Source organism: Nocardia sp. NPDC059229, from assembly GCF_042754165.1.
Taxonomy (GTDB): domain Bacteria; phylum Actinomycetota; class Actinomycetes; order Mycobacteriales; family Mycobacteriaceae; genus Nocardia.
Genome location: NZ_JBHZAK010000010.1, coordinates 112,603 through 153,290 on the forward strand (window position 1 = coordinate 112,603; position 40,688 = coordinate 153,290).

Genomic DNA, 40,688 nt, shown 5'->3' on the forward strand with positions numbered 1-40,688 from the left:
CGGTCGATCTCGGCATCAATATGATCGAGGCGTATCTGCACTGGGCGGGCGGTCACGGCCGGATGCTGGCGCCGCTGTTCGCCGAACTGCACGATCCGGGCTCGCCGGTGTCGGCCTATCGCGAGCAGGCCATCGACGACATCCGGGTCCTGGTGCGCACCAAGATCACCGGCCTGGGGCGGCCGGCCCCCACCGATCTCGACCTCGATACCGCGCTGCAGACCTGCGAATTCGTCGTCTACCGCATTTCCGCGGACGCACCGCACGGCGAACCCGATCAGGCCACCATCGATGCGGCCCGGCTGACCATGATCCGCGGGGTGCTCACCATGCTCGGCACGCGCGCGGATGTCGAATACGCGCTCACCATTCCGGGGTTGTTCGAATCCACCCAGGACTAACCGGTCCAGCAGGTTAGCCATCGGCGACGTCCCGGGCTAGGCTCGGCACATGCCGGAAACCACGCCGCCCCAATCCTTCTCGGCCGTCACCCGCACCATCGTCCAGGACGTCACTGTGACGCCCGCCAAGCACACCGACCGCATCCAGACCCGCCGCATCTCCATGCCCGCGGGCACGGCGGCCGGCCTGCACACGCACAATGGTCCCGTGGTGGGCAGCATCGTGTCCGGCTCGGTGGCCTACCGGATCGAGGGCGAACCGCTGGTCGTGCTGCAGCCGGGCGATGTGTTCTTCGAGCCGGAGGCGGTGCGCATCGCCCAGTTCGACGCGCTCGACGAGGACGTCGTGTTCCTGGGCCACTTCCTGCTCGGATCGGATCAGGATCCGGCCATCGAATTCCCAGGAAATTAGCCGCCACCGTGCATCCGCCCGTCCTATCGTCGATTCGTTCGTACAACGAAAAGAGCTGAGGATGAAGGCTATTCGCACCCGCGAGCCCGGCATCGACGGACTGGTCTACGAGGATGTCCCCGACGCGAAACCCGGCCTCTGCGACGTCCTGATCAAGGTCGAGGCGTGCGGTATCACGCACAACGAACTGGACTGGCCCATCTGGAACTGTCGCGCCGGCCATCCCCGGGACTCGGTCATTCCCGGCAACGAGGTCTCGGGTGTGATCGCCACGCTCGGCTACGGCACCGCCGGATTCGCCGTCGGTGACGAGGTTTTCGGCCTCACCGACCAGCTCCGCAACGGCGCGGCCGCCGAGTACGTCGCCGTCGAAGCCCGCAATATCGCACGCAAACCCCGCACCCTCGACCACATCCAGGCAGCGGCGGTCCCGCGTGCCGGGCTCACCGCCTGGCAATCCCTGTTCGACCACGGACACCTCGAAAAGGGCCAGACCGTCGTCATCCACGGCGCGGGCGGCGCAGTCGGCTCGATGGCCGTCCAGGTCGCGCACTGGGCGGGTGCGCACGTTATCGGTACCGGCCGCGAGCACTCCCGTTCCCTGGCACTCGAACTCGGTGCCGACCGCTACCTCGCCCTGGACACCGAGCAACTGGCCGACGCCGCAGGCCAGGCCGACCTGGTGGTCGACACGATCGGCGGCGACGTCCTCACCGGTTCATCGATCCTGCTCGGCCCCAACGGAACCCTCGTCACCATCAAGGCAGCCGCCGAATTCCCCACCGACCGCGACGACATCCGCAAGGTCGTCTTCGTCCAGGAATCCAACCGCGCCCAACTGACCGAACTCGCCCGCCTCATCGACGAGGGCCACCTCCGCCCCCAGGTCGGCGCCGTCTATCCCCTCGAAGAAGCGGTGAAAGCCTTCAGCGCCAAAGCCGCCGGCGGCCTCCCCGGCCGAATGATCCTCCAGCCGTGAACCACTCGCCGATCACAATCGACATCGGATCGTCGGCCTCGCCCATCGCATCCATGGGGACCGTGTACTGGTTGCGGGTATCGGCGCAGATCACGTCGGCGATCTTGACCAGCGCTGGAAGGTCCGTACTCCAAATGGGCAAGACTCGGCACAATTACCTCGCCGACTCCCTCGGCGTAGGCGAGGTGCATCAGGCGGTTGATCGGCGCGCCCCGACGTGGTGGATCGGACGGTCGTGATGGCCGCCGAGCTCACCCTGTACGAGCGCATCTGGAAAGCACTGCAAGCACCGGGCGGTCCACGGCAAGGCGGCTCGCGCATCGATCAATGCGCCTGTACGAAACCGTCGTGCCGTCTAGTTGTGCCGCCTCGAAGCGACGCTCTCGATCGACTTCGGTCAACTCACTGGTTTCATTGCTGCAGCTCAGGAATGGGCTGTTCTTCGAGGACGACGATTTCGCACTGCTCAGCCCAGTGCAGATGATGGTGATCGCCGACCATTTCCAGCGCCTCGTCCATGCAGGTGGCCTGGAGGATGGACATTCCGATCACTCCGCTGTCGGTCTCGGTGGTACCGGTCGGCGTGATGCGGCGCGCATTACCGAGGGGTTTGCCCGCGTCGACGAGGCCGGTGCCGATCCGGTTGCTCCAATCCGCCCACAGCTGCATGCCTTTCGCGGCTTCCGCGGGTGTGGCCTGGGCGAATCGTTCGGCGACCGAGAGGGGTGCGAGGTAGAGGACTATGTAGCGCTTCATGTTTCGACAATAGGTGACTAAATGGTCACATGTCAACGGTCATGTGACCGATTGGTCTCGTATAGAGTGGGGGCGTGGACGAGGACGCGGTGTTCAAGGCGCTGGCCGATCGCACCCGGCGGCATCTGCTGGACGCGTTGTTCGCCAAAGACGGGCAGACGCTGACCGAGCTGGAATCCGGGCTGGAAATGACCCGCTTCGGCATCAGCAAGCACCTCCGTTTACTCGAGGAAGCGGGCTTGGTGACGGCGGTCCGCAGCGGGCGAAAGAAGCTGCACTACCTCAATCCTGTGCCGATCCGGCTGATTCACGATCGATGGATCGACAAATTCACCGAACAACAACTCTCCGCACTGGCCGATCTGAAGAAGGACCTGGAATCGTGAGCTTCGAGGACGTCCTCTCGCGTGCGCGCCCGGAGACGACACAGATCCATCGCGTGATCATCGCCGCACCGGCCATGCGAATCTGGCAAGCCGTGACCGATCCCGACTGGACCGTGCGCTACGGATTCGGCGGCCGCAGCGTGCTCGAGCCTCGGGTCGGTGGCGCGTTCACGGTGTTCGCGCCCTCCGGACCTCGTCCGATCGACAGCGAGCCGGAGGTCATCATTCGCGGCACGGTCACCGATTACGACCCTCCGGTGCTGTGGGGTGCGCGCATACATTTCCTGGGCGATGAGAACCTTGCCGCGGAGCCGGAAACCTATCTGCGATACGAGATTCGTGATCGCGGCGACGGCACCTGCGCCCTGACCGTCATCCACGATGTCGCCGGCGCTCCGCTCATCTCGATCATCGTCTCCGGCGATCTGGAATCGGAAGGCTTCGGCGGCGGCTACCCGTTCATGCTCAGCGACCTGAAATCCCTGCTGGAGACCGGGCGTTCGCTACCCGTCAGTCGCCCCACCCACAAGAGCTGATCACCTGAGCTGCAATGGATTTGCTTCCACTGGGGTCAGGCCCGCTCGAAGCGCATGGCGGGATCGGTGATTCGGCCGTAGCGGAGTTTGGGGAGGTCGCGGAGGTAGTTCATGTAGAGGCGCCAGGGGGCGCGGTCGCCCGTTTTGGGGAGGATGTCGAGAGCCCGGAGCACGTAGCCGGGCTCGAAGTTCAGGAAGGGCGCGGTGCCGATGGACGGGTCGCGCACCGGGGTCGCGGTGGCGTAGCCGTGGGCGTCCATGTGGCGCAGCAGGCGAACCACGTACTCGCACACCAGATCCGCCTTCAGCGTCCAGGAGGCGTTGGTGTAGCCCATGACGAAGGCGAAGTTGGGGACATCGGAGAGCATCGTGGCCTTGTAGGCCATGGTGTCGGGGAGGTGGACCTTGCGGCCGTCCACCACCAGTTCGACGCCGCCGAAGGGGATGAGGTTCAAACCCGTTGCGGTGATGATGAGGTCGGCCTCGAGGTCGCGGCCGGATTCGAGGCGCAGGCCGGTCTCGGTGAAAGTGTCGATGCGGTCGGTGACCAGCTCCAGCCGCCCCTCGCGGATGGCGCGGAACAGATCGCCGTTGGGCGACAGGCACAGTCGCTGATCCCACGGCCCGTAGGTGGGGTTGAAGTGGGTGTCGATGTCGTAGCCGTCGGGCAGCCAGCGCTTCTGAAAGCCGCGGATCCAGGCCCGCATGCGCTTCGGATAGCGTTGCGACAGTTGGTACATCAGCGTGCTGAGGGCGACGTTCTTGGCGCGGGTCAGGCCGTAGGCGATGCGCGCGGGCAGGTATGCGCGGGCGCGGTCGGCGAGGTCGTCGCGGTCGGGCAGGGAGATGATGTACGAGGGTGACCGCTGCAGCATGGTCACGTGCGCGCCCTCCTCGACCAGGGCGGGGCCGAGGGTGACGGCGGTGGCGCCGGAGCCGATGATGACGACCCGCTTGCCCTCGACATCGACGTGGGCGGGCCAGTGCTGCGGGTGGATGACCGGGCCCGGGAAGCGTTCGGTGCCTGTGAAGTCCGGGGTGTAGCCCTCGTCGTAGCGGTAGTAGCCCGAGCAGCTGAACAGGAAGTTCGCGGTCATGGTGACCGACCGGCCGTCATGGTCGGCGGTGACGGTCCAGCGATTGTCCGCCGAGGACCATTCCGCCCGAACCACCCTGTGCCGGTAGCGGATGTGCGAGTCGATTCCGTTCTCGACTGCGGTGTTGCGCACGTACTCCAGGATCGAGTCGCCATCGGCGATCGCCTTCTCCCCCAGCCACGGCCGGAACCGGTAGCCGAGGGTGAACATGTCCGAGTCGGAGCGAATCCCTGGGTAGCGGAACAGATCCCAGGTGCCGCCGCTGGCCTCGCGCATCTCCAGAATGGCGTAGGTCCGCCACGGGAAGGCGCGCTGCAGATGGTAGGCGGCATCGATACCGGACAGTCCGGCCCCGACAATCAGTACGTCGACGTGCTCGGGCGTAGTGGCCATAGCCCCAGCCTATCGACCGCGGTGAGCGACACCCACTACGAACGCGACAAGAATTCGCCCACCAAGCCCGCCACCCGATCCGGATCGCCCTTATCGATGCCGAAATGGTCGAGTCCCGGCACGGTGACGCGTTCGCAGTGCGGGATCACCGAGGCCAGCAGCTCCTGATCGGAGGCCGTCCACGCGCGCCGATCCTTGTCGCCCTCGAGCAGCAGCACCTCGGCGGCGATCTCGGCGTAGTGGTGGTAGGTACCGTCGAGCCGCACGTACTGGCGGTGCTCGGTGAGATTCTGCGGCAGCTGCCCGATGACCATGTCCATCTCGGGCGCCTCCATGAACCTCGGCATCATGCGGCGGAACATCCAGCGCGGAACCTTGCGCGCGCCGTCCGGGCCGATCGCACGGATGAAGTCGACGAAGGCGTCGAAGGGTTTGCCCTGGGCCAGGTACTTCTCGTAGGGACCCATCCAGTCGGACGGCATCGAACCCCCCACCGACAGGCCCGGCTCGTACACTGCGACCTTGCGGGTGCCCGGATTGTTCCGCGCCGCCTCGAGGGCCACGAACCCGCCGTACGAATGCCCCACCAGGAACGCCGCACCCGTCTTGTCCTGGAGCGTGCGCACATCCGCGCAGTCGTCCTCGACACCGTGGCCGGGCCGCTGCGGGCCACTGTCCCCATGCCCGCGCCGCTCGATCGTGTGCACCGTGAACGCGGTGGCCAGCGCGTCGGCGAACCCGCTGTACCCCTGCGCCAGCGACAGCACCCCCGGGACGACGATCACCCCCGGCCCCGTTCCCTCGGTCACGTAGGCGATCCGCGTACCGTCCGCGGACACCACGGCATCCGTGGACCGCTCGCCTTCCCACTCGGCCATGGGCAACCTTCCACTTTCGGCCGCACGCGCCACTTTCGGCCGCACACACTCCGAAAGACCACGGCGACAGCCGTATCGGGCCCCGTCCACGCTACGCCGATCGCGCCACCGCGGGCGGGCCTACCAGCGAGATACTCCGGCGCCGACCAGGTGTTCCGAGGTCGGCGCGGCGAGTCATTCCCGGGTGCGCAGGCCGCTGGCGCGCAGCACGCGGCGGGCGATGCCGGAGCGGATGGATTCCTCGGTGCCGAGGATGCGGACGTGCCGCCGGGCGCGAGTGATGGCCGTGTACAGCAGTTCGCGGGTGAGCAGCGTGGACTCCGGTCCGGGCAGCACGACCGACACGGTGTCGTACTGGCTGCCCTGGCTGCGGTGGATGGTCATGGCGTAGACGGTGGTCACACCGGGGAACTGGGTGGGATGCACCAGGTAGGGCTCGGTGCCGCGCTGTAGAGCAGCGCGCAGGGTGCCGTCGGCCGCGCGGACGATGACGCCGGTATCGCCGTTGTAGATGCGAGCCTCGTGGTCATTGGCAGTAACCAGCAGCGGCTGGCCCGGGTACCAGTGCCCGGTACCGGGATCGGCGCTGATCCCGGCGGCGGCGACCCAGCCGGCGGCCAGGCGATCCCAGCGTTCTACACCGTAGGGGCCCTGGCGGTGGGCGCACAGCAGACGATGGGATTCCAGCGCGGTGAGCGCGGCGGTCGCGTTCCCGACGACGGCGGCGTCGGTGGCCTCGCGGGCGGCGCGCAGGACGTCGGCGCGCACCTCGGTGATGTCGTCGGGCGGGTAGAGCGACAGTTCGTCGCCGCCGTCGGCCAGCAGGGCCAGGGCGGAGTCCGCGTCACCGGCGCGGATCGCGACGGCCAGTTCGGCGATGCGCCCACCGAAGCGCCGGCCGCGGGTGAGCCGGACGATGCCGCCGCGCAGGCGTTCCCGCTCGCGCCCGGACAGGGCGTCCGGATGGGCGGCGGAGGCCGCCGGATCGCCGCCGAGAATGCGTTCCAGCGCCGGATTCGCCTGTCCCGGAACGGGTCCCGCGACCAGGTCGGCGAGCACCGCGCCCGCGTCGACCGAGGCCAGCTGGTCCGGGTCGCCGACCAGCACCAGACGGGCGTCGGGCCGCACGGCGGGCAGCAGGCGGCTCATCATGGTCAGCGACACCATGGAGGTCTCGTCGACCACGATGACGTCGTAGGGCAGCCGGTTGAACTCGTTGTGCTTGAACCGGCCGGCGCCGCCGCGCTGCCAGCCCAGCAGGCGGTGCAGGGTGGCGGCGGTCAGCTCGGGCAGGCCGATCTCGCCCGCCTGCTCGCGCACCGATTCCTGCATGCGGGCGGCGGCCTTGCCGGTCGGGGCGGCCAGGGCGATGCGCAGGGCGGGCGCGCCGGGCACGACCTGCTGGTGCGCGACCAGCAGGGCCAGCACCCGGGCGATGGTGTGGGTCTTGCCGGTGCCGGGGCCGCCCGCGATCACGGTGGTCCACTGGGTGGTGGCCAGGGCGGCCGCCAGCCGCTGCCGGTCCGGCGGTTCGCCGGGTCCGGCGTGGTCGGGGAAGAGCCGATCCAGTTCACGCCGCACGAGTTCGGCGTCCACCATGGGATGGGTGGCGGCGCGCTCGGTGAGAACGCGGCGGATGGTCTCCTCCTGCCGGTAGTACCGGTCGAGGTAGAGCAGCGGGCCCGAGTCGTTCGCGCCCGGCGGGTCGATGAGCCGCAGCGGGCGCAGCGGCCCGGACGGGCTGCCGGTCACCAGCGGACTCACCCGCAGCGCCGCGATGACCGAATCCACGTCCGGCCACGGCAGGGTGGCCGGGTCGATCGCCGATTCCTCGGTGCCCTCGGCGTCGACGCCGATCTCGTGCATGCGCCGGACCTCCAGGCACACCGACCCGGAGCGCACCGCGCGCACGGCCAGCGCGGTGGCGAAGACGACAGCCGGGGACCGCTCGCCGCCGAGCCGCGCGAGCCGCAGCGCCACATGCACGTCGGCCGCCGACAGCACCCCGGCGGCATTGAACACCTGCAGCGGGCCGGTGCCGCGCTGCGCCAGCTGGATCGCGGTCATCGCGCCACCTCCGGGTCCCCGGCCAGCAGGGCCGACAGCTCGACGATCAGGTCCGCGGGCGGCAGCCAGTCGAAAACGCCACAGCCGTCCGGGGTGTCGGGTCCGACCATGCCGCGCACGAACAGGTAGCGAATGCCGCCGAGGTGTGCGGCCGGATCGTAGCCGGGCAGCCGCCAGCGCAGATACCGGTGCAGGGCAACGGAATACAGGATGGCCTGCAGCGGGTAGTGCGAGCGCATCATCTCCGCGGCCATACGCTCGTGGGTGTAGTGGGCGACGGTGAGGTCGCCGGTGCCGAGGCGGTTGGTCTTGTAGTCGACGACCACGAATCGCGGTCCGGTGGTGCGCAGCACGGCGTCGATGCTGCCGGTGAGGTAGCCGCGCAGCGGGGTGTCGTCGAGGTGGGCCAGCTGGTCGGCGTAGGGGGCGAAGACATCGTCGGCGGGCAGGTGGCGGCGCAGCAGGTCGGCGATGCGCGGGACGGTCACCCGCGCCGCGACCGGATGGTCGCCACCGGCCAGCGGGAGCTCGAAGTCCAGCTCGCTCAGGCGATCCCGGGTCGAGAAGTCGGCGAGCGCGCCGAAACCGATCGGCGTGTGCATGACCGCCAGCAGCGCGTCCGACAGCACGTCCGGGTCGGCGTCGAACATCTGCTCGCTCACCGCGTGCTGGACCCGCGCGCGGATCTCGGCGGCCAGGTCGGGGGCGTCGGTATCGACGTATTCGAGGACCTCGTGCACGAGCGTGCCGAACTCCGCGCCGTAGGGCAGCGAATTCATCAGCGACGGCCTGGCTCCCGCGAAGGCGGTGAGGTCCTCGGCGAGCACGGACGGGGTGGCCGGTTCGTCGGCGACGCCGCTGCCCTCGGGCAGATCGGCGGCGGGCAGGGCGTCGTGCGCGCCCGCCGTGAGCGCCGAATAGGAGGTACGCCGCCACGCCTGGTCGAGGGCCCGGCCGAAGTGGGCGGCCGCCAAAGGCTCGGTGGCGGTGGCGGTGTCGTCGAGAGGCAGCCGGGCGCGGGTGATCTCGCGCACCGGCTCGACGGCGATCACGCCCGGTACCGCGGTGGCGGCCCACTCCCGGATGCGTTCCAGCAGTACCGAATCCGCGGGCACCGGCACCTTGTCTGCCACGGCCGGACTACCGGGCTCGCGGCCCAGCAGCATGCGGTGCAGGGGCGCGGTCTGGGTGTCGTAGGCGGGGGCCCACCAGGCCACGATCTGCGCGCCGGCCCGGGTGAGGGCCACGTACAGCAGGCGCAGTTCCTCGGCCTGTTCCTCGGCCTCGGCGCGCAGGCGGCGGGAGCTGTAGCCGGGCGCGTCGGGGCCGCCGACATCGAGGACGCGGCGGCCCTGCTCGTCGTGGAACAGCAGGGTGGGCGGGTTGCGCAGTTTGGCCGCGTCCCACGCGAAAGGCAGGTACACGACCGGGAATTCGAGGCCCTTGCTGGCGTGCACGGTGGCGACCTGCACGGCGGCGGCGTCGCGGTCCAGGCGGCGGCTGCGGTCGGCGACGCTGCCGGAGGCCGGATCACGCACCCGGTCGGCCAGCCAGCGGGTGAGCGCCGACAGGCCCAGGCCCTCGCGCAGAGCCGCGTCGTCGAGCAGCTGGGCGATCTGGCGCAGGTCGGTGAGCTGGCGTTCGCCGCCCTCGAGAGCGAGCAGGCGGGGGGCCAATTTTGTTTCGGCGCTGAGTTTTTCGGCGACGGCGGCGAAGCCCGCGCGGGCGAACAGCCGGGCCGCGTCGCGCAGTTCGGCGCTGAGGCGGCCGACCAGATCCGCTCCCCCGGCGTCGATGTCCTCGGCGCTCAGCCCGAGTAACGCGGTGCCGGCGGCCAGGCGCACCCGGTCGGCGCGGTGCGGCTGCTCCAAAGCGTGCAGCACCCACAGCCATTCGGTGGCCGCGGGCGTGCCGAACACGCTCGCGCCGCCCGCCAGCACCGAGGCGACGCCGGCCGCCTCCAGTTCGGTGCGCACCATTTCCAGCTGATTCCGGTTACGGACCAGGACCGCGATATCGCCCGGCCCGATCGGCCTTTCGCCGGGTGTGCCCGCGTCGATGAGCACCCCGGATTCGAGCAGGCCGACGATATCGGCGGCCACGTCGACGGCGACCCGTTCCCGCTGACGGCCGACCGTCGGATACCCGGACTTGTTGAGCGGACCCGCGCCACTGCGCGGCAGGCACCGCAGTCGCAGGGGCGTGACCCGCTCCGGCGCACCGGAGAGCCGCGAGAACGGCCTGGTCGCCGCCACCCGGTGCACGGTGATCTCCTTGTGCCCCAGGGCCGCACCGCCGTGGAGATGCTCGAGCGCGGTCAGCAGGCCCGCGTCGCTGCGCCGGTTGGTGGTGAGCTCGCGCTTGCTGTCGGCGTGCGCCACCGCGTCCAGATAGCTGAGCACCTCCGCGCCCCGGAAGGCGTAGATGGCCTGCTTCGGGTCACCGACCAGCACCAAGGTGGCGTGTCCGTGGAAAGCGCGGCGCAGGATGTCCCACTGCAGCGGGTCGGTGTCCTGGAATTCGTCGACCAGCGCCACCCGGTACCGGTCCCGGATGCGCTGGCAGGCGCGTGGCCCGTGCTCGGGATCGGCGAGCACCTCGTGCAGCAGCACCAGCAGGTCGTCGAAGTCCCGCAGGCCCGAAAGCCGTTTCCGCCGAGCCGTTTCCACCCGTACCGCCGTCGCGAACGACACCCGCTCGGCCGCCGGATCCTCCTCGCCCTCGGCCTGGGGCAGCAGCAGGGCGTGCGGATCCCCGACCGCCGCCGCGGCCAGCCGCTGCGCGTCGGCGGGCCCGAACGGCGCTCCCCCGCGTGCGTACCGGCTCAGATAGAGGTCATCGGCGACCGTGGACACCACATCCTCGATCCCCTCCACCAGCCGCACTCCCGGATCCTGCTCCCCCGCCAGCCCCAGCTCGTCCAGCATCCGCTGACAGAAACTGTGCGTGGTGGCAATGGTTCCCGCGTCGAAGTCCGACAGCGCCGCCAGCAGCCGCTCCCGCCGCGTCGCGATCTCCCCCGGATTCCCCTGCGCCAGATGCCGGATCAGCTCATCCCCCGACGTCAGCGCTCGCTCCGGATCCCCCAGTGCCACCGCCACTCCCACGAACCGGTCCCGCGTCCGCTCCCGCAACTCCTGCGTCGCCGCCCGGCTGAATGTCACCAGCAGCAACTCGGAGACATCCACCCCCAGCTCGGCCACGAACCGCACCGCCGACCCCACGATGGCGTAAGTCTTCCCGGTCCCCGCACTCGCCTCGAGCACGGTGGTCCCCACCGGCAACGGCCCGGTCAGCTCGAACCGATTCCCTGAATCCCCGAACGACTGGGAAATCGCGGGCACGGCGAACGAATTATCCTGCGGCCCACCATCATCGCCGACGTCGCCGGGCGCATCCCACAGCCCGTCGTCCGCGGCCCCGGAATGATCGCGGTCCGGTTCGCCGCCCGGCATCGCCGAATCCGGCTCGGTGGCAGACAGATCGAACAGGTCCGGGGTGTCGCCGATCGAGGATGCGGTCTCCCGGCGGCGGTTCTCGCCTGCGGGACCGTCGCTGCTGCGGCGCTTGCGGGTGGCCGGGCGCGGGGCCAGGTCCGGATCGGTGAGGGAGAAGAGGTCGTCGGTCATTCGGGGCTCCCGGGCGCGGTGACGGGCAGGAGGTTCCTCCTCGGGGTGGTCATGGCTGACCTTGATTCTCGTTGGTGAGCAAGGGGTTCCAGAGCCGGCGTGCCAGTTCGCCGAAACGGGTGGGTTCGGAGTCGGCGCCGGGGAGCGCGGGTGCGGCGGCCTCGGTGAGCTGGTCGAAGCGCGGGGACCGGCCCAGGATGTGGCGGAAGTAGCGGTCGGTGTGTTCGCCGAACCGGTCGTCGAAGTCCTGTCCGGCGGCGTGCAGAGCGTCCTCGGCCGAGGCACCGGCGAGGCGGCGTTCGGCGTAGGTGGCCGAGGCCGAGGGGGCGATGGGCAGGGGTTCCGACAGACCCTCGTCGCGCAGCAGCACGAGGTCGCGCAGGATGCCGCGGGCCAGGGGCGCGGTGGGCGAAGTGAGGGTGGACTGCCAGGCGGGGCGATGGTGTTTGCCGCGGCCGATGGTGATGGCGCGCCACGACTGGTGGGTCCCGCTCGCGGCCAGCGCGAGCAGGCGAATCCAGGCCGCCATCCGGTGTTTCGGAGCCAGCCGCGAGAACGTGGTGCGCAGCAGCGCGTCGTCGTGGACGTCCGGGACGGTACCGGTGAGGCGGCGGCCGTCCCCCAGATCCACGGCGATATCGACGGTGCGCGCGGGGATCTCGTGCAGCGGGCGCGCCACCCGCACCAGCTGGTCGACGGTGCCCTCCACCTCGTCGAGCACGGCCGCGCCCATGGTGAACGGCGGCAGGGTGCCGCGCCGCCATTCGGCCGCGCGCAGGACGTTCGGGTCCACACCGGTCAGGCGCGCGGACAGCATGCGCTCGCCCATGTTCCATTTGGTCAGGCCGTCGAGCTCGATCGGGAGGCGGTCGGCGATCTCCTCCTCGTCCTCCGGCACCCGGATCCCCAAGCGCTGCCACAGGAATGCCCGCACCGGATGCTCGGTGAAGGCCACCAGATCGGCCAGCTCCACATCGCCGCGTTCACGCGCGGGCAGCGGCGTACCCAGGAACAACGGCCGCGGCTGCGGCGAGCGCCCCGCGGCCAGCGCGCCCGCCAGTGCCACGGTGTCGAAACTGAACGGCTGCTCGGGCCGGAAGTTGCGACGATCGAAGGGCTGCAACGGATGTCGCGTCACCACCCGCTCCAGGGCGGCCGCGCCGACATGCGCGCGCACTGTGTCGAGCAGCTCGGCCAGTGGAATCGCGGGCGGGCGGTGCGCACCCGACACCGGATCGGATCCGGTGTGCAGCAGGACGAGTCGCTCCCCGGCGGCCATGATGGCGTCCAGCAGCAGCTGCCGGTCCTCGCTGCGCGGATCCCGATCCCCGGGACAGCGGTGCCGGGCCAGCGCGTCGTCGCCGTCCACGCCGCCGGCGCGGGGGAACACCTCGTCGTCGAGGCCGAGCAGCACCACCACCCGGTGCGGCACCGACCGCATCGGCACCATGGTGCACACCGTCAGCTCGCCGGTGCGGAAGTTGGCGCGCGAGGGCCGCCCGGCCAGCCGGGCGGTCAGCAGCGCCCCGATATCGCTGAGCCGCAAGGGAATCCCGCCCGCGGGCTCCAGCGCGGTCGCCAGTTCCCGGCGGGCCTGCACCCCCATCCAGCCCTGGCTCGCGGGCATCTCGGTGAGCAGGTCCAGTGCCCGGCCCAGGACCGCTGCCCATTCGGCCGCGGGCCGTGCGGTGCCCGCCGGTTCCTCCAGCGTGGACCCGCGCAGATCGCGCAGGCACACCGCCAGCCGGTCCACGAATTCGGCGAACCGGCCGGCCAGGTCGATGTCATTGCTGTCCACATCGTCCAGCGGCAGCACCAGATCCAGCCAGTCCTCACTGGATTCCCCGGCGGCCACCCCGAGCAGAATGCGATCCACCGCCGCATTGAGCGTGTTCTGCGCGAAGTCGCCGAGCCCGAACGCCTGCCGCTGCCGCTGCCCGATCCCCCAGCGCGCCCCGGTCTCGGCGGCCCATTCCCGCAGCCGCTCGACATCGTCGTCGTCGAAGCCGCAGCGCACCCGAACCGGTTCGGCCGCACACAGGTCCAGCACCTCGGTCACGGTGACACGCCCGTCGGCCAGCTCCAGCAGCGTGCCGACCACATCCAGCACCGGATTGACCGCCCGCTGCGCGCGATCGGCGAGCCGCACCCGCAGCCCGTGCGCCGGATGCCCCGGCTCGGCCCCGTCCAGGGACCACTGCCCGAAGGCCGCGCGCACCAGCGGCGCGTACCGCTCCACATCCGGGCACATGACGATGACGTCGCGCGGCTCCAGCGTCGGGTCGGCGGCGAACAGCCCGAGCAGCGCGTCGCGCAGCACCTCCACCTGCCGCGACGGCCCGTGGCAGGAGTGCACCGCGATGGTCCCGTCGGCCAGGCTCGGCTCCGGCACGAGCGACCACCGGTCCTGCCGCACCGCGGCCTGCAACTCCGACAGCAGCGTGCGCGGCGCGGCCGTCTCCGGGCGCGGGTGATAGGTGTCGATGTGGTCGTACTCCGACAGCCGCTGCTGCAGCTCCCGCACATCCCGGCCCAGCGCCGCCAGCAGCGGATGCCGCACGCGCACACCGGGACTCGGGATCACCTCGGCATCGGCGAGCTTGGTCCACAACGCGGGGCTGGGATGCACCAGCCACAGATGCACCTGCCGCCCCGCCGACAGCGCCGACAGCACCTCCAGCTGATCGGTGGTCAGCCGGGTCACGCCGAACAGCGAAATCCGTTCCGGCAGCGACACGATGGACGGCTCCACCCGCAGCCGCGCGCACGCCGCGCCCAGGCGCTCGGCGGGACTCGCCACCCCGACCACGCTGCGCAGGCGCCGCCACAGCAGTGGCTGCCACACCAGATCCTCGGGCAGCGCCCGGCCCGCGCCGTCGGTGTCGCGGCCGTCGGCCCACTCGGTGATCATGGCCGGGCGCTGGGTGGCATAGCTGTCGAACAGCGACGCGATCCGCGCGGCCGTCGCGTACCGGCGGCCGACCCGATGGCCGCCCGCGTCCCCGTGCCCGAGATGGCGCGCCGGCACCGCGGCCCACGGCTCGGCCAGCACCCCGTCCAGCACCGGCAGCAGAGTCCACACCAGCCGCTCCGGCGACCACGGATCCTGCTCCGGATCCACCCCCGTCGCCTCCGCCAGCACCGTCGCCACCAGGGCCGCCGGATCCGCGAAATCGATATTGGCCGAAATACCGTCGGCCGCCGCGCCACAGCCGAGCACCGTGCCCAGCCGCTGATTCAGCCAGCGCTCGATCCCCTTGGCGGGAACCGCCACCACCTCCGGGGTGAACGGATCGCCGAGCGGATCGGCGAGCAGCTCGGCCAGCGCGTCGGCGAGCGTGTCCGCTCGTTCGGCCCGGTGAATGTGCACGAGCTGTGTTTATACAGTCGGCGAACGACATGCAAACACCGAGCGCCCCGGCTCGCCGGGTGACACCTGCCACATGCCCAGGATTTGCTAGGGCGCGTCACCCCGAAATTCGAGTGTGGTATGCGACAGTGCCTTTCGGGGAGGTTCGAAGTTCTCAGGAAAGGCTGGTCCGCGTCGATGTCTGCGTCGGTGATTCCGCTCGTGCCCAGAACCGGGTTCACCGTTCGGCGGGTGGGAGACCGCTGGGAACTCGTCAACTCCCGGCATTACGGACGCGGCGTGGTGCTGCAGTCGTGGCCGCGGGAGCGGCACACCGAGGCATTCGAGCACTGCTACCGCCTCAATGGGCGCAGCATCGAAGAGCTACAAGCGGCTTTTCACTGACTCGCGCGAAAGTCCGTGCAACAGTGTCGATTCGATAACACACACATCGATTCACCTCAAGACGTGCGTATCGGGCATGGTCCCCTCTATTGTGTTCCCTCGTGCGTTCCCCCAAGGCCCGGCGCGTGGCCTCCTCCGCTTGTGTTCTCGCTGCCGCGGCCCTCATTCCGGCCGCCCCCGCCTTCGTCCCCGTGGCCGGTGCCGCACCGGTGCACACCCAGGGTCCGATCGCGGGATTCGACGCCGATATGAGCAGCCGCATCGCGGCCGTCGACAATTACCTCGGCACCCGCCCCGGCGTCACCGGCTACGTGATGCGTGACCGCGTCACCGGCGGCATTTATCGAAACGGCAACGCGGACACCAACTTCTGGACCGCCTCCACCATCAAGCTGGCAATCGCCGAGGATCTGCTGAACCGTGCCCGGATCGGCGCCATCCAGCTCGGCCCCGACGACCGCGCGCTGATGGAGTCCATGCTGGCAACCTCCAACGACAATGCCGCCGACATCCTGTGGAACAAGTACGCCGGCATCGACCGCATGTCGTTCAACAATGCCTTCCGCGCCAACGGCATGACCGGACTGGTCCCCATGCCGCCCACCACCTCGATCGAGCAGGTCAAGCTGTTCCCCGACTGGGGTTTCCAGCAGTGCTCCCCCGCCGACCTGGACCGGCTGATGGACAACGTCCTCACCCGCATGCACCCGGACGACCGCGCCTACCTGCTCGACCGCATGCGTCACGTGGACACCAACCAGCACTGGGGCGTGTGGGGCGCTGGCGCGGCCATGAACCCGGGCCTCAAGAACGGCTGGTCCGACGAGCAGGGCGGCTGGGTGGTCAATTCGGTCGGCTTCGCGGGCCCGGGTGAGCGCTACACCCTCGCCATCATGACCGAGCAGGGCGATCAGGGCGGTTACGCCGACGGCTCCGAAACCACCACGCACGTGGCGCAATTGCTGTTCCAGGGGCGCTGACACCGACGCTGCGCACGGGCGGTTCCGGCACGGCCGGGGCCGCCCGCGGCGCGCTTCCCGGCAATCCTCGCTGGACGACCGCCCATATTGTAGTTTCAAGGTTGTTGTCTAAAAGGTCTGTTTTCTGTCGGTCCTGATTGGTCTGCGCTACTCACACTGCACTACCGTTACGGGTGAGTTGTCGTACTTTCCCGTCTGGCGAGGAGCAGGAACTAGATGAACGCCGAGAAATCCGTCGCACAGCGTCATCGCGTGGTGGTGATCGGGTCCGGGTTCGGTGGACTGTTCGCCTGCAAGCAGCTGCGCAAGGCCGACGTCGACATCACCCTCATCTCGAAGACCTCCACGCACCTGTTCCAGCCGCTGCTGTACCAGGTCGCCACCGGCATCCTCTCCACCGGCGAGATCGCCCCCGCCACCCGCATCGTGCTGCGCCAGCAGCAGAACGCGCGCGTCGTCATGGGCGAGGTCACCGACATCGACGTCGAGAACGGCACCGTCACCTCGCGCCTGCTCAACCAGGACTACGTCACCCCGTTCGACAGTCTCATCGTGGCCACCGGCGCGCAGCAGTCCTACTTCGGCAACGACCACTTCGCCACCTACGCGCCCGGCATGAAGACCATCGACGACGCCCTCGAACTGCGCGCGCGCATCCTGGGCTCCTTCGAAGAGGCCGAGCTCGCCACCGATCCCGAAGTCCGCGACCGCTTCATGACCTTCGTGGTGGTCGGCGCCGGGCCCACCGGCGTCGAACTGGCCGGGCAGATCGCCGAACTCGCCGACCGCACCCTGGAAGGCTCCTTCCGCAATATCGACACCCGCGATGCGCGCGTCATTCTCGTCGAGGGCGCGGGCGCGGTGCTCGCCCCCATGGGCCCCAAGCTCGGCGGCAAGGCGCAGCAGCGGCTGGAGAAGATGGGCGTGGAGATCCAGCTCAACGCCATGGTCACCAATGTCGACGCGCGCGGCGTCACCATCAAGGAGCAGGACGGCTCCGAGCGGCGCATCGAATCCGCCTGCAAGGTGTGGTCGGCCGGCGTGCAGGCCAGCGGCCTGGGCAAGATCCTCGCCGACCGGTCCAAGGGCACCGAAGTGGACCGTGCCGGGCGCGTCATCGTCGAACCCGACCTCACCATCAAGGGATACCCGAACGTCTTCGTGGTCGGCGACCTGATGTCGGTGCCGGGCGTGCCCGGGCAGGCGCAGGGCGCCATCCAGGGCGGCACCTACGCCGCGAAGGCCATCAAGGCCGAGGTCGCGGGCAAGCAGACGGTGGCCGACCGCAAGCCCTTCAAGTACTTCGACAAGGGCTCCATGGCCACGGTGTCGCGATTCAGCGCGGTGTGCCAGGTGGGCAAGCTGGAGTTCAGCGGCTTCTTCGCGTGGCTGGCCTGGCTGGGCCTGCACCTGTGGTACCTGGTCGGCTTCCGCAGCCGTTTCGTCACCGTGCTCGAATGGTTCGTCTCCTTCCTGGGCCGCCACCGCGGTCAGATGGCCGCCACCGAGCAGTGGGTGTTCGCGCGGCTGGCGCTCGAGGCGCTCGACGATCCGGCCGAGGCGCGTCAGCTCGCCAAGCAGATCGGCGGCGAAAGTTCTTCCGGTAACGGCAAATCCGCGGCGAATGCGGAAGCGGAGAAGTCCTCGCAGCAGCGCGCGGGCTGACAGTAAGCCCGACCCGATGGCCGCGCCGTCGACGACTCCGCACCCGCCGGCGGAACCGCCGCGGGCGAGGCGACAACACAGGAGTGAGTGCGGATCTACTGAGGCCGGAATCCCTGAAGTGGGATTCCGGCCTCTTTCATAGCTTTTCACGACCACAGTGGCTAATTTCCAGTTATAGCAATGCTTTTCAGCTGTCCGCTTTGCCACCAATCCAGGCGACCGGTGGGTTCGAATGTCGAGCGTCGATGTACCCCTAGATGTTCTGCCTGAACAGAAAGGTTCTGCATGGCCGCAGGTAAGCACCGACCACTCAACCCCCACCGGAACAAGGTCGGCAATGTGGTTGCGGCAGGAGCGGTTCCGCTATTACCGGCGATCGTCGGATCGGGCACCGCGAATGCGGCACCGACCGAGGTCGCTCCGATGGCACAGCATGACGACGCGAGCAGGGCGCAGTGGCCGGCCGCCGCCGCAGGCGCCGCAGTCGGTGCGTTCAACGCGTTCAACGCTCCACCCCGCGTCGTCGGTGACTGACCCTCGCCGCCGAAGCAGCTCGATCGAGCACCGCTGTGCTCGCGGTGGGAACCGGCGGTGAGGGCCGGTTCCCACCAGCCCCGCCATCCCACCGCGCCGACGGGCCACGATCTCGGTCAGTAGGGAATCGGTTTGTTCGCTTCGGCCCAGCCGCGCTCGATATGGCTGCCGGGCGGGGGCGGGAACAGTCCACCGATCATCCAGGTGTCCCGCGCTACCTCGTTGATATTGAATTCGAGATGCAGCCCGCGGTCGTGGGTGTACGGGGCCATGAGGTCGTGCAGACGCTCGCTCATGTGCTTGCGAAGATCGGGGTCGTCGAGTTGGCGCGCCAGATGGTCGATGGTGATCCGCACCGCGGGGATCGATACGCCGCCGACGTAGAAGGAGTCGGCCGGGACCTCGTGGAAGAGCGCCACCGCGTAGAACTCCGGCAGCCCGAAGCGCGCGTAGTAAGCCGTGATGTCCTTGGCGAAATTCTGTTTGTCCTCGGCCGTGAGGGTGTCGGCGGGGTGATAGATGTGCCACAGCGGCATGATGAACTCCCTTGGAAGAGAAGAATTTCAGCGACCGAACGACAGCACGAGGCCCTCGACCGGGCCGGACAGCGCCGCCTTCACCTGCCTGGTGAAGTCGTCCACGAGCACCTCGGTCGCCCCCTGCTCCAGCCCGTCGGCGACCGCCGCCGCCACCTCGGCCGGACTGATCTTCGGCGCCGCGATGGCCTTGACCATGTCGGTGTCGGCGAACCCGAGATGCACACCGACCACCTGCGTACCCTGCCCCGCCAATTCGATCCGCAGGGAATTGGTGATCGACCACAGAGCGGCCTTCGACGCGCCGTATGCCGCCGCCCCCGAACTCCAGGACAGTACCGAGTGGATATCCACCAGCGCCCCACCACCGTGCGCGGCGAGGATCGGCGCGAAAGCCCGCGCGATCCGCAACGGCCCGAAGACATTCGTCTCGAACGTCTCCACCACATCCGCCATCTCGGTCTGCAACAGCGGAGCCGGCCGCAACACCCCCGCATTGTTCACCACGATGCTCACATCACCGGCCCGCTCCGCGACCGCGGCAATCGAATCCGGATCGGTGACCTCCAGCTCCACCGGCACGATCCGCGGATCGTCACTCGACTCCGGCTTCCGCGCGCTCACGTACACCTTCGCCGCACCCCGGTCCAGAAACTCCCGGGCAAACGCACGGCCCAGCCCACGCTGCCCGCCCGTCACCAGAACATTCGCGCCCTCGATTGTCGTCATATCTACCTCCTGTTTCACTGACGGCCCTCTGACTATATCTAACTATAGCCAACTTGGGCGAGCAGGTACAGGTCGCGGATCTGCTGTCGCCGGGATGGGCGTCGATCTCGCCGAAGCCGCTGCGAAACCACCTGATCTCGGCATCGCGGGGCTGGGCGGAAACTGGCGGCGATCCTCACCGGCCAGGTACCCTGCGTAGCGCGACGATCGGGGCCGGAATCTATTGCGGCGCAATGCCGACGACAAGATCAGAGCCCCCGGAGAGGGAAACGGGCAGAATTCCGCAGTGACAGCCCCCTGATCTTGATCGCCCAAGTCCGATGAGCGAGCGGCGCTTTCGCGATGTACGGCCCGGAATGACCGCGATTTCCTGTCACACCCCTGTTCTAGCGTCAGGGAGGTGGAGAGGACACCGCGGTTCCGCGCCGCTCATCGAGCGGCGCTGGACCACACGCTGGAGCTGATCGCCGAATCACCGTGGGGCCGTGGGCTGGTGCTGCGCGGGAGTATCACCATGGCCGCGTGGGTCGGCGACAAGGCGAGGCCACCTGCCGATCTGGACTGGATCGTGCCCGACCCGACCGATGTCGCCTTCACCGATCCGGCCGACCCGTTTCCCTATGTCGAGGACATGTCCTGGGTGCAGCACTGGCCCGAGGCCGCGTTCGGAGCGGTAACCGACGAGATGTGGGAGGACGAGCAGTTCGAGTCCTTCGGGCTACGCCCGATCCTGCCGCCGGAGGGCCTGCACTGGGTGGATCCGGACGATTACAGCGAGAACCACACCTGGACTCCCCTGCTGGACAACCTGATCGAGACGATCCGGCAGCGACCGGCGACCCCGGCAGGTGTGGTCCTGAGCGCCGACGGTATCGACGACGCTGCGGACGGGAGCTATGCCCTCGACTACAACGACACCCCCGGCCTCAGGGTCCGGGTGCCCTGGTACACGACCGGCCCCGACGCGATGACGGGCTCGGTCCAAGTGGATTTCGCCGCCGACCAATCCCTCCCCGACTCCCCGGTCTGGACCCTCGTGCCGCGCGGTGACGGCAGCGCGCCCACCCCCTGCGTCACGGCGAGCCCGGCATTGTCCCTGGCATGGAAACTCCTGTGGCTGTTCGCCGAATCCACCCGAACCTCGGAGTACGTCGACATCCGCGACGGCGGCGCGGGCAAGGATCTCTACGACGCCGTGCTCCTGGCGGAGTCTCCGCGCATCCACCTACCCCGGCCGCTGCTGCGCAGAGCCCTCGGCGCAGCAGCCGACGATTTCGAAGCCGACGACATCCTCACCTGGAACGTCCACTGGGACACGTTCCGGCAGAACCATCCTGACGTCACCGGCAGCCTGCGCGAATGGCTCGAACGACTGGTCCGAGCGCTCACCCGAGCCCAGGCATAGATCTCCTCGAGAGGGGAACTGCGGGTCAGCGGATCAACAGGCGACCCGTCCGGGTGAACAGGGTGCCGCCCGCGGCGAGGGGTAGGAGTGCTGCGTCCAGGCCGGTGGTATCTGCTGGGCGGTCGTCGGGGTAGGTGAGCACACTCTCCAGTGCGCGCGGGGCCGAGAGGGCGTCGTCGGTGATGGTGTCCGCGCCGAGTTCGAGGCGGTGGCGCAGGAGTGGGGTGGCGCCGATGTCGGCGGTGAGCTCGCCGCTCCAGGAGCCGTGGTCCTCGCCGGTGCGGCCGATCTGGATGCGTTCCCGAATGCGCAGGCGCGCACCTTCTTCCAGCCGGATGGTGGTGAATGTGTCGTGCTCGGCGCCGCCCGCGACCACCGTCGGTTCGGGGTCGACATCGAGTTCGCCGCCGGCGGCCACGTCGAAGTGCCAGTGGGCCACGGACTTCCGGGTCTCGCGCCCGGGCAGCGCGATGGTGGCGGCCACCGACCGGACCGTCAACCGTGCACCCTCGCCCACCGACACGACGATGTCCAGCACGTCGCCGCCGAGCGGGGTGGCGGCGGTGCCGATGATATGCACCGTGTCCACACCGGTGTGCCGCGCCGCCAGGCCGCCGACCGCATGGATGTGCGGCCGCGTCCCGGCGGTCGCGGTGATGCGGAGCTCAGTGCGAATGGGCACTGCCCGCCGCCGCGTCCCGTTCGGCCGCCACACGCAGCTGCTCGCGCACCCAGGCCAGGACCGGCGTCGCGGCCGGGTCCTCGGTGAGGGAGGTGAACACGAACGGCCGGCCCTCGCGCACCTTGGTCGAATCCCGGTCCATGACAGCCAGATCCGCGCCGACCATGGGGGCCAGGTCGGTCTTGTTGATGACCAGCAGATCCGACCAGGTCACGCCCGGTCCGCCCTTGCGCGGCACCTTGTCGCCACCGGCCACGTCGACCACGAAGATCTGCGCGTCGATCAGGCCGGAGGAGAAGGTGGCGGTCAGATTGTCGCCGCCCGATTCGACCAGGATCAGATCCAGCGGCGGGTTCGCCTCGATCAGGTCGTCGATGGCATCCAGATTCGCGGTGATGTCGTCGCGGATCGCGGTGTGCGGGCAGCCGCCGGTCTGGACCGCGGTGATCCGCTCGTCGGGCAGCACCGCGTGCCGGCGCAGGAAGTCCGCGTCCTCGGTGGTGTAGATGTCATTGGTCAGCACGGCCAGCGACAGCTCGTCCCGCAGCTGCCGGCACAGGGCCGCGGTCAGCGCGGTCTTCCCGGACCCGACGGGCCCGCCGATCCCGATCCGCAGCGGCTCCCCCGGCGTCCGCTCCCGCTTGGGCCGGTCGTGGCTGTGGTCGTGCGGTTCCCCATCGATGAGGTGAGGTGGCATGTGCGGCTCCTTTCACCCCCATCCTTGCCCAGCCACGTAAACCGGTTGTTACCAACCCGGTGACCGGCTAGGACGCGAACAGCGGCATATCCCGCCGCAGGTGCCGCTCGGCGAGCACATCCTGCAGCGGGTCGGAGAGCGCGGCAAGCGGTTTCGCCGCCTGCCGCGCGGTGGCGTCGCACAGCTCGGCGAGCCGGACGGTGCAGGCGGCGACCGCAGCAGGATCGAGGGCCAGCAGTCGCTGCGCGGCCGTCGCGGCCCCGGTCATGGTGGTGTAGACGGTGACGGCGGCGATGTCCTCGGGCGCGGCGTCGCACACCGTGCCGACCACCCCGAACACCGTGGACAGATGCGGACGAGCGCCGAGCGCCCGCCAATCGGCCTGTGGCCAGACCTGTTTGGCCAGCCGCAGCAGCCCGCGCCCCTGCGCCCGCGACGCCACCCGGGCCGCCGGCGACGGCGTCCGTGCGTCGGCCTCGAGTTCGGCGCGCCCCGGTTCGAGGGTCCCCGCGCAGACGGCGGCGGCCAGTGAGGCCGCCACCAGCCCGGAGGTGCGGATGCGCCGCCGCAGGTAGAGCTCGACGCTCGCGACATCGCGCAGCAGACCAGAGGCGACCGCCTCCTCGACCCCGCCCGAATGCACGTGCCCGCCGATCGGCAGCCGGGAATCGGCGAGGGTGAGGAGGGTGGCCAGGCTCATCGCCGCACGTCCGGATATCGCATGGCCCGATCCTAGGCCGTGCCCGGCCGCGGCCTCTCGGTTAGGTGAGCAGGCAGGGCATCGAGGCCGAGATGCTCTTCAGGGCGCAGGTGAAGGAATTGAGCGCGCCCGCGGAACCGGTCTCGGGGACCAGCCCGGCGACGGGGCTCACCGCGGCCGGTTCGGGGGCGGCGGGTTGCAGAGACAGCGGGGCGGCCAGGGCCGGGGCCGCGCCGAGTCCGGAGCCGATGGCCGCGATCGCACAGGCTTTCAGCACAACGGTTTTCATGAATCGTCCTCTCTCACAGCAAGCTCACAGGAAGCGAACGCAGCGAGACTAACCCGAAAGCCGTGAGTGTGAAGGTAATTCGTTTCAAATTGCGGGGTGAATGTCAGCGCCGTGGTCGGCGGACCCCGCGCAAGGAACTTGACCTGAACCAATGTTCAGGTTGCAGGCTTGGGGCACGTTCATTGCCGAGACTAGGAGTTGCTGTGCGCGCCATCCGTCTTCACGAGTTCGGACCTGCCGAGAATCTGCGGTACGAGACGGTCCCGGACCCCGAGCCCGGTCCCGGCCAGGTCCGGATCGCGGTCCGCGCGGCGGGGGTGCATCTGCTGGATACCGCACTGCGGCAGGGCTTCTCGGGATCGCCGACGCCGATCCCGGAACTGCCGACCATCCCCGGCCGGGAGGTGGCGGGAACGGTGGACCGGGTCGGTTCCGGAGTGGACGACAGCTGGCTCGGACGCGCGGTCGTCGCCCACATCGGGCAGGTGCCGGGCGGATACGCGGAACTCACCGTGACCGAAGCCGAACGGCTGCACGCGATTCCGGACGGTGTCGATGCCGGGGCCGCGGTCGCGATGATCGGCACCGGACGCACTACGCTCGGGATTCTCGGCTTCGCCGAGGTCAGCGCCGAGACCGTGGCCATCGTGCCGTCCGCGGCAGGTGGCATCGGCACCCTGCTGGTCCAGTACCTGGCCGCGGCGGGCGCGACTGTCATCGGACTCGCTGGAGGCAAGGCGAAGGCCGATCAGGTCTACGAGAACGGCGCGGATCTGGCGCTGGACTACCTGGATCCGGCATGGCCCGACGCGGTGCGCGCCCGCTACGGCGACCGCCCGGCCACCCTGCTGTTCGACGGTATCGGCGGCGAGATCGCCCGCACCGCGGTCGATCTGCTCGGCGCCGGCGGCGTGCGACTGGTGTTCGGCTGGTCCGGCGGACAGATCGACCTCGACGAGCAGGCCCTCGCCGCACGCGGCATCACGTCGCAGGTCGTGCTCGGCCCGCCCATGCTCGAACGCGCGGGCGGCTTGCGCGCCTTGGAGACTCGGGCCCTGGCCGAGGCCGCGACCGGTCGTCTGCGCCCGGCCGTCCAGTCCTTCCCGCTCGCGCAGGCCGCCGCCGCGCACCGGGCCCTGGAATCCCGCGAGACGACCGGAAAAGTGGTGCTACTTCCCTGACCTGCGACCCATGCCGCGCTCCATGAACCGTTGCGCGGCCCCGCGCCGCAGATCCGAGAACGCCTGCACCGGACCGGTCCACCAGGGCGAGATCTCCAGCGGCCGCGCCACCACGGCGTGGCAGATGAGATCGGCCGCCTCGTCGGCGGTGAGCCCGGGCACGCCGGAGAAATCGGTGGGCGCGCTCATGCGGGTGTGCACCAGCGGCATGTACACCGAGGTGGTGGTGACACCGTCGGCGGCGATCTCCGTCGCCACGGTGCGCAACCAGATGTCGAAGGCGCCCTTGGACGCACCGTAGGCCGACCACCGCGGCGCGGGCGGCATGCGCAGCCCCCAGGTGGAGATGTTCACGATGTGCCCGCGCCGGTGCTCGCGCATGCTCGGCAGCAGGGTGAGCAGCAGCCGCACGGGTCCGAGGTAGTTGACGTCGATGGTGCGGGTGAAATCGTGGAACCGGTCATAGGATTCGTCGATCGGGCGGCGAATCGAGCGGCCCGCATTGTTGATCATCACATCGACCCGGCCGTGCTCGGCCAGCACTCGCTGCCCCAGGGCCTCGACGGCATCGAATTCGGTGATGTCCGACTGGTAGACGTGCGCGGTCCCGCCCGCTTCCCGGATCTCGGCGGCCACCTGTTCGAGGTCCTCCAGCGACCGCGCCACCAGCAGCACCGTCGCGCCCGCGGCCGCCAGTTTCCGCGCAGCCGCCTTGCCGATGCCGTGCGAGGCGCCGGTCACCAGGATGACTTCACCGGACACGGCCTCGCGCAGCGCTTTCGCACGCGGCCGGGAGGTCGGATAGAAGAGTCTGGTCGCCACGCGTTCCGCCAACGGACGTCCGTTCGACCCGGCCGGTCGCGCACTGTTCGGAGCGTCTTGCTCAGCCACGTTTCCGAGCCTAACCGGCGGACCGGTATGCGATCGGGAACTGAGTGGAAATACCCTGGGCGCAGACCACTTTCCGGCACCAGGATGGGAGGCGGTCTACGGGGGAAGGAATCCGTCATGTCGCATCGAGCGCCGGAAGAGCCGACGCCGGAACACGTCTCGATCCCGGGTTGGATCGCACGCGGCATCGTGCTGGTGCTGTTCGTGCCACCGCGGCTGGTGTGGGAGGCGCTCACACGGATACCGCGACTGATCGCCGCGGCATTCAGGCTGTTCAACGAGCATCTGGCGCGACCGCTGGCGATCTTGTTCCGGGACTGGGTCTTCCGCCCGCTGCGCAATTTCGTGCGCAACTATCTCTGGCACCTGCTGATCCAGCAGCTGCTGTTCGGCATGGTCCTCACGCCGATCGGGGCATTCCTGCTCGCCTATGTCCTGCGCCCGATCCAGCGCGCCATCGAGGAGTGGCTGTGGCGTCGGGTCCTGAAGCCGGGCATCCCGTGGATCTTCCGCACCGTGGTGAAACCGATCGCCGAGGCGATCGGGTGGACCCTGGCGATGGCGTGGAAGTGGCTGGTCGCCGTCCCGATCTCGGCCCTGTGGCGGCGAATCCTGCGGCCCGGCGGCCACTGGCTGCTGGTCACCGTGATCGAGCCGCTCGTCACCTGGTTGATCGTGTGGCCCGCGGAGCGCCTGTGGCGATGGGTGCTGCGTCCGCTGGTCTACGCGGTGATCGTGACGGTCCTGTTCGGCTGGCGAGTGGCCACCACCGTCGTCCACATCACGGTGGTGACCCCCTGCCGCTGGTTCAACCGCACTGTCCTGCAACCGCTCTTCGCGGCCGTCGCCCGCGCCTGGCGTGCCCTCGCGGGCCCGGTGCGCTGGGCGTATCAGCGGGTGGTCATGCCCTGGCGCGCCCGCATCACCGAGGTGTGGACCACCCTGTTCGGCGGCTAGTGCGCGGAACCGGCCGGCACCGCGGCGCTGGTCGCGGGGACGCCGGACTTGGCGAAGAACACCACCACCGCCATCGCGGCCAGCAGCACCGCACCGGTGGTGGTCGCCACGTGCATGCCGGTCACGAAGGATTCGCGCGCCGATTCGACCAGGGCGGCATTGTCGCCGGCCTGGTCGACGGTCTCGCCCAGCGTCGGCCCGAAGTGCCCGCCGGAGCGGAACACCAGGGCCGCCAGGGATCCCAGCAGCGCCAGGCCCAGCCCGTTGCCGAGTTCGAAGCTGGTCTCGGAGATGCCGACCGCCGACCCGGCCCGCTCGGCCGGCACCGACGACACCGCCACCTCCGACACCAGCGTGAACGCGATGCCGAAGCCCGCGCCCGCGACCACGGAACCGGCGATGTACCAGCCGATCCCGCCGTCCACACCGACCCCGAGCAGCATGAGATTGCCCAGGGACGCCATGCTCAGCGCCAGCACGAAGGTGGTCTTGGTGCCGAGCCTGCGCCCGATCCGCGCGCCGCTCATCGAGAACACGAACACCACCACGGCCCCCGGAATCCCGAGCAGCGCCGACTGCAGCGCGTCGCGGCCGGTCACCGACTGCAGGTACATGCTGGTCAGGTAGCTCATGCCGGCCAGCGCCAGCATGCCGACCGTGCTGGACCCGATGGCCACCGAGAACAGCCCGCGCCGGAACAGGCTCAGATCCAGCAGCGGTTCGGCCAGCGTCCGCTGCCGCCGGATGAACGCGGTCAGCAGCAGCACACCGAGAATCCCGATGCCGACGTCCGGCAGGTCGAATCCCTCGGCCGCGCAATGCTTGACGGCGTACACGAGCGGCAGGATGCCGCCGATGGACAGCAGCACGCTCACCCAGTCCAGGCGCCCGCGCCCGGCGTCCCGGTGCTCGGGCAGCAGCAGCGGACCGAAGGCCAGCAGCACCAGCAGCACCGGCGTATTGATCAGGAACACCGAGCCCCACCAGAAGTGGTGCAGCAGGATGCCGCCGATGATGGGCCCGACCGCCGACCCGCCCGCGAAGAACGCGGTCCAGACGCCGATGGCGGTGGCACGCGCCCGATCGTTCGGGAACAGCGTCGAGATCAGGGCCAGGCTCGACGGCAGCAGCGTCGCGCCGCCGATGCCCATGAGCGCCCGCGCCGCGATGAGCACGCCCGCGCCGGGTGCGAAAGCGGCCAGTGCCGAGGCGATTCCGAAGACCGTGGCACCGGCGAGCAGAATATTGCGGCGCCCGATGCGGTCGCCCAGATTGCCCATGGTGATGAGCAGTCCGGCGATCATGAAGCCGTAGATGTCGAGGATCCAGAGCTGCTGTGTCGCGGACGGATCCAGGCTCTGGGTGAGGGTCGGCATGGCCAGGTAGAGCACCGACATGTCCATCGACACCAGCAGCACCGGCAACAGCAGAACCGCCAGGCCCGCCCAGGCGCGGCGCGGCGTCTTCGCGTCGGGACGCGCGAGGGTACTCGTCATGACCTATCCTTCGGGCTGATTTCGGGCTTGCAAGAAAATGCGCGCGTACGTTGTACGCACGAGCGCGAGTACAGTGTACGCATCCCCTGCGCGGAAGGGAACAATTCGTCCGATGACCGAGGCCAAGCTCACCCGGGCCGCCATCGTCGACACCGCCATCACCCTGGCCGACGAGTCCGGACTGGATTCCCTGTCCATGCGCCGCATCGCCGATCGGATGAACTCCGGCGCCATGTCGCTGTACCGGCACATCCCCAACAAGGACACCCTCCTGGCGGCCATGACCGACGAGGTCTCGCGGCGCAACCCCTACCCGCCGGCCGAGGGCCAGGGCTGGACCTGGCGGGACCGGGTGCGGATCGCGGCCGAGGTGGATTGGCGGCTCTACCAGGAACATCCGTGGGTGCTGTTCACCTTCGCGGTGCCGCGCTACAACTTCGGCGAGCACAGCCTGGTGGTGCTGAGCTGGCTGGTCGAGGGCTTCGCCGAGCTCGGCGTCGACACCCGTGAGGCGACCCGCATGTCACTGTCGGTGTGGAGCTACATCGCCGGGGTCGCCCTGCAGGAGGTCAGCGCCCGGCTGCTGCAGGGCCGCGACAGCAGCGCCGACGAACGCTCCGGGCTCACCGCGCTGCTCGACGGCGACCCGCGCTGGCCCACCCCGCCCCCGCTGGCCGATCTCGTCGGCACGGGCGACACCGCCCTGCTGAATCCGGAGCACCTGCTCGACACCGGCCTCACCGCACTGTGCGACGGCTTCGAGGCCCGCGCTGCTCACTGATCCGCCCGAAATCACCATCATGGGCACCACCGAATCCCGTTGCCCGGCATCGCCTGCACCCTTGCATGGACTGCAATGTTGCGGACGATACGGTCCTGCCGCTTCTGCGTGCAGACGGCGTCTTGTGCCCCTGTTCGATCACTCGTAGACTCGAACACTCTCTTTCGAGTTCCCAGGCAAGGCCATCCGGGTCGCAGACCGTGATATCCAGCGGGACCCCGGCGCCGGCCACATGCTTTTGCCGTCAACCTGATTCGGCATCCGTTCCGTCCATCGATCGGTGGTCGATGTGTACCGAACTCGGAACCGCGCCCGGACCCACCCGGCGCTCACCCAGGCTTGGCGGAGATGGCCACCGTCGTGACCGCCGCGGCGATGTTCGTCGGTACCAACATCGACAATGCGGTCGTGTTGACGGTGCTCAACGTCACTTCGCGCAGCACGGGGATCCCGCGGCGGTGGCAGATCTGGGCCGGGCAGTTCCTCGGCGTCGGGCTGATCGTGGCGGTGTCCGGGCTGGCGGCGCTGGGACTCTGCGCCGTCCCGGTGGAGTGGATCGGACTGCTCGGTGTGGTCCCGCTGAGCCTGGGGATCGGGATGCTGGTCAGGGCCCGTCGGCGCTGCGATCGCACACCGCCCGCGGCCGGCACCGGGCTGTGGTCGGTGGTGGGACTGACCGTCGCCAACGGCGGGGACAATATCTCCGTCTACACTCCGGCCTTTCGCATCATGGGGACGGCGGACGCGCTGCTCACCGTCATGGTGTTCGCCATCCTCACCGCCGCTTGGTGTTCGGCCGGCATGGTGCTGATATCCCACCGCCGGCCGGCCGAAATCCTGCGGCGCTACAGCCGTTGGATGATGCCGGTCGTGCTGATCGTGCTCGGGCTCTACATCATCGACCGTTCGGGCCTCGTGTTCGGCCAACTGCCGCTATGAGTCCATTCCGGTCGGTACTCTTCTATCGGAACGAGAGGTCGGTGAGCAGCGAGAGTTCCGGACACCGAGTCCAGGAATGGCATGGTCACCGACGCGTCGATGAACTCCCAGCGGTATCGCCGGAGCTGGGTATCACTACCAACGATTCTCCTTTTCCCGAGGTGAATGATGGCCAGGAAGTTCGAAGGACATGTCGCCCTGGATATCCGTGACTCGGTCGCCGACTGGGGGCCGTACGCAGAGCCGACCGCGAAGCAGGGTGCGCCCAACGTGCTGTATCTCGTGTGGGACGACATCGGAATCGCGACCTGGGACTGCTACGGCGGTCTGGTCGACATGCCGAACATGAAGCGGATCGCCGATCAGGGCGTGCAGTTCACGCAGTTCCACACCACCGCACTGTGTTCGCCCACGCGTGCCTCGCTGCTGACCGGGCGAAATGCGTCATCGGTCGGCATGGCGACGATCGAAGAATTCAGCGATGGATTCCCGAGCCTGTCGGGGCGCATCCCCGCCGACACCGCGTTGTGTTCGGAGGTGCTGGCCGAGCGCGGGTGGAACACCTACGCCGTCGGCAAATGGCACATGACGCCGCTCGAGGAGGAGAATCTCGCGGCGTCGAAGCGGCATTGGCCGCTGGGGCGCGGGTTCGAGCGGTTCTACGGCTTCCTGGGCGGCGAGGCCGACCAGTGGTATCCGAATCTGGTGTACGACAATCACCCGATCTCGCAGCCGTATCCGCCGGAGGACGGGTATCACCTGTCGAAGGATCTGGCCGACAAGTCGATCGAGTTCATTCGCGACGCAAAGGTGATCGCCCCCGACAAACCGTGGTTCATGTATCTGTGCCCGGGATGCGGGCATGCGCCGCACCACGTCGCGCACGAGTGGGCGGACAAATACCGCGGCCGGTTCGACATGGGCTACGAGAAGTATCGCGAGATAGTGCTGGAGAACCAGAAGCGCATGGGCCTGGTGCCGGAGAACACCGAGCTGTCGCCCATGAACCCGTACATGAACGTCACCAGTGCCGACGGCAAGCCGTGGCCGGCGCAGGACACGGTACGGGCATGGGATTCGCTGTCCGACAACGAGAAACGGCTGTTCGCACGGCAGGCGGAGGTGTTCGCCGGATTCCTGTCGTACACGGACGCGCAGATCGGCCGGTTGCTGGACTATCTCGAGGAGAGCGGCCAGCTCGACAACACCATCATCGTGGCCTTCTCGGACAACGGCGCCAGCGGCGAGGGCGGTCCGAACGGTTCGGTCAACGAGATGAAGTTCTTCAACGGCTACATCGACACGATCGAGGACAGTCTGGCCAAGCTCGACGAGCTGGGTTTGCCGACCACCTACAACCACTACAGCATCGGGTGGGCGATGGCCTTCAACACCCCGTACAAGCTGTACAAGCGGTATGCCTCGCATGAAGGCGGCATAGCCGATCCATGCGTGATGTCGTGGCCGGCCGGCATCCCGGCCCGCGGCGAGGTCCGCCACCAGTACCTCAACGTCTGCGACGTCACTCCGACCGTCTACGAACTGCTCGGCATCACGCCGCCGGACACGGTGAAGAACGTGGAGCAGCGCCCCCTGGAGGGGGTCAGCTTCCGGGCCCTGTTCGAAGACGCCGACGCCGATGTCGGCAAGCACACCCAGTTCTATTCGATGCTGGGCACACGCGGCATCTGGCATCGCGGGTGGTTCGCCGACACCATTCACGCGGCATGCCCGTCCGGCTGGGGACATTTCGACAAGGACCGCTGGGAACTGTTCCATCTCGAACAGGACCGCAGCCAGATGCACGACCTGGCCGAGGTTCATCCCGAGAAGCTGGAGGAGTTGAAGGCACTGTGGTTCTCGGAGGCCGAGAAATACAACGGGATGCCGCTCAACGATCTCGACATCGTCTCCGCGATGGTGCGCTATCGCCCGACCTACGCCAAAGGCCTGGACCGGGCCGTCTACTTCCCGGACAGCGCGGAGGTCGGACCGGGCGCGGCGCTCGAGATTCTGGGTCGCTCGTTCGCACTGCTGGCCGAGACGACGATCACCAGCCCGGACGCGGAGGGGGTGCTGTTCGCCCACGGTGGGCGGCTCGGCGGGCACGCCTTGTTCGTCCAGGACGGTCGCCTGTGCTACATCTACAACTTCCTCGGCGAGGAGGAACAGGCCATCGTCTCCGACCGCCGGGTACCGCTCGGCGATCACATCCTCGGGGTGCGGTACGAACGGCACGGCACCCGGCCCGACCACTTCACGCCCACGGGTGAGGCCGTCCTCTACATCGATGAGAACCCCGTGGGTTCACTCGATGACATGCGGATCCAGCCGACCGTGTTCTCCGGTGTCGGGGAGGGCGTCCGCGTCGGCCGGGACACCGGCCAGTCCGTTTCGGCGCGGTACCGGTCGCCGTTCCCGTTCACCGGAGGAACCATGCACCAGGTCATCGAGGACGTGAGCGGCAAACCGTACCAGGATCTGGAAATGGCCGCGGCCGCGGCCTTTTCGCGCGATTGAGGCGAGCGCCCATGGCCACTGCGATCCGCGCACAGGTCCACCGCGGCATGGTCCGGATAGCCGGTGGCGATTTCGGCATGGGTTCGGAGGATTTCTTCCCCGAGGAGCGGCCGGTGCATCGGGTGCGAGTCGATTCGTTCTGGATCGACCCGCACCCGGTGACCAATGCCGCCTTCCGGCGATTCGTGAAGCAAACCGGATACATCACTGTCGCCGAACGCATTCCGGCGGCCGAGGACTACCCGGATGCGGAGCCGGCGGACCTGACACCGGGCGCGCTGGTGTTCCGGCCCACCTCGGGTCCGGTGCCGTTGGACAACTGGCGCCGCTGGTGGCGGTACGTTCCGGGAGCCAGCTGGCGCCATCCACACGGGCCCGGCAGTACGCTCGACGGGCTCGACCGTCACCCTGTCACCCAGGTCGCCTACGAGGACGCTTCGGCCTACGCGGCCTGGGCGGGCAAACAGCTACCCACGGAGGCGGAATGGGAGTACGCGGCCCGCGGCGGACTCGATTCGGCGACCTACGCCTGGGGTGACGAATTCGAACCCACCGGCCGGCGCCTGGCCAATGTCTGGGTCGGCGCCTTCCCCTGGAGGTTCCATCCCGGCCGAGGGCAGACGTCCACACCCGGCACCACGGCGATCGGCACCTATTCGCCCAACGGCTACGGCCTGTACGACGTGACCGGCAACGTGTGGGAGTGGACAGTCGACTTCTTTCGCCCCGGGCACTCGGCGTCGTCCTGTTGCGCTCCACGCAACCCACGGGTGGACACACCCGAACTCGAAGCGGCGCAACGCTTTCCGCGCCGAGTGGTCAAGGGTGGCTCATATCTGTGCGCGGCCGACTACTGTCTGCGCTACCGCCCGGCCGCCCGGCAGGGGCAGACCGAGGACACCGCCACCTGCCATCTCGGATTCCGTTGTGTCGTGCGCGACGAAGGTCCGTGACGAGTGATGTGGCAGAAGCGAATCCGCTGATCAGTTCTCGATATCGCCGTCGAGGTAGACCCACGCCCCGTGGTCGCGGCGGAAGCGACTGTTCTCGTGCAGCTGTCCCACCCTGCCGTGGGCCCGGTAGTGGGCACGGAACTCCACCGTGCCCTCGGTGTGGAACGGTCCCCCGCCGGTCGTGCCGAGGATCTCGAGCCGGTCCCAGCGCAGTCCGGGGTCGAAATCCACATCGGCGGGCCGGGTTTCGGGGGCCCAGCTGCGCAGCAGATACGCCTCGTCCCGCACCGCGAAGGCGCTGAAGCGCGACCGCATGAGCTGTTCGGCGGTGCTCGCATCGGCCTCGCCGCGATGGAAGCGTCCGCAGCAGTCGGCGTAGGCGGCGGGCAGCCCGCACGGGCAGTCCTCGGGTGCGAGACGGGGAATGCGGCGCTTCGACATGGGCCTAAGCTTACGGATTGGCCGCATACGACGAGTGGTGCGATCATTCCTGTCGGTGGCTTGTGTCACACTCGCCGGTGATGAGCCGCCACACCACCTTCCGCTACTGCCTCGACCCCACGGCCGAGCAGCAGCGGGCGCTCGACCGCCACGCCGGCGCGGCACGGTTCGCGTTCAACAAGTCCCTCGACTTCGTGAAAACCGCGCTCACCCAACGCGCAACCGATCCTGATCACCAGGTGCCGTGGACCGGGTTCAGTCTGATCAACGCGTTCAACACCTGGAAGAAGACCGAAGCCGCCGGCCGGGTGATCTGCGTCGACCCGAACGGGGTCGCCGCAATCGCAGTGACCGGTCTGGTGTGGCGCGGCGAAGTGTGCCAGCAGGCGTTCGAAGAAGCCGCCGTGGATTGCGGTCGCGCTCTGACCGCGTTTGCCGACTCCCGCACCGGAAAACGCAAAGGCAAGGAGGTCGGATTCCCCCGATTCAAGGGGAGGATTTCGACCACCCCGTCGTTTCGGCTGCGCAACAGGATCTCCAAGTCCGGTCGCGCGGGGATCCGGGTCGGCGACAACGGAATTCCGCGATCGGTGACCCTGCCCGGTATCGGAACAATCCGGGTGCGGGAGGACACTCGTCGCCTGCGGCGCATGCTCGCGAACGGGCGCGCCAAAGTCCTCTACACCACTGTGACGTTCCGGGCGGGTCGCTGGCAGCTCAGCGTGACCATCGAGGCCGCCGACTTCCACCCGGCTGTCCGCCACCGGCCGCGTGCGGCCGACGATGACACTGGCTGGGTGGGGGTCGACCGCGAGTTGTCGAATTTCCTGGTCGCCGCCACAGCGGACGGCACCGAAGTCGCCCGCATCGACAACCCACCCAAACCCCTGGCGGCCGGGCTGCGCCGGCAGCGACGGCTGGCGAAATCGTTGTCCCGCAAGCAGAAAGGATCGCGAAACCGCAAGGACGCTGCCGCACGGCTGGCGCAGCATCACCACCATGTCGCCAATGTTCGCCGCAACTTCCTGCATCAGGTCGCCAACACGCTGGTCAAAACCCACGACCGGCTCGTCATCGAGGACCTGAATGTGGCGGGCATGCTGGCCAACCACCACCTGGCGCAAGCGATCGGCGACGCCGGATGGGCCGACTTCGGCCGAATCGTGCGCTACAAACAACAGTGGCGCATTGGCACCGTCGTCACCGCCGACCGCTGGTACGCATCGAGCAAACGCTGCTCGGTCTGCGCCAGGATGAACACGCAGCTGACCTTGTCGGATCGGGTGTTCACCTGCGAGTGCGGGTTTCGCGCCGACCGCGACCACAACGCCGCGGTCAACCTCGCGGTATGGCCGACGATCCAGCACGAAGACTCTCCCCGCCCCCGGACCCCCAAGCAGGAGGCCGGGTAACCAACGCCCGCCGACGGGAAGGCGCTGACCGACACCCTACGGGTGCCGGTGAAACCGGCCCGGACGACGCGGGAACCGACGTACACACCACGCAAGTGGCGTGAACCGACGACGCCCGAGAAGGGCGGTGCCTGATAACCGATCAGGGTTTTTCAGACGCGCTGTAAGCGTAGAAGCTGCGTCCGGTGGGTCCGCCGGACACCGACCAGACCTCGATGATCCGCCCGTTCTCGAATCGCAGGATGTCGGTACCGCTGATATCGCGCACGACGGTGCCGTCCGGATCAACGACCCGGGCCCCATAGGGCTGGGCGATCAATCCGGTTCGGCCGTCGGTCATGTCGACGACGGGCACGCCCTGCGGGTCGTACTCCAGACCCGGCCGCTCAGCGCGGAACGCGTCGACGACGGCGGCGAGGGCCGCGGGGTCGTGGACGTCGTCGAAGACGGTCGCGCCGGGCTGGGCGTAGCGGAGGGTGAATTCGGGGGCCATGATCTCGCCGGCGATGGCGAGGTCGCCGTTCCAGAGGGCGGCCCAGCGGTTGTACAGGTCGATGGCGTAGTCGCGCATCCCAACTCCTATAGTCTCATTGATACGGTATGACGGGAATGAATGTATAGTCTCAGCGATACCGTGTCAAACCGAGAGGAATTGCCGAATGACCGACCTCGGCCCGCAGGACCACATCGTGCTGGGCCTCATCGCCCGGCACGGCCCGCTGACGCCCTACGACCTGAAGGTCCGCCTGGAGGAGAGCGTCGACAAGTTCTGGCCCATCCCGCACGCCCAGCTCTATCGCGTTCCGCCGCGCCTGGCCGAGCAGGGCCTGCTGCACGAGGAGGCCGAGGAGAGCGGACGCCGCCGCCGCGTCTTCCATCTCACCACCGCCGGCCGCGCCGAACTCACCCGCTGGCTGGGCGACCCGACCTCGCCGCCGCCGGAGACCCGCGATCCCGCGCAGCTGAAACTGTTCTTCGCCGACCTCGGCGAGCCCGGTGACGTGGTGGCACTGGCCCGCAATCAGGCCGCCGAGCACCGCGGCTGGCTGGAGCTGTACCGGACGCTGTACAGCGAGATCGATCCGAACGACAGCGAGCGCGCGACCTCACGCGCCCGCGTGCTGCGGCTGGGCATCATGCACGAGCAGGCGTACGTGGACTACTGGGAGGAGTTGGCCGCGAACCCAGACGAAACGCCCGGATCGCGAGAGTGATCGCCCGCAGGGCAGGTGACAGTGATTGCCCCGCAGGGCATTACGACGCGTGCACGACCGGGATCACCGGACCGGCCGACACGGTGGCGGAGACCCCGGCCCGCTGGTTCCGGCCAGGGTCGGCGGTGGCCGGATGCTCGCCGCGATAGATGACGACGGCGAGCACACCCACCGTCCCGACCAGCGCGACGACCGGCGCGGCCACGAACACGGCCGAGCGCAACCGCTCGACCGCGCCGGGTCGATGGCCGGATTCCGGCGGGGCCACGAAGGCGGGCGGCGGAAAGGTCGAGCCGTACGGGTCCGTCATGCGTACGACCGTATTGACGACACCCACAGGATGACAAGCAAACGTGCAGCAAATTTTCCGGGACGGGGTGGACCGGGCAGCGTATGCCCAGTTCACCCTCCGTTCAGTGACCTGAAACTCAGTCGTCCTCGCCCAGCACAACCGCGTAAGCGAAACCGTCCCAGCCCTTTCCGCCGACGGTCTGCAGTACGGTCCCGTCCAATCGCGGCTCGGCGGCGATCAATTCGATGACCTCCCGGCTGGCCCGCACCGCCGCATCCGCCGACGCCGCGTCGGCGATGCCGCCATTGCGGACCACATTGTCGACGATGATCACCGACCCGGGCCGGGTCAGCCGCAGCGCCCACCGCACATAGTTGGTGTTGTTGACCTTGTCGGCATCGATGAAGACCAGATCGAACGGTTCCGGCTGCTCCTCGGCCAGCACCGGCAGCGAGTCCAGCGCCGCGCCGACCCGGATGTCGACCCGCTCCCCCACCCCCGCGCGATCCAGATTGTGGCGCGCCACCTCGGCGTGCTTCGGCTCGTATTCGAGGGTCACCACCCGGCCGGCCTTCCCGACGGCCCGCGCCAGCCAGATGGTGCTGTAGCCACCCAGCGTGCCGACCTCGAGTACGCGCCGCGCCCGCACGGATTTCGCGATCAGATACAGGAACTTGCCCTGCGGCGGCGACACGTCGATGGCGGGCAGTCCCGCCTCCGCGTTCGCCCGCAGGGTTTCCGAATCCTCGTCTCCCACCAGGGTTTCGACGAGATAGCGATCAACTTCGGCCCAATCGGCAGTCGTCATATCCGAAGTCTGCCACCGCCTCCGGCGCACTCCCAGCATTGCGCTCACGCCGAGAGATTTCCCACTCGGAGCCGGGCTCGGCGCCGGGCGCGCGCTCACCGCGCCCGGCGCCGGCTCCGTTCAGAACAGGAAGTACCGCTGTGCCATGGGCAGTTCGGTGGCGGGCTGTTCGGCCCACACCTCCCCGTCGATCCGGACGGTGAAGGTGTCCGGCTCCACCTCGATGCGGGGCATGGCGTCGTTGTTGGGGAGGTCGGCCTTGGTGCGGCTGCGAACATTGGCCACCGGCACCAGTTTTCGGTTCACCCGCAGCCGGTTCGCGAGGCCGTCCTCGATGGCCTGCTCGGACACGAAGTGCAGCGAGGTTCCCGCCGCCACGCTCGGCGCGGCCCCGAACATCGGGCGCGGCAGTACCGGCTGTGGAGTGGGAATGGACGCGTTGGCGTCGCCCATGGCGGCCCAGGCGATCGTGCCGCCCTTGATGACCGCGTGCGGGCGGACCCCGAAGAAGGCAGGCTCCCACAGCACCAGGTCGGCCAGTTTGCCGACCTCGATGGAGCCGATCTCGGCGTCGAGGCCGTGTGTAACCGCCGGGCAGATGGTGTATTTCGCGACGTAGCGCCGCACCCGGTTGTTGTCGGCCGCGCCGTCGCCGGGCAGCGCGCCGCGGCGGCGCTTCATGACGTGCGCGGTCTGCCAGGTGCGCATGACCACCTCGCCGATGCGGCCCATGGCCTGTGCGTCACTGCCGATCATGGAGATCGCGCCCAGATCGTGCAGCAGATCCTCGGCCGCGATGGTGGAGGGCCGGATCCGGCTCTCCGCGAAGGCCAGATCCTCCGGAATGGACGGGCTCAGGTGATGGCACACCATGAGCATGTCCAGATGCTCGTCGAGGGTGTTGATGGTGTGCGGCCGCGTCGGGTTGGTGGAGCTGGGCAGCACATTGAGATGCGAAGCGACGGTGATGATGTCGGGTGCGTGCCCGCCGCCCGCACCCTCGGTGTGATACGAGTGGATGGCCCGGCCCCGGATGGCGGCGAGGGTGTCCTCCACGAATCCGGCCTCGTTCAAGGTGTCCGAGTGCAGCGCCACCTGCACGCCGGAGGCGTCGGCCACGGTGAGGCAGTGGTCGATGGCGGCCGGGGTGGTGCCCCAGTCCTCGTGCAGTTTGAAACCGCCCGCGCCGCCGCGCAATTGCTCCCACAGCGCGTCCTCGCGCACGGTATTGCCCTTGCCCAGCAGCAGGATGTTCACCGGCCAGGAGTCGGTGGACTCCAGCATGCGGGCCAGATGCCAGGCGCCCGGGGTGACGGTGGTGGCCTTGGAGCCCTCGGCCGGTCCGGTGCCGCCGCCGACGAGGGTGGTGATGCCGCCGGCCATGGCCTCGTCGAGGATCTGCGGGCAGATGAAGTGCACGTGGCAGTCGATGGCGCCCGCGGTGACGATGCGGCCGTTGCCGGCGATGATCTCCGTCGAGGGCCCGACGACCAGGTCCGGGTGCACCCCGCTCATGGTGTCGGGGTTGCCCGCCTTGCCGATGCCGACGATGCGGCCGTCACGGATACCGATGTCGGCCTTGATGATTCCCCAGTAGTCGACGACCACCACGCCGGTGATGACGGTGTCCGGGGTGCCCTCGGCGCGAGTGGCGCGGGCCTGGCCCATGGATTCGCGCAGCACCTTGCCGCCACCGAAGACGGCCTCGTCACCGGCGAGACCCGGTCCGCCGCTACGGTCCTCGGTGATCTCGATGAGCAGATCGGTGTCCGCCAGGCGGATTCGGTCGCCGACGGTGGGCCCGAACAGTTCGGCGTAACGGGCGCGGGACAGTTCGGCCATCAGACATCCAGCTTTCCGGGTGGGGTGAGGCTGATTCCGTGCACCTCGCGGGCGCCGCCCAGCGGGACCAGCGAAACCCGCTGCCCCAGACCGGGTTCGAAACGCACCGCGGTGCCGGCGGGAATGTCGAGGCGGTGGCCGTAGGCGGCCGCGCGGTCGAATTCCAGGGCGGTATTGGCCTGCGGGAAGTGCACGTGCGAGCCGACCTGAACCGGCCGGTCACCGGTATTGACCACATCCAGTTCGATGCGTTCCGCGCCCGCGTTGAGCTCGATCGTGCCTTCGGCACAGAGGTATTCGCCAGGAATCATCGCCGTCATCCGATCGGGTGGTGGACGGTGACGAGCTTGGTGCCGTCCGGGAAGGTGGCCTCCACCTGGACGTCGTGGATCATCTCCGGGATGCCGTCCATGACGTCGTCGCGGGTGAGTACGGTGCGGCCCGAGGCCATCAGCTCGGCGACGGTGCGGCCGTCCCGCGCCCCCTCGAGCACGTGATCGGTGATGATCGCGATCGCTTCCGGGTGGTTCAGTTTGAGTCCACGGGCCTGTCGCCGCCGGGCCAGCTCGGCCGCGTAACTCAGCAGCAGGCGCTCCTGCTCGTGCGGCGACAGTCGCATTCGGACTCCTCGTCGAATTGCGGGGACGGATCGTCGGTCATTCTGGCACGACCTGCGTTACCAGCATGTTTCGGTGATATACGATCCGCGGACGACGAGTTCCGGCGCGGCGATTCCGGTTCCGCGCCTTCAGTTCTGGGGGTTGAGGTTCTGCAGCCGGACCTGACCGCGCGCCACCGTCCGATCCTGTTCGTCGGTGATCACCACCTGCCACAGCTGCTGCGAACGCCCGCGATGGATCGGGCTCGCGACACCGGTCAGCTTGCCCTCCCGCACCGCGCGCAGGAAGTCGGTGTTGTTGTTGACGCCCACCACGGTCCCGCGATCGCCGAGCCAGGCGCCGGCGGCCACGCTGGCGAGGGTTTCGATGACCGTGCAGTACACACCACCGTTGACGATCCCCGCCGGCTGATACTGCTGCGGCGTCACCACCCACTCCGCGGCCACCCCGTCACCGCTCAGCGCGGTGAACTTCAGTCCCAGCAGGTCGGTGAAGGTGCCCTCGCTGAGCTTGTTCATCAGCTCCGGGGTGACATCGGCCAGGGACTTGATCGTGGAGAAGTCGTCGCTCATGGCTCCACGTTCGCACGCGGGATCTCGGCCCGGACCGCCGGGTCGACGCCCTTGCCTAGTTAGGTAAGCCTGACCTATACTGGCTTCGGCGTCAGGATCGAGCGAGGCCCCGAGGGCTGCGGTGGCCCCGATCCCCTGCCGGTGGTGGGGTGGGGGGGTGGTGGGGGGTGGTGGGGGGGGGGCATAAACCGCCCCCTCCGCCCCCCCACCCCGCCCCGGAGCGAAGCGGAGGGGCAATCCAACCCCGCCCCCGTAACCTACGAT

39 protein-coding genes (1 of these 39 running past the window's edge) are annotated in these 40,688 nt (G+C 68.8%); 17 read left to right on the forward strand and 22 right to left on the reverse strand.

What is annotated here, in order from left to right; translation table 11 throughout:
- From ACFXHE_RS23180 to ACFXHE_RS23190, 3 genes are all read left to right on the forward strand, one after another.
- On the forward strand, window positions 1-401 hold the 3' portion of the coding sequence (locus ACFXHE_RS23180; protein WP_379386104.1) for a TetR/AcrR family transcriptional regulator. The gene continues 307 nt to the left of window position 1, outside the view; the window shows 401 of its 708 coding nt (coding positions 308-708); its start codon lies beyond the left edge, outside the window; its stop codon occupies window positions 399-401.
- A 49-nt stretch (window positions 402-450) separates the two neighbouring features.
- Window positions 451-813, forward strand: coding sequence for a hypothetical protein (locus ACFXHE_RS23185; RefSeq protein ID WP_379386106.1), 363 nt, complete (start codon window positions 451-453; stop codon window positions 811-813).
- 61 nt (window positions 814-874) lie between these two features.
- The gene (locus ACFXHE_RS23190) at window positions 875-1,792 is read left to right on the forward strand and encodes an NADP-dependent oxidoreductase (protein WP_379386108.1); all 918 of its coding nucleotides are present in this window, start codon (window positions 875-877) and stop codon (window positions 1,790-1,792) included.
- Between the two features lie 411 nt (window positions 1,793-2,203).
- Here the strand turns inward: ACFXHE_RS23190 and ACFXHE_RS23195 are convergent, their stop codons facing one another.
- Entirely contained in the window at window positions 2,204-2,548 is a 345-nt protein-coding gene (locus ACFXHE_RS23195) for a hypothetical protein (protein ID WP_379386110.1), read from the reverse strand.
- A 74-nt stretch (window positions 2,549-2,622) separates the two neighbouring features.
- Here ACFXHE_RS23195 and ACFXHE_RS23200 point away from each other — a divergent pair, with 74 nt between their 5' ends.
- Both ACFXHE_RS23200 and ACFXHE_RS23205 read left to right on the forward strand, forming a co-directional pair.
- Entirely contained in the window at window positions 2,623-2,934 is a 312-nt protein-coding gene (locus tag ACFXHE_RS23200; RefSeq protein ID WP_379386112.1) for an ArsR/SmtB family transcription factor, read from the forward strand.
- Window positions 2,931-3,470, forward strand: coding sequence for an SRPBCC domain-containing protein (locus ACFXHE_RS23205; RefSeq protein ID WP_379386113.1), 540 nt, complete (start codon window positions 2,931-2,933; stop codon window positions 3,468-3,470). Before ACFXHE_RS23200 ends, ACFXHE_RS23205 begins: the two co-directional genes overlap by 4 nt.
- A 35-nt stretch (window positions 3,471-3,505) precedes the next feature.
- Here the strand turns inward: ACFXHE_RS23205 and ACFXHE_RS23210 are convergent, their stop codons facing one another.
- The 5 genes from ACFXHE_RS23210 to recC form a co-directional block, all read right to left on the reverse strand.
- Window positions 3,506-4,960 carry a flavin-containing monooxygenase gene (locus tag ACFXHE_RS23210; RefSeq protein ID WP_379386115.1) on the reverse strand — a complete coding sequence of 485 codons (1,455 nt, stop codon included), beginning with the start codon at window positions 4,958-4,960 and terminating at the stop codon, window positions 3,506-3,508.
- 35 nt (window positions 4,961-4,995) lie between these two features.
- A complete protein-coding gene (locus ACFXHE_RS23215) occupies window positions 4,996-5,838 on the reverse strand; it encodes an alpha/beta fold hydrolase (protein WP_379386117.1) in 843 nt (280 codons plus the stop codon).
- A 174-nt stretch (window positions 5,839-6,012) separates the two neighbouring features.
- Window positions 6,013-7,905, reverse strand: coding sequence for an exodeoxyribonuclease V subunit alpha (recD, locus tag ACFXHE_RS23220; protein WP_379386119.1), 1,893 nt, complete (start codon window positions 7,903-7,905; stop codon window positions 6,013-6,015).
- A complete protein-coding gene (locus ACFXHE_RS23225; protein WP_379386121.1) occupies window positions 7,902-11,534 on the reverse strand; it encodes a UvrD-helicase domain-containing protein in 3,633 nt (1,210 codons plus the stop codon). Before ACFXHE_RS23225 ends, recD begins: the two co-directional genes overlap by 4 nt.
- A gap of 49 nt (window positions 11,535-11,583) precedes the next feature.
- Window positions 11,584-14,904, reverse strand: a complete 3,321-nt coding sequence (gene recC, locus ACFXHE_RS23230) for an exodeoxyribonuclease V subunit gamma (RefSeq protein ID WP_379386123.1) — start codon at window positions 14,902-14,904, stop codon at window positions 11,584-11,586.
- 231 nt (window positions 14,905-15,135) lie between these two features.
- Here recC and ACFXHE_RS23235 point away from each other — a divergent pair, with 231 nt between their 5' ends.
- The 3 genes from ACFXHE_RS23235 to ACFXHE_RS23245 all read left to right on the forward strand — a co-directional run bounded on the left by ACFXHE_RS23235 (window position 15,136) and on the right by ACFXHE_RS23245 (window position 17,933).
- Window positions 15,136-15,288: a hypothetical protein gene (locus ACFXHE_RS23235; RefSeq protein WP_326361853.1), complete on the forward strand. Its 153-nt coding sequence runs from the start codon at window positions 15,136-15,138 to the stop codon at window positions 15,286-15,288.
- Between the two features lie 89 nt (window positions 15,289-15,377).
- Window positions 15,378-16,268 carry a tat pathway signal sequence gene (locus ACFXHE_RS23240; protein ID WP_379386125.1) on the forward strand — a complete coding sequence of 297 codons (891 nt, stop codon included), beginning with the start codon at window positions 15,378-15,380 and terminating at the stop codon, window positions 16,266-16,268.
- Window positions 16,269-16,484: 216 nt separating this feature from the next.
- Window positions 16,485-17,933 (forward strand): NAD(P)/FAD-dependent oxidoreductase, encoded by a 1,449-nt coding sequence (locus tag ACFXHE_RS23245; protein WP_379386127.1) that lies wholly within the window; start codon window positions 16,485-16,487, stop codon window positions 17,931-17,933.
- Window positions 17,934-18,583: 650 nt separating this feature from the next.
- On the opposite strand, the gene ACFXHE_RS23250 is transcribed toward ACFXHE_RS23245, so the two are convergent.
- Window positions 18,584-19,003: a tautomerase family protein gene (locus ACFXHE_RS23250; RefSeq protein ID WP_379386129.1), complete on the reverse strand. Its 420-nt coding sequence runs from the start codon at window positions 19,001-19,003 to the stop codon at window positions 18,584-18,586.
- 27 nt (window positions 19,004-19,030) lie between these two features.
- A complete protein-coding gene (locus tag ACFXHE_RS23255; RefSeq protein WP_379386131.1) occupies window positions 19,031-19,732 on the reverse strand; it encodes an SDR family oxidoreductase in 702 nt (233 codons plus the stop codon).
- A gap of 400 nt (window positions 19,733-20,132) precedes the next feature.
- Here ACFXHE_RS23255 and ACFXHE_RS23260 point away from each other — a divergent pair, with 400 nt between their 5' ends.
- Entirely contained in the window at window positions 20,133-21,137 is a 1,005-nt protein-coding gene (locus ACFXHE_RS23260) for a nucleotidyl transferase AbiEii/AbiGii toxin family protein (protein ID WP_379386133.1), read from the forward strand.
- Between the two features lie 25 nt (window positions 21,138-21,162).
- Here the strand turns inward: ACFXHE_RS23260 and ACFXHE_RS23265 are convergent, their stop codons facing one another.
- The 4 genes from ACFXHE_RS23265 to ACFXHE_RS23280 form a co-directional block, all read right to left on the reverse strand.
- Window positions 21,163-21,813, reverse strand: coding sequence for an urease accessory protein UreD (locus tag ACFXHE_RS23265; RefSeq protein ID WP_379386412.1), 651 nt, complete (start codon window positions 21,811-21,813; stop codon window positions 21,163-21,165).
- Window positions 21,803-22,516, reverse strand: a complete 714-nt coding sequence (gene ureG, locus ACFXHE_RS23270; protein WP_379386134.1) for an urease accessory protein UreG — start codon at window positions 22,514-22,516, stop codon at window positions 21,803-21,805. Before ureG ends, ACFXHE_RS23265 begins: the two co-directional genes overlap by 11 nt.
- A gap of 67 nt (window positions 22,517-22,583) precedes the next feature.
- Window positions 22,584-23,216, reverse strand: coding sequence for an urease accessory protein UreF (locus ACFXHE_RS23275; protein ID WP_379386136.1), 633 nt, complete (start codon window positions 23,214-23,216; stop codon window positions 22,584-22,586).
- 61 nt (window positions 23,217-23,277) lie between these two features.
- Entirely contained in the window at window positions 23,278-23,505 is a 228-nt protein-coding gene (locus ACFXHE_RS23280; RefSeq protein ID WP_379386138.1) for a hypothetical protein, read from the reverse strand.
- 203 nt (window positions 23,506-23,708) lie between these two features.
- Here ACFXHE_RS23280 and ACFXHE_RS23285 point away from each other — a divergent pair, with 203 nt between their 5' ends.
- A complete protein-coding gene (locus ACFXHE_RS23285) occupies window positions 23,709-24,686 on the forward strand; it encodes a zinc-binding dehydrogenase (RefSeq protein WP_379386140.1) in 978 nt (325 codons plus the stop codon).
- On the opposite strand, the gene ACFXHE_RS23290 is transcribed toward ACFXHE_RS23285, so the two are convergent.
- Window positions 24,675-25,508, reverse strand: coding sequence for an SDR family NAD(P)-dependent oxidoreductase (locus tag ACFXHE_RS23290; protein WP_379386142.1), 834 nt, complete (start codon window positions 25,506-25,508; stop codon window positions 24,675-24,677). The genes ACFXHE_RS23285 and ACFXHE_RS23290 overlap by 12 nt on opposite strands.
- Window positions 25,509-25,694: 186 nt before the next feature.
- Between ACFXHE_RS23290 and ACFXHE_RS23295 the strand changes: the two genes are divergently transcribed.
- A complete protein-coding gene (locus ACFXHE_RS23295; protein ID WP_379386144.1) occupies window positions 25,695-26,534 on the forward strand; it encodes a hypothetical protein in 840 nt (279 codons plus the stop codon).
- On the opposite strand, the gene ACFXHE_RS23300 is transcribed toward ACFXHE_RS23295, so the two are convergent.
- Window positions 26,531-28,030, reverse strand: a complete 1,500-nt coding sequence (locus ACFXHE_RS23300; protein WP_379386145.1) for an MFS transporter — start codon at window positions 28,028-28,030, stop codon at window positions 26,531-26,533. The two genes, ACFXHE_RS23295 and ACFXHE_RS23300, sit on opposite strands and share 4 nt — an antisense overlap.
- Before the next feature lie 112 nt (window positions 28,031-28,142).
- Here ACFXHE_RS23300 and ACFXHE_RS23305 point away from each other — a divergent pair, with 112 nt between their 5' ends.
- The 4 genes from ACFXHE_RS23305 to ACFXHE_RS23320 all read left to right on the forward strand — a co-directional run bounded on the left by ACFXHE_RS23305 (window position 28,143) and on the right by ACFXHE_RS23320 (window position 33,223).
- Entirely contained in the window at window positions 28,143-28,811 is a 669-nt protein-coding gene (locus ACFXHE_RS23305) for a TetR/AcrR family transcriptional regulator (protein WP_364617987.1), read from the forward strand.
- Between the two features lie 348 nt (window positions 28,812-29,159).
- Window positions 29,160-29,750, forward strand: coding sequence for a cadmium resistance transporter (locus ACFXHE_RS23310; RefSeq protein ID WP_379386146.1), 591 nt, complete (start codon window positions 29,160-29,162; stop codon window positions 29,748-29,750).
- 168 nt (window positions 29,751-29,918) lie between these two features.
- The gene (locus tag ACFXHE_RS23315; protein WP_379386147.1) at window positions 29,919-32,270 is read left to right on the forward strand and encodes an arylsulfatase; all 2,352 of its coding nucleotides are present in this window, start codon (window positions 29,919-29,921) and stop codon (window positions 32,268-32,270) included.
- Between the two features lie 11 nt (window positions 32,271-32,281).
- Entirely contained in the window at window positions 32,282-33,223 is a 942-nt protein-coding gene (locus ACFXHE_RS23320) for a formylglycine-generating enzyme family protein (protein ID WP_379386149.1), read from the forward strand.
- 30 nt (window positions 33,224-33,253) lie between these two features.
- Here ACFXHE_RS23320 and ACFXHE_RS23325 read toward each other — a convergent pair whose 3' ends face one another.
- Window positions 33,254-33,664, reverse strand: coding sequence for a YchJ family protein (locus tag ACFXHE_RS23325; RefSeq protein WP_379386151.1), 411 nt, complete (start codon window positions 33,662-33,664; stop codon window positions 33,254-33,256).
- An 80-nt stretch (window positions 33,665-33,744) separates the two neighbouring features.
- On the opposite strand from ACFXHE_RS23325, the gene ACFXHE_RS23330 reads away from it, so the two are divergent.
- Entirely contained in the window at window positions 33,745-35,076 is a 1,332-nt protein-coding gene (locus ACFXHE_RS23330) for an RNA-guided endonuclease TnpB family protein (RefSeq protein WP_379386152.1), read from the forward strand.
- A gap of 142 nt (window positions 35,077-35,218) precedes the next feature.
- Here ACFXHE_RS23330 and ACFXHE_RS23335 read toward each other — a convergent pair whose 3' ends face one another.
- Complete coding sequence (locus ACFXHE_RS23335; RefSeq protein WP_379386154.1) at window positions 35,219-35,647, reverse strand: nuclear transport factor 2 family protein; 429 nt, start codon at window positions 35,645-35,647, stop codon at window positions 35,219-35,221.
- 88 nt (window positions 35,648-35,735) lie between these two features.
- Between ACFXHE_RS23335 and ACFXHE_RS23340 the strand changes: the two genes are divergently transcribed.
- Entirely contained in the window at window positions 35,736-36,290 is a 555-nt protein-coding gene (locus tag ACFXHE_RS23340) for a PadR family transcriptional regulator (RefSeq protein ID WP_379386156.1), read from the forward strand.
- A 40-nt stretch (window positions 36,291-36,330) separates the two neighbouring features.
- On the opposite strand, the gene ACFXHE_RS23345 is transcribed toward ACFXHE_RS23340, so the two are convergent.
- The 6 genes from ACFXHE_RS23345 to ACFXHE_RS23370 form a co-directional block, all read right to left on the reverse strand.
- On the reverse strand, window positions 36,331-36,600 hold the full coding sequence (locus ACFXHE_RS23345) for a hypothetical protein (RefSeq protein WP_379386158.1): 270 nt from the start codon (window positions 36,598-36,600) through the stop codon (window positions 36,331-36,333).
- 118 nt (window positions 36,601-36,718) lie between these two features.
- Window positions 36,719-37,390 carry an O-methyltransferase gene (locus tag ACFXHE_RS23350; RefSeq protein WP_379386160.1) on the reverse strand — a complete coding sequence of 224 codons (672 nt, stop codon included), beginning with the start codon at window positions 37,388-37,390 and terminating at the stop codon, window positions 36,719-36,721.
- 120 nt (window positions 37,391-37,510) lie between these two features.
- A complete protein-coding gene (locus ACFXHE_RS23355) occupies window positions 37,511-39,232 on the reverse strand; it encodes an urease subunit alpha (protein ID WP_379386161.1) in 1,722 nt (573 codons plus the stop codon).
- Window positions 39,232-39,543 (reverse strand): urease subunit beta, encoded by a 312-nt coding sequence (locus tag ACFXHE_RS23360; protein ID WP_379386163.1) that lies wholly within the window; start codon window positions 39,541-39,543, stop codon window positions 39,232-39,234. Before ACFXHE_RS23360 ends, ACFXHE_RS23355 begins: the two co-directional genes overlap by 1 nt.
- A gap of 5 nt (window positions 39,544-39,548) precedes the next feature.
- Window positions 39,549-39,851: an urease subunit gamma gene (locus tag ACFXHE_RS23365; protein ID WP_326310528.1), complete on the reverse strand. Its 303-nt coding sequence runs from the start codon at window positions 39,849-39,851 to the stop codon at window positions 39,549-39,551.
- A 129-nt stretch (window positions 39,852-39,980) separates the two neighbouring features.
- Complete coding sequence (locus ACFXHE_RS23370; RefSeq protein ID WP_379386165.1) at window positions 39,981-40,424, reverse strand: PaaI family thioesterase; 444 nt, start codon at window positions 40,422-40,424, stop codon at window positions 39,981-39,983.
- Between the last annotated feature and the right edge of the window lie 264 nt (window positions 40,425-40,688).

Coding starts and splice junctions, on each gene's coding strand:
- ACFXHE_RS23185 (WP_379386106.1), top strand. CDS start 451: ATGCCGGAAACCACGCCGCCCCAATCCTTCTCGGCCGTCACCCGCACC.
- ACFXHE_RS23190 (WP_379386108.1), top strand. CDS start 875: ATGAAGGCTATTCGCACCCGCGAGCCCGGCATCGACGGACTGGTCTAC.
- ACFXHE_RS23195 (WP_379386110.1), bottom strand. CDS start 2,548: ATGAAGCGCTACATAGTCCTCTACCTCGCACCCCTCTCGGTCGCCGAA.
- ACFXHE_RS23210 (WP_379386115.1), bottom strand. CDS start 4,960: ATGGCCACTACGCCCGAGCACGTCGACGTACTGATTGTCGGGGCCGGA.
- ACFXHE_RS23215 (WP_379386117.1), bottom strand. CDS start 5,838: ATGGCCGAGTGGGAAGGCGAGCGGTCCACGGATGCCGTGGTGTCCGCG.
- recD (WP_379386119.1), bottom strand. CDS start 7,905: ATGACCGCGATCCAGCTGGCGCAGCGCGGCACCGGCCCGCTGCAGGTG.
- ACFXHE_RS23225 (WP_379386121.1), bottom strand. CDS start 11,534: ATGACCGACGACCTCTTCTCCCTCACCGATCCGGACCTGGCCCCGCGC.
- ACFXHE_RS23245 (WP_379386127.1), top strand. CDS start 16,485: ATGAACGCCGAGAAATCCGTCGCACAGCGTCATCGCGTGGTGGTGATC.
- ACFXHE_RS23250 (WP_379386129.1), bottom strand. CDS start 19,003: ATGCCGCTGTGGCACATCTATCACCCCGCCGACACCCTCACGGCCGAG.
- ACFXHE_RS23255 (WP_379386131.1), bottom strand. CDS start 19,732: ATGACGACAATCGAGGGCGCGAATGTTCTGGTGACGGGCGGGCAGCGT.
- ureG (WP_379386134.1), bottom strand. CDS start 22,516: ATGCCACCTCACCTCATCGATGGGGAACCGCACGACCACAGCCACGAC.
- ACFXHE_RS23275 (WP_379386136.1), bottom strand. CDS start 23,216: ATGAGCCTGGCCACCCTCCTCACCCTCGCCGATTCCCGGCTGCCGATC.
- ACFXHE_RS23280 (WP_379386138.1), bottom strand. CDS start 23,505: ATGAAAACCGTTGTGCTGAAAGCCTGTGCGATCGCGGCCATCGGCTCC.
- ACFXHE_RS23295 (WP_379386144.1), top strand. CDS start 25,695: ATGTCGCATCGAGCGCCGGAAGAGCCGACGCCGGAACACGTCTCGATC.
- ACFXHE_RS23300 (WP_379386145.1), bottom strand. CDS start 28,030: ATGACGAGTACCCTCGCGCGTCCCGACGCGAAGACGCCGCGCCGCGCC.
- ACFXHE_RS23305 (WP_364617987.1), top strand. CDS start 28,143: ATGACCGAGGCCAAGCTCACCCGGGCCGCCATCGTCGACACCGCCATC.
- ACFXHE_RS23310 (WP_379386146.1), top strand. CDS start 29,160: ATGGCCACCGTCGTGACCGCCGCGGCGATGTTCGTCGGTACCAACATC.
- ACFXHE_RS23315 (WP_379386147.1), top strand. CDS start 29,919: ATGGCCAGGAAGTTCGAAGGACATGTCGCCCTGGATATCCGTGACTCG.
- ACFXHE_RS23320 (WP_379386149.1), top strand. CDS start 32,282: ATGGCCACTGCGATCCGCGCACAGGTCCACCGCGGCATGGTCCGGATA.
- ACFXHE_RS23325 (WP_379386151.1), bottom strand. CDS start 33,664: ATGTCGAAGCGCCGCATTCCCCGTCTCGCACCCGAGGACTGCCCGTGC.
- ACFXHE_RS23330 (WP_379386152.1), top strand. CDS start 33,745: ATGAGCCGCCACACCACCTTCCGCTACTGCCTCGACCCCACGGCCGAG.
- ACFXHE_RS23335 (WP_379386154.1), bottom strand. CDS start 35,647: ATGCGCGACTACGCCATCGACCTGTACAACCGCTGGGCCGCCCTCTGG.
- ACFXHE_RS23340 (WP_379386156.1), top strand. CDS start 35,736: ATGACCGACCTCGGCCCGCAGGACCACATCGTGCTGGGCCTCATCGCC.
- ACFXHE_RS23345 (WP_379386158.1), bottom strand. CDS start 36,600: ATGACGGACCCGTACGGCTCGACCTTTCCGCCGCCCGCCTTCGTGGCC.
- ACFXHE_RS23350 (WP_379386160.1), bottom strand. CDS start 37,390: ATGACGACTGCCGATTGGGCCGAAGTTGATCGCTATCTCGTCGAAACC.
- ACFXHE_RS23355 (WP_379386161.1), bottom strand. CDS start 39,232: ATGGCCGAACTGTCCCGCGCCCGTTACGCCGAACTGTTCGGGCCCACC.
- ACFXHE_RS23360 (WP_379386163.1), bottom strand. CDS start 39,543: ATGATTCCTGGCGAATACCTCTGTGCCGAAGGCACGATCGAGCTCAAC.
- ACFXHE_RS23365 (WP_326310528.1), bottom strand. CDS start 39,851: ATGCGACTGTCGCCGCACGAGCAGGAGCGCCTGCTGCTGAGTTACGCG.
- ACFXHE_RS23370 (WP_379386165.1), bottom strand. CDS start 40,424: ATGAGCGACGACTTCTCCACGATCAAGTCCCTGGCCGATGTCACCCCG.